Here is a 57,671-nt window from a genome sequence, read left to right as displayed (position 1 = left end):
AATTACCGCTATGTGTCTGACGGAGAAGTTCTGGATCTTTTGAAGCAGCAGAAGCCATATGAATGGGTAAAGGGTTTCATGGAGACCAGAAGCTATACCACCCAGGAGAATGTGACTTTTGATAAGAGTCTGCTTCAGAGTGAAGTAAAGGAATTGAAGTGCGCACAGTCAGAGAATCAGGTTGAGCCGGAGAATGCATATGTGGCGCTTGAGGGAAGCGAGTTTACCATTGTTCCTGAGACAGAGGGCAGCAAGCTGAAGGTGAAGGAAGCCTATAAGGCGCTGGACACCGCCATTTCCGGAAGCCAGACATCCATTGATCTGGGAAATACGCCGGATGTATATGCAGTGGCAGCAGTGACCAGCGATGATCCCACCCTTCAGGCCACCAGGGATGCTTATAATAATTATACCAAGGCCAGCATTACCTATACATTTGGAGAGCAGACAGTCACTCTTGACGGAAGCACCCTTAAGGAATGGCTGCAGTTTGATGACAAGGGACAGCTGGTGCAGGATGATGCTTCCTTTACCCAGCATATCAAAGATTTTGTGGCACAGCTGGCAAGTGAGCATGATACAGTTGGAACAACACGTTCCTTTAATACGACCAGTGGTCGTACTGTTTCTGTTTATGGCTCTGCATATGGCTGGAAGATCGATCAGGACGCAGAAGCAGCACAGCTGACAGAAGAGATCCGTACGGGTACCCAGACTACACGGGAACCAGTATATTCCATGAGAGCCAATTCTTACGGATACAATGATATTGGAAGTACCTATATCGAGGTAGATTTGAGCAGTCAGCACATGTACTATTACCAGAATGGCAGCATCATCTTTGACTCTGACATTGTTTCCGGAGATATCCGCTATGATGACAGAGCTACACCTCCGGGAATTTTTACCCTGTATTATAAGAAGAGCCCGGATGTGCTTCGGGGAGAGAAGAAGCCGGACGGCACTTACGAGTACGAAACCCAGGTTACCTACTGGATGCCGTTTAACGGCGGAATTGGTTTCCATGACGCTACCTGGCAGGCATATTTCGGCGGTGACCGCTATACCTACGCCGGATCCCATGGATGTATCAATATGCCGCTGGATGCAGCAGCTACTCTTTACAGCATTATTGATACCAATGTGCCGATCGTGTGCTTCTACTAAAAGATCATTTATCTGACTGGAAAATTGCTGTGAACAGCAACAAAAAGTTTTCGGTCACTGAGCACGAACAAAACGATGTACTAGAGCGTGTTTGCTGAATGAAAAGACAGTTGCATGTCTTTGAGGCTGCGGATAGCAGAACAACACAAAAGAAGTGGAGAATAAGTTAATATGAATATGGATTCATTTGATATGATACTGACTATAGCAGCTCTTGTAATGGGAGTTATGCTTCTTACAGGTCATGGAGATGTTCTTATGAAAGGTGGAAATGCCGCTGAGCGTAAGAAGCTTTACGATGACAAAAAGGTCCAGCTGGTTTCCGGTGTGACCCTGCTCATTTTCGGAATCCTCACCGGTCTGGATATGGTGGTCAAGAGCTATGTATACGATATCATTTATCTGGCAGCAGTAATTGTTATCTTCATTATCATGGTGGTAGTGATTCGCAAGAAATGTAAGAAATGAGATGAAAAAGAAGCACTTGTATATCTGGAAATTGATATACAGGTGCTTCTTTTGTAATCCGGATATTGAGCTGCACTGGAGCCTGTTTGAAAAATCATTCCCGCAATCTGCTTTTGAATAACTGTGTGTCACATTCTCGTTACTTCAGTGATGAGTCAGGCACACTATTTTTTGAAAAGTAAGGAATGCTAATAAAATTTGTATAAATAATTAGAATAATTTCAACAAATCCGCCGGCTTCTCAATTACATAATCCGGTGTATCTACCTGTCCGAATCCATAGGAAGCAAATACAAATGGTACCCCTGCCTCCTGACATGCCTGGTAATCCCCGAAGGTGTCTCCTACATAAACAGGTGCTTTCAGCTGATATTTCTTAGCAATAGAACGGATATTAGCTGCCTTGGCTTCCCCGCTGTCTCCTGGACACAGATGACCGGTGAAGTATTTTCCAAGCCCTGTTTTCTCAAAAACAAGCTCAATATATCCAGCCTGGCAGTTGCTTACTACAAAAAGAGGGTAGCGTTTGTTAAGCTCCTTCAAAGTTTCTTCCAGTCCGTCGTAAACAGGTGCCCCCATCGCACGCAGCAGATCGTGCTCAGCCTGGCAGCAGATATCGATGACCCGAAGCTGCTCCGCTTCAGTCTGTTCTGGAAGGATTGCCTTCGCAATATCCGGGAGAAGTCTGCCAAACAGCCCTTTCAGCTGATCAGCTGTCACACGGACATCAAGATTCTCTTTTTCTAAAGCCTTATTCCACGCCATAGCTACAACGTCGGTGGAATTCCATATAGTTCCGTCAATATCAAAAATAATACTGTCCATTTGAGGTTTTTAGTCCTTTCTGGTGTGCTTAAAATTCTTAAATTGCTTCTTTTCTCATTCTGTTTTGAAATCTGACGGTTTCTATTCTATATAGGAAAATCAAAAAAATCAATCTCCTAATATGGGATTTTTCAATTTTAACTGGCTTTTTGCCGATTTTATGTTATGATAGGAAAGGTGACTGTTGCTTTTGAACTATTGGTCAGTTTTATATTGCAGTGAAATAGTTACATTATTTCTTGAGACTGTCATTGAAGAAAGCCTTTTTCAGACACGTTTTGGGAGTCAGGCAGCAGCACGAGGTGAACTATGAAATACGAAAATATTACAGAAGGCCGTTTCCTGGATCGTCCGAACCGATTTATCGCACATGTGGAGATTGCGGGACAGACAGAGACGGTTCATGTAAAGAACACAGGCAGATGCAGGGAGCTTTTGATTCCTGGTGTTCAGGTTTTTCTGGAAAAGAGCAGTAATCCGGCAAGGAAAACAGCATACGATCTGGTCTGTGTAAATAAAGGCGGACGCCTGATCAATATGGATTCCCAGATTCCCAATAAAGCCGCCCTGGAATGGGTAAAGGCAGGACATCTTTTTCCGGAGGAAGTGCAGGTAACTCCTGAGAAAACTTATGGAAATTCCAGATTCGATCTGTATGCCTGTTCAGATAAGAGAAAGGCTTTTATTGAGGTCAAGGGTGTAACCCTGGAAGCAGACAATATTGCCCGTTTTCCAGATGCTCCTACTGCGAGGGGCGTGAAGCATCTGGAAGAGCTGATCCATTGCATGAGGGAAGGATATGAGGCTTATCTGCTTCTGGTGATCCAGATGAAGGGAATTACAAGATTTGAACCAAACTGGGATACGCACCGGGAATTTGGGGAAACCTTACAGAAAGCGAAAAAGGCAGGGGTGCATATTCTGGCCTATGACTGTCTGGTAGAGCCGGACGGGATGGAAATACAGAATCCAGTGCCTGTGTGTTTGGAGGAAACTAGATGACAGATGAGTTTATACAGCCTCTTCTTGCCTGGTATGATGAGAACAAAAGGATTTTGCCCTGGAGGGATAAGCACAACGCTTATTACACCTGGGTATCCGAGATCATGCTCCAGCAGACCCGCGTGGAAGCTGTAAAGCCCTATTTTGAAAGATTTATCAGGGAACTGCCGGATATCCCGGCCCTGGCAGTCTGTCCGGAGGAAAAGCTGTTAAAGCTGTGGGAAGGTCTTGGATACTATAGCCGTGTGCGGAACATGCAGCTGGCAGCCAGGGAAATGGTAGAAAAATATAATGGCAGACTTCCCGAAGACTTTTCCCTTCTTATCTCGTTAAAGGGGATAGGAAGTTACACTGCAGGAGCTATCGCTTCTATAGCGTATGGCATTCCGGTGCCAGCCGTAGATGGAAATGTTTTCCGTGTAGTCACCAGAATGACGGAAGATTCGGAAGACATTACCAGACCTGCATTTCGCAAAAAGACAGAAAGCGCATTGCAAGAAATTATCCCGAAAGACCGTCCAGGTGATTTTAACCAGGCAATGATGGAGCTTGGAGCAGTAGTGTGCGTCCCCAACGGACAGCCCAAATGCGACCTTTGTCCGGTGAGAGGCTTTTGCCAGGCGGGACTTCACGGCACTATGGAAAAGTTTCCGGTGAAAGCACCAAAGAAGCCAAGAGTGGTGGAAGAGCGAACCGTTCTGGTTATTCAGGATGGAAGCTGCACTGCGATCCGCAAGCGGCCGCCGAAAGGCCTCCTTGCCGGATTATACGAGCTTCCCAATACAGAAGGATACCTGAACCGTGAGGAAGCCCTGGAATACGTGAAAGAGCTTGGCGCAGAGCCCTTATATATAGAAGAACTGCCGGAGGCCAGGCATATTTTTTCCCACATTGAGTGGCGGATGAAAGCGTACCGGATCCGCGTGTCCTCCCTGGAGCAGACACATATCCCGGGAATTCTTTTTGCAGATAAAAAAGAATCAGAGAGAAACTACGCCATACCTTCTGCGTTTGGCGCTTATGAAAAATATATGTAACGGTTCTGCTGGCGTTTTTGAGAACATAACTCAAAGAAAAAAAGAAAAATACATCGCAAGGTGCGTAATTTTAAAATACAGAATCGTTACACTACATGAGGAGGAAAATAAATGAAATTACTGAGTATAGCAATTCCATGTTATAATTCTGAAGCTTATATGGAGAACTGCATCAAATCCCTTTTACCAGGCGGAGATGAAGTAGAGATCCTTGTAATTGACGATGGATCCAAGGACAGAACAGCCGAGATCGCAGATGAATACCAGGAGAAATATCCAGGCATTGTCCGCGCCATCCATCAGCCAAACCTTGGCCACGGCGGCGCTGTAAACACCGGCATCCACAATGCCCAGGGTCTCTATTTTAAGGTTGTAGACAGCGATGACTGGGTAAATGAAGAATCCTACAAAGAGATCCTGAAAACTCTGGAAGAGCTGGTAAAAGGCTCCAAAACAGTTGACCTTCTCATCAGTAACTTTGTATACGAGAAACAGGGTGCGACCCGCAAGAAGGTTATGCAGTACCGTCACTGCCTGCCAGTGAACCAGATTTTCACCTGGAATGAAGTAGGTCACATGCCAAAGGGAAAATATCTTCTCATGCACTCCATGATCTACCGCACCCAGCTTCTCCTTGAGTGCAACCTGACTCTGCCGGAGCATACCTTCTACGTAGATAATATTTTTGCCTTTGATCCGCTGCCGTATGTACAGAACATGTACTACCTGGATACCAATTTCTACCGTTACTTTATCGGCCGCGATGACCAGTCCGTAAACGAGACAGTTATGATCCGCAGAATTGACCAGCAGCTCCGCGTAAATAAACTGATGGTAAATTCCTACACCAGCTGCGGCAGCATGAATAAACGCACCAGAGCCTACATGATCAGTTATCTGGATATTATTACTACCATTTCCTCCATTATGCTGATCCGCTCCGGCACAAAGGAAGCTCTCGACAAGAAGAAGGAGCTTCTGGAATATATCCGCTCCACGAACCGTGCCCTCTACGGAAAACTTCGCCACAGCCTCATGGGTAACTTCATGAACCTTCCAGGCCGCGGCGGACGTAAGGTGTCTGTAGCTGCATACAAGCTTTGCCAGAAGTTCTACGGATTTAACTGATTAATGATCAGGGCGCTCTGGAGACTGTTTGAAAAATCATTCCTGCAATCTGTACGCCCCACTTTGCAGCATATTTTATCTATATTCGGTTGTCGCCGCTCGTATTTTTGTTAAAAAAAACGCGCCTTCCCATTTCTGGAAGTGCGCGTTTTGTTTAATAATGTTTCCTGCGATTATTCCGTCCAATTCTCTCTACTGCCATGCCACTTGCTTCTTCTCCTGCCTTCTGCGGATAGAAAAACAGATATCCAAACAGCGCCAGCGTAGCACCACAGCACACATCAATTACGGAATGCTGCTTCAGGAACATAGTAGACATGATAATAAGTAATGTAAGAACCAATGATCCATACCTTACCCCTTTGTGGTCTCTCAGCGCCTCACAATTGGTAAGTGACATATGAACTGCCAGAGAATTAAATACATGAATACTTGGCAGAACATTGGTCGGTGTATCCGTCCGATACAGCCATCTTACCATATCTGTAAACACGTTTTCCCTTGGAAACTCCGATGGTCTTAAGTGCAGTACATTTGGATATGCATAAGACACGATCAGGAAAACAGTCATACCCATCATCATATTGAAAATCAACTGATAATATTCTTTTTTATTCTTGTTCCTGAAGATAAAGTATAAAACTGTGAGAATCTGATACGGAAACCATAATAGATAGGGGACAATAAAATACTCACAAAATGGTATGTAATCATCAAAAACAGTGTCGATCACATGAAATCCCCATACCGGCCTGCACTCCAGATACTCAAAAAAAAGCATATAAACAATGGCATACGCAAGTATGATCAGACCATGCCTGTATTTTTTTATAAATTGTACCAAGTCTTTTTCACTCCTTTTCCAATCTGGGTTACCGGTCTTGTAATTCCGGATCCCCCAAATCGTGAGAGATTATACCACAGGTAAAATGATTTTTAAAGAGCTTTTTTCAATGGAAACTGTTAAATCTTCGCGAATTCCGCCAGATTCCCCGTCAATATGAATGGGAAGAGCGGACGCACTATGTACATGGATATCGCTGCAGGTGAGAATATGTATTCCCCTGATGCCCACATGCTTTCCGAAAAAAGCAGTAGGCAGGCAAAATAAAAGCTTTATCTTACGGATACCTTCCACAAGGATCACGTCCAGAAGCTGGTCGTCAGGCTGAGCATCCGGGCAGAACTTAAAACCGCCGCCTTCATATTTCTGATTCATAACCGCTGTAAAATATACGTGGTCATAGGAAAAAGTATTCTCTCCATCTAGGGTCACTGTCATTTTTCCTGGATTAATAAAAATCAGCTGCTTCAATGCAATGAAAAGATAAATCAGCTTTCCCAGCCCAAGACGATTGAATATCTTCTTTAAGGGCGTTGCCAGAACCTCCTGGCATACGCCGGCGTCATATCCGATTCCCGTGCTGATACCGAATCGGGACTTCTTATTATTGCGGAGCAGGTAAGGAACATCCATTTTGCTGATATGCTCTGCCTTTAGGATATATTCCAGTGATTCCATTGGATCAAAAGGGAGTCTCATGCTTCTGCAGAAATCATTGCCAGAGCCGGTTGGAATGTATCCGAAGACTACCCGGTCAAAATCGGTGATGCCGGTGAGCACCTCGTGAATGGTGCCGTCACCTCCCACTGCAATGATATATACAGGCTCAGATTCAGTGCCAAGAGCACAGGCATCAGAAGCAATCTCTGCGGCATGTCCGGAATATCTTGTAAGGCAGTACTGGAAATCAATTCCCCGAAGCATAAGCTGCTGATGAATTTCATTCCAGATGGAACGTCCCCTGCCAGAGCGGGAATTGGGATTAACAATAAAATAATACATAACTTCTCCTAGGTTTTTAGAACATGTTTGCAAAATCTCCCATAAATTGTGAAGCACATATCAGGGAAAGTATTTGGGGGCATGCTCTGAGACAAAGAACCTGAAGCCTTGCGATGTAGATTCTCTGTCTTTTATGGTTACATAATAGCATTGGTGGGATCGTTTTACAAATTAATTTTAACAAAATATTCTTAAAAATTTCTGAAGTGTGTTATAATGTAACTATTCCTTAACAATTATGGAGAGGATTTCACTGTTTGCTTAAGCAGACATCATCAAATACGAAAATAATCAGGAGTGTATACATGAAATCACTTGTAATTGCGGAAAAACCGTCCGTCGCCAGAGACATTGCCCGTGTTCTTGGCGCAAACCAGAAAAATGGTGGTATTCTCGAAGGCAAAAACTATGTAGTAACCTGGGCACTTGGACATCTTGTAACCCTGGCTGACCCGGAAGAATATGACAGAAAGTATGAAAAATGGGAAATGGCGACCTTGCCCATGCTCCCCAAGGAGATGAAGCTGGTAGTCATCCGCCAGACAGGCAGGCAATTTTCCGTAGTAAAGACTCAGCTTTTCCGAAAAGATATTGGAGAAATCATTATAGCCACAGATGCAGGACGGGAGGGGGAACTTGTTGCCCGCTGGATTCTGGAAAAAGCAGGCTGCCATAAGCCAATTAAGAGACTGTGGATTTCCTCAGTCACAGATAAAGCAATTAAAGAAGGCTTTGCCAATCTGAAAGACGGGCATGACTATGATAATCTTTACCGTGCAGCTGTTGCAAGGGCAGAAGCAGACTGGCTGGTGGGAATGAATGGTACCAGAGCTCTCACCTGTAAATACAACGCCCAGCTTTCCTGTGGCAGGGTGCAGACCCCCACCCTTGCCATGATCGCAAAGCGCGAAGAAGAAATCCGCAAATTTGTGCCAAAAGAATATTATGGTATTTCTCTGGAGACCCAGGATGTGAAATGGACCTGGAGAGATGAGAAAACAAAGAGCTTCCGTACTTTTTCTAGGGAAAGGGCAGAGCAGATCAAAGGCAGGCTGGAGAACGCTGCTCTTGAAATAACCAGTGTAGAGAAAAAAGCAAAAAAGACTATGGCCCCGGGCCTGTACGACCTGACAACTTTGCAGAGGGAAGCCAACCTGAAATATGGTTTTTCTGCAAAAGAGACCCTGAATATTATGCAGCGCCTTTACGAAAATCACAAAGTACTCACATATCCCAGAACCGATTCCCGATACATTGGAAAGGACATTGTTCCTACTATTAAGGAAAGACTGAAGGCCTGCGGAATCGGTCCGTACAGAAAGCTTGCTGGCGCACTTATGAATAAGCCTGTGCAGGTGAATGGAAGTTTTGTGGATGATAAGAGGGTCAGTGACCACCATGCGATCATTCCGACAGAACAGTTTGTTCAGCTGGACCACATGACAAATGAAGAACGGAAGATTTATGATATGGTTGTCCGTCGTTTCCTTGCAGTTCTTTATCCTGCAAGCCAGTATGAGCAGGTGACCATGGAGGCGAAAGCGGCAGGAGAAACTTTTGCAGCCAGCGGCAAAGTGATAAAGAGCATGGGCTGGAAGGAAGTTTACGAAGGCGGAGCAGATGATGATTTGGAAGATGAGGCGGATGATGAGAAAAAACTGAAAGACCAGCGTCTTCCGGAGATGAAAACCGGAACCAGACTAAAGATTTTGAAAACTTCCTTAAATACAGGAAAAACAAAACCGCCAGCAAGATTCACAGAGGCAACTCTTCTTGCAGCTATGGAAAATCCGGTGAAATTTATGGAGACAAGAGATAAAGAAGCGGTGAAAACCCTTGGAGAGACTGGGGGGCTTGGAACCGTTGCCACAAGAGCAGACATTATTGAGAAACTTTTCCATTCCTTTATGATGGAGAAAAAAGGCAATGAGATCCATATTACCTCAAAGGCAAAACAGCTTCTGGAGCTGGTGCCGGAAGACCTGAAAAAGCCTGAGCTCACAGCTGACTGGGAGATGAAGCTTTCCCAGATTGCAAAAGGCAGGATACGTCAGGGGGATTTTCTTCACCAAATCCGTGACTATACCTGTGAAATTGTAGATGAGATCAAAACCGGGGAGGGCACGTTCCGCCACGACAATCTTACAAATAAAGTATGTCCGCAGTGCGGCAAAAAACTTCTGGCTGTCAATGGAAAAAACAGCAAAATGCTGGTATGCCAGGACCGGGAGTGCGGCTACCGTGAAACGATTTCCCGCACTACCAATGCCCGTTGTCCAAAATGCCATAAACGTATGGAAATGTATGTGAAAGGTAAGGAAGAGACGTTTGTCTGCCAGTGCGGTTATAAAGAGAAGCTTTCCGCGTTCCAGGCAAGACGCCAGAAAGAGGGCGCAGGAGTAGGCAAGCGTGACGTGCAGAACTATCTGCGCAGGCAGCAGAAGGAGGCAAATGAGCCGGTGAATAATGCTTTTGCACAGGCATTGTCTGGAATTAAGCTGTAAATACAGAGGATAGATAATACGGAGATGCTGTTGATGGCAGCATGTTATATTACTGTTCACTGGCAATGTTCCGCGAGACGTTTTTTGTGAATATCGTTTACAGAAAAAACGGGAATCTCAGCGGGAAATCATGGGAATGCATGATTTCTGTGCATCGCGAAGTGAACCGTAACCTTGTTTGTCCACAAAAAAATAAAAGAAAGAGGAATTTGCATATGCGCCGAGAAGTATCTTTGGAAGAGATTTCCGACGGAAGACTTTATGAATTAAACGATATGGTAAAGGCAGACTGCCAGGATTGTGCAGGATGTCATGACTGCTGTGAGGGAATGGGGGATTCAGTTGTGCTGGATCCCATGGATGTGTACCGCCTGTGTACGAATCTGGGAAAAACACCGCAGGAACTGGTAAGCGCAGGGCTGATCCAGTTTGATGCCATGGATGGGAACATTCTGCCTCATCTTTGCATGAGTGGAAAAAACCAATGTTGTGTTTTCCTGAATGAACAGGGACGGTGCAGCATCCATGACTTCCGTCCTGGTTTCTGCAGACTTTTCCCATTGGGACGTTTCTATGAAAATGGAGGATTTAAGTATTTTCTGCAGATCCATGAATGTAAGAAGACAAGCCGGAGCAAGATCAAGGTAAAGAAATGGATCGACACTCCGGATCTTCGCCAGTATGAAAAGTTTGTAGCTGACTGGCATTATTTTTTGCTGGATGTGCAGGAGGTTCTTTATAATGCCACAGATGCCCAGCTGATCAAAAATCTGAATTTATATGTGGTGAATCGTTTTTATATGAAAACATATGAAGTGGGCAGAGATTTCTATGAGCAGTTTGAAGAAAGACTGACAGAAGGAAAGCAGCTGTTAAGTCTGGCATAATTGAATAGAAAAACTCCCGGAACACTTGAGCCTGTTTGAAAAATCTTACAGAAAGCTTTTTCAGACACGCTCTAGAGCGCCCGGGAGTCTTTTATTTTTAGATTGCAGTATTCCATTAGAAGCTTTGGGAGGGACTATGGTGTCTGCGCACTAAAAATCAGAAATATATATCAAATGTTAAGTGAAAATCAAATTGTTGAAAAGTAGTCCGTATAATAGAATACACGAATTTCTCCATTTTGGCAAGAGATTTTTTGTAAAAAACTAAGAAATGCCAAGATATATAAAAAATAAGATAGTTACTGGTCACAAAGTGAACAATAATACAAGACAATGCTGCATTATGAAACAGGCCAACTCATTCTGGACATTAGAGAAAAATGTTGTTATAGTAGATAAGAGAAATTAGAGAAATATATCCCTTTAAATACACAGGAAAGAGGAAAAAGCTATGCCAGTATTTGATTTCAGCGGTGCTTCTGCAAGTAAAGCGGAGGCAAAGTGTACTTACACAACATTTCACAGCAGCCATACGAAGCCTTCACCGGAGCAGCCGATCATGGTGCTTGACAATAAAGAGAGACAGTGGAAACATCATTCCTGCGGTGTGTTTACCAATCCGGTAAACCGTACTGCTTTTGATTTTAAGGAAGAAGACGGTAACCATACAGCAGATGTGGTGAAAATTGATTCCAGATTTACCAGTCTTTTGAAATGGCTGGGAGACAGCAGGATCAATGTACGTTTGTCTGGTACTAACAGGGAGGACGGATATGCGGTATACCGCATTCGCGAAACTGCTTTTGGCGGCGGCACAAAGCTTTCTGCAGAGGATGGCTTTCTGCAGTTTATGATTGAGAGACTTCTGGAGAGTAATGCACCTGCTGAGGCAGAAGAGGATGAGGAACAGGAGGAAAACGGTGATGAGATGAAGCTTACCAGCATTCAGAGTATTACCGATTTTATGACCTGCGCAGGCAAAACACTGCCGGATAATATCAGACTCTGGACCAGAAGAAATCTGGCAGTGGCAAGATCCAGTGAAGTTTCCCAGGAAGAGCGCCATCATGCACAGAGGGCTCTTTCTATTATGTTGAATATCCAGTGGAAGAACAATTATTTTGAAGCAATCGATCCTGTTGAGGCAAGGAGAATCCTGGATGAAGAGCTTTATGGAATGGAGCGTGTGAAACAACGTATTATCGAGACGATTATCCAGATCAACCGTACACATACCCTTCCGGCCTACGGACTTCTTCTGATCGGACCTGCCGGTACTGGCAAATCCCAGATAGCCTATGCAGTTGCAAGAATCCTGAAACTTCCGTGGACTACGCTGGACATGAGCTCAATTAACGACTCTAAGCAGCTTACCGGAAGCCCCCGTATTTACGCAAATGCAAAGCCCGGAATTATTATGGAGGCATTTTCCATGGCTGGTGCCTCTAATCTGGTATTTATTATTAACGAGCTTGATAAGGCAAATTCCGGCAAAGGAAATGGAAATCCGGCAGACGTACTTCTTACCCTTCTGGACAATCTTGGATTTACAGATAACTATATGGAGTGTATGATCCCAACTGGCGGTGTTTATCCAATTGCTACTGCAAATGACCGTGACCAGATCAGTGCACCGCTGATGTCCAGATTCGCAGTAATTGATATTCCGGATTATACAGCTGAGGAGAAGAAAGTAATCTTTTCCAGATTCTCTCTTCCGAAAGTTCTTAAGAGAATGCATATGGAAGAGAGTGAGTGCATTATCACAGAGGGGGCGCTGGAGGCAATCATCCAGCGTTATTCCAATACTTCAGGTATTCGTGATCTGGAGCAGGCAGCAGAGCACATTGCGGCAAATGCACTGTATCAGATCGAGGTCAACCATGTAGAGAAGGTAGAGTATACCAGAGAGATGGTGGAGGAACTTCTGAAATAGAAAAGATGAATTATTATATTCGATAACAATATTCGCAAAATAATCATAATATAAAAATATACAAGAGAAACATATAACAGGAGTGATAAAAATTGGAATTCTGGGACATCTATGATATTAACAAGAAACCTACAGGCCGCACCATGAAGCGAAACGACTGGTGCTTAAAAGACGGGGAATACCATCTCACCGTACTTGGAGTAGTGGCAAGACCAGATGGTACGTTTCTCATTACCAAACGTGTGATGACAAAAGCCTGGGCACCAGGCTGGTGGGAAGTTTCCGGCGGTGCAGCACAGGCAGGGGAATCTTCTTATGATGCTGTACTCCGCGAAGTGAAAGAGGAGACAGGCCTTGATGTAAGCGGTGCGCAGGGCGGCTATCTTTTTACTTACAAAAGAGAGAATCCAGGGGAGGGAGACAACTATTTCGTAGATGTTTACCGCTTTGTGATGGATGTGAAAGAAGAAGATCTACACCTTCAGGAAGAAGAGACAGACGGCCACATGTTTGCCACTCTGAATCAGATCAAGGAATTTGCAGCCCAGGGAAAATTCCTGCACTATGACAGTATTCAGGCTGCCTTTGAGAATCTGTAGATTTATTATATATTCTGCAGGAAATAACTGTGATATGCAGGGAGATTTTTTTTACGAATTCTGATGAAATGGGAATATTAATTAGAGCGTGCTGGTCAGACTGCGAGCAGTACAATTCTGTTAAGGGTATGTAAAATATAATTGAGATAAAAATAGTTTCTTGTAATTTGAAGAAAGGTGTATTATAATAAGCAACGAAATCTGAATAAAGACCAGGGGAGTTTCAATTGAGAAGCTGAGAGTAAGGTAGTCCTTAGACCCTTTTAACCTGTTGGATCATGCCAGTGTAGGAAGTGTTTAACGATGTAATTAGGAGCATTTGTCTGGATGGCAGGTGCTCTTTTTTCATACTGACTGACAGAGCCTGTTCAGTTCCGTCACAGTTTCAAGAATGGTTCTTATTCGATTTTTAACGCAAAGTCCTGTTTATGGGACAGAAAATAGGAGGAAAAGAAAATGAACGCAAGTGTAGCAATTCAGGTACTGCCAAATGTACAGGATGAAGAGGAAGTTATCCGCATTGTAGACGAGGTGATCGCCTACATCAGATCCACTGGTCTGAACTATTATGTAGGACCATTTGAGACCACCATTGAAGGTGATTACGACCAGCTGATGGATATTGTAAAAGAGTGTCAGCATGTAGCTGAGCGCGCAGGCTGCAAGGCTATGAGCGTATATGTTAAAATTGCATATAAACCAGAAGGGGATGTACTTACCATTGAAAAGAAAGTTACCAAACATCACCAGTAAGATACCTCCAATTGCAGCCATGGCCGTGATTCTGCTTGGCTGGGAAGTGGTAAGCATTTCGGGAATTGTTCCCTCCTACATGCTTCCATCTCCGGTAGCAGTGCTGACAGCCCTGTTTGGCGATCTGCCAACCATACTTTTCCATGCGAAATTCACTTTGCTGGAATCCTTTTACGGACTTCTCATTGGAATCGCGCTGGCATTTGTGTTTGCAACTATGATGGATCGGTTCCGTGTAATGGATCAGGCATTTTATCCGATCATGATCATTACGCAGACCATACCGACCATTGCCATTGCGCCAATTCTGGTGCTTTGGATGGGATTTGGAATGGCACCTAAGATCACTCTGGTTGTGATCACCACTTTTTTCCCAATTACAATCGGACTGCTGGATGGATATAAAAGTGTGGATCCGGATGCCATTCGTCTGATGAAGGCCATGGGAGCCAGCCGGGCACAGATTTTCCGCCATGTGAAATTTCCAGGTGCTTTGCCCCAGTTTTTTTCCGGGCTGAAAATATCTGCTTCCTATGCAGTTGTAGGAGCAGTTGTTTCTGAGTGGCTGGGTGGATTTAACGGACTTGGTGTTTATATGACCCGTGTAAAAAAAGCATATTCTTTTGATAAAATGTTTGCAGTCATTATCTTCATTGTGATCATCAGCCTTTTACTTCTTCTGGCAGTAAATATTGTCAGCCGGATCACAATGCCATGGCTGCAGGTAGAAAAGGAGAAAAATCATGAATAAGAATCTGAAAAAAGTAATCGCACCAGTTGCAGCGGCAGCTATGGTGCTTGCAGTTCCTACAGGTGTATACGCAGAAGATGGTGCACAGGAGAAAATCACATTCTGCCTGGACTGGACACCGAATACCAACCACACCGGACTTTATGTAGCACAGGCAAAAGGCTACTACGAAGAAGCTGGTCTTGATGTGGAAATCGTTCAGCCACCGGAAAATGGTGCAGCCCTTATGTGCGCAGCAGGTCAGGCTCAGTTTGCGATCGAGGCCCAGGATACCATGGCTGCTTCCCTTGCACTTGACGAGCCTCTTGGAATCACAGCAGTTGCAGGAATCATTCAGCACAACACCTCCGGAATCCTTTCCCGAAAAGGTGACGGAATTGATAAACCAGCCGGACTTACCGGAAAAACCTATTCCACATGGGATTCCCCAATCGAGCTTGCTGTGCTGGAAAATGTTGTAAACGGCGACGGCGGAGATTTCAGTCAGGTTACCCTGATCCCTAATGATATTACAGATGAGCCTGCAGCACTTGCTGCCAATCAGACGGATGCCATCTGGGTATTCCAGGGCTGGGGCGGAATCAATGCTGACGTAGAAGGTGTAGACTGCGACTATTTTGCATTCTCTGATATCAATCCTGTATTTGACTACTACACACCGGTTATCATTGCAAATAACGACTATCTTGCTGAGAATCCGGATCAGGCGAAAGCATTTATGGAAGCAACTGCAAAGGGATATGAGTTTGCAGCAGAGAATCCGGATGAGGCAGCACAGATCCTCATTGACGGCGATAATACAGGCTCTCTGAAGGATGCTGAAGAGCTTGTAAAGAAGAGTCAGGAATTCCTTTCCACAAAATACATTGACGATGCAGAAAGCTGGGGCGTAATTGATGCAGACAGATGGAATGCATTCTACAAATGGCTGTATGAGAACCAGCTTTGCGACAAGGATCTTACTGGAGTCGGATTTTCTAACGAGTATCTTCCACAGTAAGGAATGAAAGAGAAAGAAATTAACGCATAGAGCTATTCTGTCAGGCAAATTTACCCCAATTATTGCGGAAAATGGAACTGGTTATGGAAGTAGCGCTGTGTATAAGGAACGAATATGTCATCAGAACAAAATAAAGTAATTTTACGAGCAGAACATATTTCAAAAACATACGGTGAAAAAAAGGTTTTGGAGGACATTTCCATTCATCTGGAGCAGGGGGAGCTGGTTTCCCTTCTGGGAGTCAGCGGTTCCGGAAAGACCACATTGTTCAATGTTCTTTCCGGTATTATCCCGCCTGATGAAGGAAAGGTCTATCTGAAAGATCAGGATGTGACTTCCACTCCTGGAAGCATCAGCTACATGCTGCAGAAGGATCTTCTCCTTCCCCACAAGAAAATGATCGACAATGTAGCACTTCCCCTTGTACTGAAAGGCATGAAGAAAGCAGAAGCCAGGGAAAAGGCCAATCCGCTTTTTGCAGAATTTGGTCTGGAAGGCACCCAGTATCAGTATCCAAGCCAGCTGTCCGGCGGTATGCGACAGCGTGCGGCTTTGCTTCGAACTTATTTAAGTTCCAGCGGAGTTGCCCTTCTGGATGAGCCTTTCAGTGCCTTGGACACGCTGACCAAGGCCAGTGTGCATAAGTGGTATCTGGAGGTTATGCAGCATATTGATCTGTCCACCTTGTTTATCACCCATGATATTGACGAGGCCATTCTTTTGTCCGACAGGATTTACATCCTGAACGGAACTCCGGGAACCATCAAAGATGAGATCGTGATCCAGGAGAGAAAACCAAGGGCAGAGGATTTTGCATTGTCAGAAGAATTTTTGGAATATAAGAGACAGATTATTAGCAAGCTGTAGTTTTTCGGTTGATGAAAATAAAACTTCCCGGCAGGTTTCATACTACCTGAGTTTGAGCGCTCAGAAGCAGAAGCCTGCCGGGACTTTTTATGTAAAATATCCAGTTGACGTGCTATTGTGAAGCCGGCACAAAAATGGTACTATTAGTACTATAACGAAGAAGGAGAAAAATGTAGGATGAGGAAAAATGAAAAAAGAAATGGAAAAGCACTGCTTCCTATAGTAGTGTTTGTTGTTTTGTATCTGGGGCTTGGCATATTATTTGAGTATGGTCTGGATATCGAGATGGGATTTTATAAAATTCCCGTTGTCGTTATATTTCTGGTTGCATTACTTGTTGCCTGTATACAGAACCGCGAGCTTAAATTGGATGATAAGCTGGAAGTTATGGGGATGGGAATCAGTGATCCTAACATTATTACAATGATCATAATTTTTATGCTGTCAGGTATTTTTGTAGGTATAGTCGGAAGAACATCTGCAAACAGTGTTGCATATTTTATTTTGTCACTGGTTCCGCCTCAGTTTGCAGTTGTTGTGCTTTTTGTGGTCAGCTGTTTTGTTTCTCTTGCAATGGGTACCTCTGTAGGAACAATTACGCTGATCGTTCCAATTGGAGTTGCAGTAGCAAGAGTATCCGGATTTGCACTGCCGGTTTGTATTGGTTCCGTCATGAGCGGCGCCATGTTTGGAGATAATCTGTCATTTATATCAGACACAACCATTGCTGCATGTAATGGACAAGGCTGTGAAATGAAAGATAAATTTAAGGAGAATTTCTTTATTGCACTGCCAGCTGCTATTGCCAGCATTATTATTCTGCTGGTTTTGTCTGTTAAAAATTATAATGGTGGATTCATCGAAGAAAAATATGATTTAATACAGATCATTCCTTATATTCTGGTTCTTATAGGTGGAATCATCGGATTTAATGTATTTTTCGTGCTGATTACAGGTATTCTAAGTGGCTCAGTTATTATGATTGCAACAGGAATGATAGCACCCACAGACCTGATCGGAAATATGGGAACCGGTGCTGCCGGGATGTTTGAAACCAGTATGGTTGCGATTCTGGTAGCTGCAATCTGTGCCCTGATCAAGGAGTATGGTGGATTTTCCGCTTTATTATACTGGATAAAGAAAGTGTTTAAAGGAAAAAAAGGCGGGCTCCTGGGAATGGGACTGTTAGTTGGGCTAATGGATATTGCAACTGCCAATAATACAGTTGCGATCGTTATGGCGAACCCGATTGCAAAGGAAATGTCAAAGGATTACGGTATCAGCGCCAGAAAAGCTGCTTCTATCCTGGATACATTTTCCTGTATTTTTCAGGGGATTTTACCATACGGAGCGCAAATGCTGGTTGCTGTTTCTGCTGCAGCCAGTTTAGGAGAAGTGGTCAGCGCATTTGATATACTTCCAATGCTGCTGTATCCTTATATGCTGCTGCTTAGTTCACTTGCTTTTATATTTACCATGAAAGTTCCGGATGGCAGACAGTGAATGGAGAAGCCTAAGCCTGTGCTCACACATACCTATCTGCTCTGCAGAATTGAGGAAGCGTATGAGCTCTTTGAAAATAAGAGAGATGGCGTAATTAAAGTGGCTGTGGAATGCTGAATAAAATCCGCAATCTGCACGCCCACTTTGCGGTATATTCTACCCGAATTCGGTTGCTGCCCGCTATGGCGCCCTCATCCGGATAAAATCTTCCACAAATTGTGACGCACATCTTGCAGAAAGCCTTTTTCAAACACTTGCAAGTAAATTATTACCTATAAAACAGTAATAAATTCTGTGAAAATTGTGCAATAGTAATGATTCGTATATTGTGAAGCGGGCACAAAAATGATACTATCATTATATAAAGAAGCAGGAGGTAAGTACGTGATGAAGAAACTTACAACAGCAAAAATATGGCAGTTTGCAGCAGGTCAGTTTGGATGGGCAATGTTGTCCGGAATCATTTCAAACTGGCTTGTGTATTTTTATCAGCCAGATGAAACCGCCATCAGCCAGGGGCAGAACGTATTTATTCCACAGGGACTGGTGGTGCTTGGCATTTTCACTATTATCGGAGGAATCACAGCCTTCGGGAGAATTTTTGATGCTTTTACAGATCCTATGATCGCGTCCTGGTCGGACCGGTGTACAGCCAAAGATGGACGGCGAATTCCATTCCTGAAATGGGCGTCCTTGCCTCTGGCACTTTCCACAGTGCTGGTGTTCTGGTCCCCGATTAATGAGAAAAGCTGGCTCAATGCAGCGTTTTTGCTGGTGATGGTTCTGGCCTATTACCTTTCCATTACAGCTTATTGCACACCGTATAATGCCTTGATTCCGGAGCTGGGACATACTCAGCAGGAGCGGCTTAACATTTCTACGGTGATTTCCTTTACATTCATTGCAGGAACTGCAGTTGCATACCTGGCACCAACTATCTGGGGTGCATTTATCCCGGCATTTGGACGTGTTGGCGCCATCCGTGTCACCTTCACGCTGATGGCAGTGGTGGCATTTATCTGCATGCTGATACCGGTATTTTGCATTCGGGAAAAGGATTACGTGGACACAGTTCCAGCAAAAGAGTCTGCTTTTCGCTCCCTGACTGCTACGTTTAAGAATGGAGAATTTTGTAAATTTGTGGGCTCCGATATTTTTTACTGGATCGCCCTTACCATGTTTCAGACAGGTCTGCCTTTCTTTGTGACCAGCCTTCTGAAGCTGCCGGAGACGATGACAACCCTGTATTTTGTGGGGATGACAGCATTGTCTTTGGTATTTTACATTCCGGTAAATAAGCTTACCCCGAAACTGGGTAAGAAAAAGATGATTCTATTTGCATTTGCTGTATTCAGTTTGGCTTATTTCTATACAGGATTTATGGGAAAAATGAGCTTTATTCCGGAAACCGTACAGGGATTGATCCTGACGGTGGTGGCAGCGCTGCCGATGGCGATTTTCGGAATTTTGCCCCAGGCGGTTGTGGCAGATATCGCCCAGAGTGATTCCATCACATCCGGAAGCAACAGGGAAGGAATGTTTTATGCGGCAAGAACCTTTGCATTCAAACTGGGCCAGAGTCTTTCCATGCTGATCTTTACTGCTGTTTCTACGATTGGAGCAGGAGAGGGAACTGGTTATAGAATCGCAGCCTTTGGCGCAGCGGTGTTTTGTATGGTGGGCGGAATTATTCTGGTGTTTTATAATGAGAAGAAGATTAATGGGATTATTGGGGGATAGTAATAAAGTATTAAGCCCTTCGTAAATTGTAACACACATGTCGCAGCACGCCTTTTTCAAAGATACTTTTGAATAAGTTGTGTTATCAGGAATGTGTGAATCGTGATGATTGTTTTTTATGATTTTATAAGCTGCTTGTAAGAGGAGTTTTGGAATGAAAATAATACAGGAAAACGAATATTTAGATACTATGAAAAATGAGGTGGAACCTTATTTAAAGGCTCATTGCCGAGAGGGGTACATTCCAGGAGCAGAAGACATTTACCATGAGAAAAATGGAATTATAGGAAAAATCCATGTGAAACGTTATCTGGCAGATGATCCAAAAGGGGTGGTTGTAATCAGCCACGGCTTCACAGAAGGTGCGCCAAAATATGAGGAGATGATTTACTATTTTTTACAGGCTGGCTATCACGTATACATGCCAGAACATATGGGACACGGCCAAAGCTACCGCCTGACAGCAGATCCTTCATTGGTACATATTGATATCTGGAAGCGGTATGTAAGGGATTTTTTGAAAGTATGCCACGAAATCAAAAGGGCATACCCGAAGCTGCCCGTGAACCTTTTGGCCCACTCCATGGGCGGTGCAATCGGCGTAATCGCCGCAGCCTGGGAACCCACTCTTTTTCATAAAGTGATATTAAGCTCGCCTATGATCAAACCGCTCACCGGAGGTGTGCCCTGGCCGTTGACCGTACTGATCGCCAATGCAGAATGCCTTTTGGGAAAGGAAGAGTCCTATGTCTTAGGCCAGAAACCCTACGACGGAACCGATACCTTCCAAACCAGCGCTGGCACCTCCGAATCTAAATTTGCAAGGTACAACGACCTGAGAAAAGAAAAACAGTTTCTCCAGACCTGTGCACCATCCTATGGCTGGCTGAAAGCAGCCATAAAAATGAGCTGGTATTTAAGATACCACGGCTGGAAGAAACTCCGGTCTCCTCTGCTCATTTTCCAGGCCGAAAAAGACGATTTCATATCCGTCCGCGCACTTCAGAAATTCGCAGCGAAAATCAGAAAGCGCGGTGCAGCTCCCTGTGAATATTTCTACATGCCCGGGACGAAGCATGAGATATATTGTGGCGGGGATGAGACGATGGAAGTATATTGGGATAAAATAGAAAAGTTTTTGGAAGAAAAATAAGTTTGGCGTTGCCTATAAACGAAAATTAGTCTCCTTAATCAAATATAAAAAATCTGGTTGAGGAGAAAGTTTTGCTTATAAAGTAAATAAAAATTGACAAAACAGCGTGCTTTTGTTAATTTTTATGAACATAAAAAATCAATAATTATAAGAAAGAAGTTTATCAGCGTAGGAAACTCTACTTTGCGTAGGTACTCAAAAAGTCAAATTTGTTATAGAATCTGCACATGGAGGTAGATATTATGAACCAATATGTTACAAGAACCATAATTAAAGAATTACGTGAAAGAAACAAAATGACACAATTACAGCTTGCTGATAAGCTGGGAGTCACAGACAAAACAATTTCCAAATGGGAAACTGGAGTTTCCCATAGTTAAAGATACCGCATCAGACATAACAACGCCACGCTTATATAATATTAAAAGCACGCCCAAATTACTGATTAGTAAAATTGGGGCGTGCTTTCATATTTAACGAGGTGTAACCTTTACCAATGTTGACAAATGATCCTTGTTTTCCTGACGGGTTCTTTTTTTATAGCCCAATTTATCGCATATATATTCGATTTTTTGAGCAAAAATGTCTACGCTCAATTTTGACATATAAAGATTACCGTCATCATCTCTAGAACTTGAATGCCATTGCTGTTCATCGTCTAAAGGATGTTCGGGGCGAAAATCGTAAATGTTAAATATTTTATGCTCAACTTGAGTTATCCATGCTGCGCCAACTTCCATCAATGCACCCCATGAACTTTTCGTATTATGACTTGTAACGAAAATAACATAAATCTTTTGCGTAGAATAACTATCAACAAAGAAATCTCGCAAATAGTCGTATATCCCACTTTTTCCTACGTCGCCTTCTGGGATGCGTGATACTTCATCATCACAGTTTGTATAAATTATATCTTCGGGCGGTACGTTGTTAAATACCAACATATTGTAAATAATATCCGCCAAATCCTTGTCTCGATATGTCTGACTAATTAGCAATTTCTTCTTTTGAGAATCAATAATGCTTTTAATCCCCATATCCGGACTGTTGGTGTTTATTTCATCAGAAAGTATTGCCTCTACTTCATCAGCTTGCTCTGTACTAATACCTAAACGAGAAGAAATTTTTTGAGCTGCTTTCTTAGCGGTGTTTTTTCTGAAAGTATCTACCGACTTTTTAAATGAAGCTTCGTTTTGACGTTGCTGTTCTAGCTTTTTTTCTTCTTTTTTCTTTTTGCCCAAAGACACAAACAAATCTCGCATTTTCAAGATATCAGGCAATAAAGTTTTTCTAACATAATCTAGTACCGCCTGATAGCGAGGATCATCCGTTTTATATCCTTGACGATTGCTTAGAGCCATATCGGGTAACTCCGTCAGTTCAAAAATATCAACATGAAGTTGACCTACGACATAGACTTCATTCAATTTATTTTGTCCAACAACAGGAAGTATATTAAATTCGCCCATTTTTTGGTTGGCATACAGAGAAATAAAATTATCAGGAAAATCCGTTAACTCTACTTTTCTGCCGCGAGTTGATGTATAAGTTCCTATCCATCCTTTGATTTCTACGTTATATGTATGTTCAACACCAGATTTGTCATCCATACTAATGGGCATTGTTGCTAAAGGTTTATTTTTGCGGAGTTCTGCTATTTCATTTCCATATGGCGTCTGGAAAAAATCATTAAGATATGTAAATTCATCCCCTAAAGTAATTAGAGTAGAGAGTTCTGAAATCATTTCCTTATCAAAGTTCTCAATGGTTTCCGCTTCCGTTCCCCGAATTAGGTGAATTTTAAACTTCTCATTTACTAACGGGAATATCTTAAGTAAATTGCGTTTAATTGCCTTTAATGTACTATGAAGTTTGTACTGCGGATTCTGCATAACGACAGAAGTACCGTTGCCAGATACTCTTTCGAAAGAAATTTGCTCGTCAGTGAGCGGCACAAGTAAATTATTGTCGTTTATATGGCGAGATAATACAAACCCTGATTTTTCTCCATTTGAAATCGTCTTTATAAGAACGTTCTCAGAAACCGATAGGGCAGCTAGTTTTCCTACGCCTTTACGCCCCATTTTCTTCCGTTTCATAGGGGTTAGAGATTCGGCATCGGTATTTCTAGAAACCGCGGCAACATTAAGGTATTTCTGGATATCGCCGTCAGCATATGACATTCCTTTGCCGTCATCTTCAACGGTAATATCATCCTTGTTAGCAATGATATATACATTGTGGGCATCTGCATCGTAAGCATTAGCAATTAATTCAGCTAGCACATAATAAATGTTTGTATACAGGCTTGGACCTAATAATTCCAAAATACGGGGATCAATATTAAGTTTGTATTCTTTCTCTTTCATTTGCAATCGTCGCTTTCTTTTGTCTCTTTTTAGGTAAACTTCTAATTATACTTTCTCCAATCACTTCGCCCAAACGAGGCGGAACAGCATTTCCTATATGGCGTGCTATTTTCCTTATCGGAACTTCAACATTGCTAGGCGAAAATTGATAATCAGGAGGAAAAGACTGTAAAATAGCGCCTTCCCGTAAAGTAATCGCCCTGTCCTGTTCTGGATGTCCAAAACGTCCGGTTCCATAACCGATAAATTGTGTGGTGATAGTAGGAGACAAATCATCCCACTTCATTCTACCATATACTGATGCATAAGTTTTTCCGCCTTCTTTTTTATGGCAGTTTAATACTAAACGTTCAGGCCAATCACGCCATGTACCGCCGGGAACGGAATGTTGTATTCGTTCCAAATTGATAGGAGAGAGTGCTGGCGAAATATGAAGCCTATCGTTTTCATTTGCCTCTCCAGCGGAAATTCTCGGTAAGCTACCAATAGCGTCTCTAACTGTCAGATGTTTTTGATGTGTTGCATCAATAAGTTTTATTTCTTTGCGACGCGACGCAAGCAAAATCAACCTTTTTCTCCGTTGCGGTACGCCATAATTTGCGACATTTACAACTTGATAATTTACAATATAATTCAAGCCTTCTAACGTGGAAACAAAATCTTTAAAAACTTTTTCTTTTTCTAATTCTGGCACATTCTCCATTGATACTATGTGGGGACGAGTTTCTTCCACCAACCGCCCAAATTGGTATAGTAATTTCCAGTCTTTATGTTTAGAACGGTTTTGCTTATCTTTTTGATGGCTTGAAAAAGGTTGACATGGCGCACATCCGACGAGTATTTTAACGTCAGCGCCTCGCAAAAGGGCGCGTATTTCTTTTCCTGTGACATCTTCAACGCTTTTATGAATAAATGTGCAGTTGTTGTTGTGAGTATAAGCGTATTCGCAAGAATCATCAATATCAATTCCTGCTACAACTGGAATTCCCGCTTTTTGCAAACCATAGGTAAGCCCGCCTACGCCGCAAAATAAATCAACAGCTTTAATTGTCATCGTTGTGTCCTTTCAGAAGAACGACTCAATATTGACTGAATTTTTTCGACTAATATAGTTTCGTTTCTCTTTTTTAATTCGCATTCCCAAATACGCAGAACTTTCCATCCGCGTGCCTCAAACATGGCAGTCACATCTTTATCGTGCTTCATATTACGTTCGCATTTCTTTTGCCAGTATTCCTTATTTTCTGCCGGGCGTGTATTTCGGCAATCATGACCATGCCAAAAGCAACCGTCTACGAATACTGCAACTTTTTCTTTTAGAAACACAAAATCGGGATGTCCTTTGACCGGATAATTGCGCTTCCATCCAGTAATACCATTCTGTTTAAATATGTCTATCAATCGCAGTTCTGTTGATTTGTTCTTTTTTGATTTAACTTTTCGCATGATTTCAGAGCGTTTTTCATTATTAAAAATATCCGCCATGATAAATCATCTCGCCTCAAACTCAATGCGAAGGCTCGGATCAGTTTCAGCCTCAAGAACAATTTCGTTATAACGACCAATAATATCTGAAAGCGTAGAATTTCTCTTGCTTTCATCAAAAAGGCTATGTTCATATACATTGGACGAAAGGAATTGCTGAATATCCCAAACCTCAACGCGCCCGGCAAGGCCCGCATCTTCCGCAAGATTTAATGCTGTATGTACACGCTCAAAAATTGTAATGATGACAGGATGGCATCCGCCGCGCAAGTTCGCCTTGCATTTTTCAATCAGCAAAGCGCCGGGCATTGTTGTACAATGGATAATCGTGTTGTTTATAACAAAATCGCCGCTTCGTTCAGTTGGCGCGTCCGCAACAGAAGCGCCATGAATCTCAAATGCATTTTCAGGCATAATAAGACATAATTTCGCGGCTACTAAGTGCTGCAAAACCGTTCCCAAATACTGCGTTCCCGGATTTTGTTTCTGACGTTTCTTAGCCTGTTCAAATAGTTCGTCTAAGTTTGCTCCAATAGTTTTGGAAGTATCGGCGGTCAAAACAAACGGCTGATTTCTGAAATATTCTCTAACTTGTTCCGCCCAAAATTCTTCCACGATTGAAAAATCAACAGTTTCTTCTTCGTTCCATGCGTTGAGAAAATCAACGTACTTTATCATTAACCCCATACTTCCGCGACTGGTGCGCCCGCCTTCTGCGGATAATTGTTGTGTAATGCCATGCTCTTTTAATATTTTTTTGAGATTACCGCCGCCAAGTCCAGCAACCTGTCCTTTACTGCTTGTTTGAAAATCGTCTGGATTTAAGGGAAAATCCTTGTTCTGAACAAGTCGAGTAAATTGAACTACTAGCGACAGCGGCCCTTTCGTATAGATATTATTTTCCTCTTGAAATGCTTTTAATCTTTCTTCTGTACTAATCATCGTATACGGCCTCCGCAAGTTTTGTTAGGAAATTTTCTCCTATGAATTGAGCTACCGGCATTGCGACAGCATCTCCCATCGCTTTATAACCATCGTTGTAGCTACCGGGGAGAATAAAACTATCCGGCGCTCCCATCAATCGAGCGGCTTCACGAACAGTCAATAGGCGAGCATGAATCTCATCATTTTTTTTCACAACTAAATACTGTTTGCTACTTCCGCCTTCTGGCGTTCGTAAACAACCGGCAATACCATCGAAGCGCAATTCTAGCTGCTGCTCTCCATGACGTGTTCGGCGATAGCCCGTAGCATAAACCGTGTCATGCTCATTTAGCTTGATCTGGTGCCGTTCTGGAACAAGCGGCAGGACAGTATCTTTATCAAATTTTGTTTCTTCTTCAATAATATCTTTTAATGTGCTGTGGCGGCGCGGAGGTTTCTCCGCTTGCCACCAAATCCATCCGGGTAAAGACCGACCCAAATCAGAGGCAGCTTTATTATGCAGCCAGCAAGGGGCATCTCCGGTCAGATACGCCGGGATTGCATATCCATGTTGCACAGCAATAACAAAAACCCTCGGTCTTGACTGCGGAACAAAATGGGAAGCGTTTAAAACGATAGCTCCACAGTCGTAACCACGCTCCACAAGTGCCATATGGAGAACCCGATAATTATCGCCGCCATTTGTGGAAAGCAAGCCGGTTACATTCTCTAAAGTCAATATTCGTGGCTTTTCTTCCATCTCATCCAACACACGTAGCCATTCCCACACCAATCCGCTTCTGGATGCGTGAATACCGCCTAAAGAACCAGCCAAAGACAAATCCTGGCATGGAAAACTGGCCCAAGATAAATGAGCAAAAGGCAAATCCCTACCATTCACATCTTTTATGTCGCCAAGTTCAAAATGTTCGCAACCAAAATTAGCTTCATATACAGCCGCTTTCTGTTCGCTAATATCGTTAGCCCAAATTGGTGCAAACATACCTTTTAAGCCGTAGGCGACTAAACCGCTTCCGGCAAAGAATTCATGCATTGTCCAAGGCGCGGAGGACAAGTCGATATTTTGTTTTTTATACAGAGTGCGTTGCAGCAAACTTTTTTCCTCCCGTCTTATTTGAAGTTCGTTTGGTATTGGTCGGTTTTTGAGCATTCTCAGGAATAATCCAAATGTGGCTCATACGCATAGCGCCAACAATTCTGTTCTCTTTACAAAGAATTTGAACTTGACGCGGCGTTACGCCCCATTTTTCAGCAGCTTCCTGAACTGTTATATACCCATTCACTTGCGGCACCTCGAACCTGTATTTTGGATTTTGAAAACTGATATAATTATATTCGTTTGAGCGAAATAAAGCAAGGGATTTCAAGAGGATTTCTCGGCCAATTCTACAATAATACTACTCTGCTGATACAACCAGTCCGTAAATTCTTTCGGGCTGGCTGTTCTTTCTTTTACAGCCCGTTTTCTCTGCAACGCTTCTTTCTTGAACGCTTCAAAAGCGGTCAGCATTTCTTCCAGCCGGTCAGCCGGGAAGCCCGCTGTCCTTTTTGCCTTGTTGATCTTGTTGCGCCAGTTCTGGCACTCGTTTTTGTAGAGCAAATCGTAGTTGTTTTCTCTTGCCCTCTCGTCAAACTCCCTCTTGTTTTGAAGTGCCTGCTTCTTTCTGCATTTGTCGTTGCACAGTTCGTACCGCTGGCTTTTTGCGAGGAAGATATGTCCACAGACTTTGCATTTTCGGAAGCACAACCCCCAATCATTCAGCCGGTTCAGATAGTAGGTTATCAGCGGATAGAACGTGGTATAGGCCGCGACACATTCTGTCGTACGCCGGTTGTCCGGATACCAAAGGTCAAGCCGTGTTTCCGCTGCCGGTACGGAGCCGAATATCCGGCTGGAAATATGGAACGGCTGCGGCCTACCGGTATCGCTGTCAAATTGAAGCGGGCTTCTCTGCTGAAAGGTCATGGTAAAGTGACTCATTTTATCCATGAAGCGGTCACAGGCTTCCGCACGTTTCGCCGGTTCCCTTGCCAGCAGATAGCCATTCCAGATACGGAACGCAGCATACATCCGCAGCGGATCGCCGGTATCAAACTTTGTTTTCAGAAATTCCCCTGCGGCCTGCTCTAAGGCTGGCTGCTTCCAGCGGTTTGAGTGCAGGGCATCCCTCAGCGGAGCCAGGCCAAAGCGGTTCCATTCCCCGTCAGGGTCATGTTCAAACTCTGCAAGGAACGTTCCAAGCGGGCGTGTTGTATCGCACAGCACATCCGCATCCATATCCCCCTGTAATCGAAAGCGCACCTGTAATTCTTCCCCAATTAAAATCCGCTCTTTCATTTTCTTCCTGTCCAGCGTCAGGACGAACAAAATCCGGTCATAACACGGCTCATGCCGCACAAATTCCATTTCCATTCTATTTTCCTACCTTTGCTTATGGTAATTTTATAATTCTGTTATATCAGTTACACTCATAGTATCGTAAAAGTATTGTTTCGTCAAGGAGAAGTCGCTATGATAATTGCACATGGTAATTTCGTTCCATGTAGTACCTTGGCAAGTAAATGACCGTCCAAAAGGGATATGACCGGCAGGAGAAGTGACGCATCCGGCGCACCAATGCAAGGAAACGCCGCAGGAATGGGGCAGGATAACGGCTTTTGGGTAGAACGGCAACAGGAAGCAAGAGAATTGATTTTAATATGGGAGGAACTAAATGAGCGATAACAAGAGATTAAAAAATTATGATGATCTTCCGCTGGTGCTGGACGTGGCGGACATCCGGCGCATTATGGGAATTTCCAGAGTGAGCGCCTATGAGCTGGTTCACACCACCGGTTTTCCGGCGTTCAGAAGCGGCAGGCTGATTAAGGTCAGTAAAAAGGTGTTCTTTGACTGGATGGAAAAGGGTACGGAAACCGTACCGAAAGGCAACAAATGAGCGCATGGTATCTTTCCCTATCTGGAATACTGCCGCCATTTTCAAAGGCGCATACAGAGGGGAAAAACCTTGAAAATGACACCGAAACGCTACACCAAAACCGTCTATCTGCGTATGTCGGATAGAAACGGGGAAAGGAGCCAATTACGCCGAGAATGAGCAAGAAGCGCCGGTTGGAGTGGTCTTTCTTCTTAAATGACCGCAGCCGTGTCACTTATAACGAGCTATGCCGCAGATGCCGCCGTGACTGCAAGCAGAGCTTCCGGGCAGTCGTGATCGAATGTCCGAAGTATCTTTCCAAGCGTTCCCGCAAAGGGGCGGAAAAAAAGAGGGAAAACGGAGCAGAGCCGGAAACGGCAGAAATCCCTTTGGAACAAAGGGCGCACTTCTATACATAGTCTGACGACCATGTATCGTGCGTCCTGCGGAGCCGCCCCCTGACCGCTGACAGCATCAGCAATCCGGGGGCCTGCGTCACTTCGTTCCGTACAAGGGGCTGCACCCCTTGCGCCGCTAAAGCGGCTATCCCTGCGCACCCGATGAAAAGATACACCCGCTTTGCGTCTGCATCTTTTCATCGGGTTTGATAGACGAATACCGACACCCTGACCGTTATCCATACGGTCATTTTTATTTCAGAGCAAAGGAGTGAGAACATGAGCAAATCTTTGGAAGAATTGCAGAGAGAGTACGAGGAAAACACCGTCAAACTGGAACAGGAAAAACGAAAGTTGCGCCGACTGGAAAACCGAAAATCCTATCTGGACAGCGGTTCCCGCAAACAGCGCAGCCATCGGCTGATTACCCGTGGGGCGGCGATTGAGAGCGTCATGCCGGAAGTGAAGATACTGACCGAGCAGGAATTTTATTCCCTGATGGAGCGCATTGCCGAATGGCAGCCGGTTCAGAACATGGTACGGCTTGCGGTTGAAAATCACAGCCAGCCGCAGGATGGTAACTGACGATGGCGCTTTATCATTTAACGGTCAGCCAGATCAGACGCAGCGCCGGACAGAGCGCCATTGCCGCCGCAGCTTACCGGGCCGGGGAGTGTCTTTACAGTGATTACTACGGCGAGTACAGTGACTACACCCGCAAGGGCGGCGTGATCTGTTCCGAAATTTTGTTGCCGCCCCATGCCCCGCTGGAATACCAGGACCGGGCGACCTTGTGGAATACGGTGGAACAAGTAGAGAAACACAAGAAAGCGCAGCTTGCTTACAGCTTTGATATTGCTTTGCAGAATGAACTTTCGATGGAAGAAAACATTGCGCTGGCGAGGGAGTTTGTGCAGCGCTGTCTGGTGGACAAAGGAATGGTTGCCGATTTTGCCGTCCATGCCCCGGACAAGGAGGACGGAGGCATCCCCAACCCGCACTTCCATGTGATGACGACCATGCGCCCCATCAATCCAGACGGCACATGGGGACAGAAGCAGCGCCGGGAATATGTGCTGGATGATGAGGGAAACCGGGTGCTGGATAGGAACGGCAAGCCCATGTTCAACGCCGTACCCACTACCGACTGGGGCAGCCCGGAAACGCTGGAAGAATGGCGGGAAGCATGGTGCCGGATGGTCAATGAAAAGTTTGCGAAAAAGGGGCTGGATGTTCGTATTGACCACCGCTCCTATGTGCGGCAGGGGATTGACTTGATCCCCACCGTCCATGAGGGGCCGACTGTCCGGCAGATGGAAGCAAAGGGCATCCGTACCGACAAGGGCGAACTGAACCGCTGGATTAAGGCGACTAACCGGCTGATGCTGGACATAAAAAAGAAAATTAAATCCCTGTTCGGCTGGATTTCAGAAGTCAAAGAGGAACTTTCCAAGCCTAAGACACCGAGCCTTGCCGACCTGCTGATCTCCTATTATCAGGACAGAAACGCCGGGGCATGGAGCCAGAAAGCTAAGGGCAAGAACCTGAAAGAATTTGCGGAAGCGGTCAACTACCTGATGGAAAACAAGCTGCTGACGCTGGAAGCGTTGGAATCCCGCCTGTCTGCTGTCAGCACAGAGTTTGACACATTGAGCGACACCATGAAAGCGAAGTCAGCCCGGATGAAAGAATTGCAGGAGTTGATACGGCAGGCCGAGAACTACAAGCGGCTGAAGCCGGTGTATGACGAGCTGAACGGTATCAAGTGGAAAAAACAGCGGGAGAAATTTGAAACCGCCCATGACGCTGATCTGCGGCTGTTTTATACGGCCCGCCGGATTTTGAAAGAGAAGCTGGACAGGAAGCCCATCACCCTGGCCGCATGGAAACAGGAATATGACCGGCTGCAAGCGGAGTATGCCAAGCTGTCCCCGCAGTATAAGCCGCTTCGGGAGGATTTAATGAAAATGCGCCGAGTACAGTACTGCGTTGACCGGGTATTGCAGCGGCGGCAGCCAGAACAGGAAGCGCCGAAAAAGAAACAGGATATAGAACTATGACATTTACGGGAGGAAGCATTTGAATGTGTTTGAAGCGGTGAAGCAGTCCGTCACTACCCGGCAGGCTGCTTCTTACTATGGAATACGGGTAGGGAGAAATGGCATGGCCTGCTGTCCATTTCACAATGACAGAACGCCCAGCATGAAAGTGGACAGCCGCTACTATTGCTTCGGCTGCGGCGCTTCCGGGGATGTGATCGACTTTGCCGCTTCCCTGCATGGTTTGGGAAAACGGGATGCGGCGGTCAGACTGGCAGAGGATTTTTCAATCCCCTATGACGGAGCCATCCGCACACCGGCAGCAAAGAGAACGCCGCCCAAGCCTACGCCGGAGCAGAGGTTACGGCAGGCGGAACAGCATTACTTCAAAGTGCTATGTGACTATCTGCATCTATTGGAACGCTGGAAAATCGAATATGCTCCACAGCCACAGGATGCCGCCTGGCATCCTCTTTTCGTGGAAGCATTGCAAAAAAACAGCTATGTAGAATATCTGCTGGATATTTTGTTGTTTGGAGAAATGGAAGAAAAAGCGGCGCTGATTGCCGAACAGGGAAAGGAGGTGGTGCGGCTTGAGCAGCGAATTTCAGAACTTACCGCCAGCAGCGCAGGAAGCAGTTATGCGGACGATGGACGCAATGGAACCGGCGCAGACGCAGGAAGAAATCCGGGAAATGCTGGAGGGGACGCAGAAAGGCGGCGTGAAGAACAGCATCAAGAACTGTCTGACAGTGTTCCAGCGTGACCCGCTGCTGCGTGGAGCAGTCAGCTACAACATTCTTTCCGAAAGGGTGGATATTGTGAAGCCGCTGGGATGGGAACGGACCAGCGCCACTCTGACCGATATGGATATGAAATATTTGCTTTTGTATCTGGAAGAACACTACGGACTGACCAGCGAAAAGAAAGTAGAAAATGCAATCCAGATCGTAGCCAATGAAAACCGCTACCATCCTGTCAGGGATTATCTGAACAGTCTGCAATGGGACGGAACCGAGCGCATCCGCTATGCTCTGCATCACTTTCTGGGAGCAGACACGGACGAGTACACCTTTGAAGCCCTGAAACTGTTTATGATGGGAGCCATCCGGCGGGTATTTCAGCCGGGGAGCAAGTTTGAAGTCATGCTCTGTCTGGTAGGCGGTCAGGGAGCCGGAAAATCCACCTTTTTCCGACTGCTTGCAGTTAAGGACGAGTGGTTTTCAGACGATTTGAAAAAGCTGGACGATGAAAACGTGTATCGGAAGCTGCAAGGGCATTGGATTATGGAGATGTCGGAGATGATCGCCACCGCCAACGCCAGAAGTATTGAGGAAATCAAGTCGTTTCTAAGCCGCCAGAAAGAAACCTATAAAGTGCCGTATGAAACCCATCCGGCAGACCGGCTCCGTCAATGCGTGTTTGGAGGAACCACCAACCGGCAGGACTTTCTTCCCCGTGACCGCACCGGCAACCGGCGCTTTATTCCCGTGACCGTGTACCCGGAACGGGCGGAGGTTCACATACTGGACGATGAAGCGGCGGCGAGGACATATATCAGCCAAATGTGGGCGGAAGCCATGACAATCTACCGCAGCGGGAAGTATAAGCTGTCATTCAGCGCGGAAATGAACGCTTACCTGAAAGCCCACCAGCAGGGTTTTATGCAGGAGGACACGCAGGCCGGTATGATTTACGCCTATTTGGAGGACTACACCGGCGACAGGGTATGTTCCAAGCAGCTTTATGAGGAAGCGCTGGGAAACTGCAATCCCCCGGCAGAGTGGGAAACACGGGCAATCTGCGAGATTATGAATACCGGCATTGCAAACGGCAGCATACAGGGCTGGACAGCCTACAAAAGCCCTAAGAGATATAAGAAGTACGGTTCACAAAAAGGCTGGGAGCGTGTCAACCAGCCCCCAGCAGACAAGGATGGTTTTCGGGAAATCACAGAGGAAGAAGCCCGGCAGATGGAGCTTCCATTCTGAAAAAGCCCCCGGTTGACAGTTTGGTTGACGTTTCAGTTGACAGGAAAAAGTCTGATATTTCAGGCACTTCTCCTCTTTGTCAACCATGTCAACCAAGAAATCAAAGAAAAAGTAAAATAGAATAATAGAGCGCCTGAGGATTGTTTTCAAAGTCTTTTGTGCCGGTTGACACGGTTTGGTTGACATTGGAGCAGTCTACGCCACACATAGCCTGACATTGCCTTGTCGGGCATATTTCATTTATGGAGGTAAATGCCTATGGTAAAAGCCAAGAGCGAAAATAACACCAACAACAGCGGCACTATGCTTACCGCTGCGGACGGCACCCAGTATTTTGTCATGGGGAAAATTCGTATCAAGGTATCGGAGCATTTTGCAGAGAACGGGAAGCCGCTGAACAGCCTGCTGGAAGATGTAATCCAGCACGCCGCCGCTGCTTCCTGAAAAAAGATAGATTTGTGACTGTCAATCATCCCACGCTTATGATATACTTGTACCAGCAAGTATTGTATAAGCGTGGGTTGTTTCTTTTTAAGGAGGATTTTTGATGAAACAACCATACAATACAACGGTTTATAACACCGCACTTTATTTGAGATTGAGCCGTGACGATGAGCTGCAAGGCGAAAGCGGCAGCATCCAGACACAGCGCATGATGCTTCGGCAGTACGCCGCCGAGCATGGATTGACCGTAGTAGACGAGTATATTGACGATGGATGGAGCGGCACGAACTTTGTTGAGGTAAGATAACGTAACCTTTTTTGCAGAGGGCGTTATCTTACCTCTTTTTGATGTATGTTAGATAGCATAACTCTTTACGTCGGCTCCTATCTGTCTGAAATAGGAGATACTTTCGGTAGGCTTGTCGCCCGTATCAACTCTGCCGACAAAGCTATAAAAGATTTCGATTTTGCGGGTGTTCGTTTCCTTATCCAGTTCGTGAATAAGAATACGGTCAATAAATTCATGGACGTTTTCGTAGGTCAGTTCGGTAATGGCGGTGTATCTGCGTACCAGTGCGACAAACCTTTTCACGTCCGCGCTGCGCTCGGTGGCGTTGTCGATTTCCTGTGACAGCTCCGCAATCCTCCGGGTCAGCGTCTTTTTTTCTTCATCATAGCCGGAAGTCAGAAAAGCAAACTGTTCATCAGAAAGTTTCCCTAAAGCGTTGTCCTCGTAGAGCTTGCGGAATAAGATGTTCAGCTCGCTAATGCGGCTCTGCGCCTTGTCAAGCTCTTTCCGCTGCTGTGTCAGCGTCTTTTGTACTGCCTTTGCGCTGCACTCGTTGGCGGTTTCGATAAACTCCTGTTCATGCTCTTTCACATAGGACAGCACCCTCTGTAAATCAGCAAGGACAAGTTCTTTAAGGACGCTCTTTCGGATATAATGGGTAGTGCAAAGCTCGCCAGTCCTTATCCTGTTTCGGTACTTTCCGCAAGTGTAGGCGTGTTTGCGTTCCAGTGTCCCGGCTCCCTGTTGCAGATACATTTTATAGCCGCAATCCCCACAAAAGAGAAGTCCCGAAAAAATGTCAATTTCATCAACCTTTGTAGGGCGGTGTTTGGTAGCAATCCGTTTCTGTGCAAGGTCAAAGGTTTCTTCGTCAATCAAAGGTTCGTGCGTGTTGGGGAAAAAGTATTGCTTTTCCTCCGGGTTCTTTTTCGTCTTTTTCGATTTGTAAGATACCTTATAGCTCTTGCCCGTAATGGTATGCCCCAAATATTCTTTGCGTCCAAGAATATCATACAGTGTCTTATCCGGCCAGTTATAAATACAGGTCGGGTGCGGGCGCGGGTGGCGGCAACTGCCGGAACGACGGTAGCGCAGTTCTGAAACAGTAAGTACCTCATGTTCCCGTAGCCAGTTCTGGATTTCGCAGATACGGTCGCCGCGCACATACATAGCGAAAATCTGTTTTACAATGTGCGCCGTTTCCGGGTCGGGCAATAGATGATTGCGGTCGTTTGGGTCGGCTATGTAACCATACGGCACTTCGCCGTTGACACGCTCGCCTTTCTGTGCCTTTGCCTGTTTAACAGCCCGGATTTTCTTTGAGGTGTCGCGGGCGTAAAACTCGTTGAACCAGTTCCGCAGAGGGGTAAACTCGTTATCTTCCCTCGCTGTGTCTACACCGTCGTTAATGGCAATGTAGCGCACTTCATATTCGGGGAAAACAATCTCTATCAGTTCGCCGGTTTTCAGATAATTGCGTCCCAGACGGGAAAGGTCTTTTGTTATGACGGTCGCCACGTTCCCGGCTTCAACCTCATGCAGCATGGCTTGAAGCCCCTCACGCTCGAAACTCACGCCGGAAAATCCGTCGTCTACAAAAAAGCGCGTATTGAAAAAGTGGTGTTCGTCAGCGTACTTTTGTAAAATCAGCTTTTGGTTCTGTATGCTCTCGCTTTCCCCGGCCTGCATATCTTCCTGGCTCAATCTGCAATATAAAGCGGTAATCTTGTCTGTCTGTAACATTTTGTCCTCCTTTCCGACGACAGACAAGCATGGTATTTGTACTGTCTATATTATACCACATACCGCTGCCTGTGTCATGTATAAAATGTGAAGAAACGCCCTATTTTCGGGCGTTTGCGGGGTTCAGCTCCATGTCTTTGCGAATGAGCTTTTTTATCTTTTTATCCAGTGTGTCCGTTGCGCGTTCACTTGCAGACGAACATACAAGGTAAGTAACTTTTCCGATTTTATGCTCCGTTGTGGTAACGGGCGTTTGGTTTTGCGTCAAAGAAAATCCCCCTTTCTTTCGCAAACATATAATACAGTCTATGAATAGCAGCAAGTCCACTATTCAATAAAACAAAGGCTTTAATCGGACGGTTATTAGCATAACCTCATGGGAATTTCACCCCGGCATGGTTCTCATGCAGCCCTACCCATTGCCTGCGACGCTCTTAACGCTCGGACTGTGGCTGTAAGGAAGTATCATTGTATATTCTGCGTGTCGTTGCCCGCAAACCGCTACACTTGCTTTCCGGCGCGGTGTTGGTCGCTCGGCTGTCCGGGCGGTGATAACCTCGCCCGGATAGCGTCATGGCGCACCCGCCGTATGGCTCGACGCAAAAGGAACGTATCGTCGGTGTCACTGATAATGACGAAAAGGGCGGTCTTTCTGTCGCCTATGGTGTCAAGCTCCATTTCGTCGGTTTCCATAAGCTCGCGCAGCTCCTTAATGTCGAATGGGGCTAACCTCGCGCCGCATGAGATAAGTATGCTTTTTGCTGTCTTGCCCGCCGCAAGTTTGTATTTTTTGTACTGCTTGACCGCGAAATGCTCCGGGTCTTTTTCTTCCAGACGTTCAAACATGAGGTCAACCGGGTTCTGGAAGTCCTCGTCGTCCTCGCGGGCTTCCGACGCATTTATCATTTCAAGCAGCGTCGTGAAGTTCTTTTCCTCGTCCGGGGCTTCGTACCAGATATAGCCGATTAGCGCGGTGTAGTAGAGCTTTTCCGCTTTCACCCAAAAATCCTCGCCGGATTTCTCCCCGTCGCCTTTGGTGTTGGCGATAATGGTATTGACTAACTTCAAAATATCCTTTTCGCTCCGCAGATAGGCAAAGGGATTGTATTTCATGGATTTCTTGAAGTTAATCGTATTCAGCACTTTTATCCGATAGCCGCCCCGCTGTAAGAGCTTCCCGCACTCGATTAAGACGGTGCCTTTCGGGTCTGTGACAACATAGCTGCTGTGCATTTGCATGAGCGACGGTTTGACAAAAAACCTTGTCTTGCCGCTGCCGGAACCGCCGATTACAAGGATATTTTTGTTCCTTGCATACTTTGGCTGCTTCGGGCGGCTGTTCATGGTGAGCCGTTCCGTCTGTGTGAGGGGGATATTGTTCTCAAATACCGGGTCTGTGTACGGCTTTATGTCCTCGGCTGTCCCCCAACGTGCAGAGCCGTATTCCATGCCTTTCCGGTACTTCTTCGCGTTCTTGCCCTTGACGTAGATAATCAGCCGGACAATGACCGCCCCTGCAATGCCGATAAGCAAATCGACGGGGTGAAAACTCGGCGCGATACTGGAAAAGGCGGCGGTAAAACCGTCCCCAAGATGTAGCAGCTTTGCGCTTGCGTCCGCGCCGAGGGAAAGCCGGACAGCCGCGCCCACTTTATCAAAGAGCCAGACAAAGAGCAGATAGGGGAGATTGAGGATAAGCAGCTTCTTGATTTCCGGCTTCATAATTCCCGCCCCCTGTCTTTGTTTTTTACTTTCTCTCGCTGTGCGTTTCTGCCCTGTGCGGCTTCTTTAAGGCTTGTCAGCAGCTTTCGGATAGAGGGCTTCCTGTCCTGTGTCAGCTTCTTTGCGGAAAACTCCTTAAAGGCTGCGGTCAGCACGTCCGCGTCCCGCCCCTTGAAGAAAACAAGATAGCGGGGCGGGCTTTCCGTCGTGTCCTTTTTCAGCGCGAAGTCGATACCGTACTTTTTCGCCGTACTCTCAAAGGCTTTGATATTGTCTTTTGTAATCTCAATGTTGGAAACGCCCGCGTTCTGCTTCATAAGCTGCTTTAAGCTCTGCTTGCCCTGTGGCTGTTTCGTAAGCTGCTTTTTGCCCTTTGACAGAATGGCTTTCATTGCCTTTTGGAGCGTCTGCGCGGTCAGCTTCCCGGTCTTGATGTAAAGGGCTATGGTCTTTTCGTTTACTTCGTCCTGCAATTTCTCGCGTCCTCCTTTCGCGTTTCTTTATGGGGCGGCGGTCAGATACGCACCCGCAGCCCATTCAAATCCTCGGCTCTGATACCCACAAGATACCAGTTGTCGCCATACTCAATCCGGGTAGGCTTCCACTTGCCCCGCACGAACACGTCAAAGCACTCCCCGCAATGCAGCCCGCCATAGTAAGTATTGAGGTCAAAGCGAATGTCGTAACGGTCAGTGCGCTCGTCAAATACCAATGCTCCTGTTCTCTGTGCCATAATAAAATCCTCCTTTTGTTGTTTACAGGCTTTCGCCCGGTTTGAATGAATAGGGGTCGTGCGGCTCCTGTGGCGCAAGTGCGCCGCTTGCCATGTCATGGGCGACAAGGGAAGTGTAATAGTTGCCGATTGTGGACGGGGCATTGAAAAGGGCTGCTTTCAGATATTGCTTGATGTTGCGGATTTTGGTTGTGTTCTCCCGCATACAGTCAAGCACAAAGCGGATATGCTCGCCGTCCAGTTTCATAAACTTTGACTTCACAAGCTCTGCCGGGTAGTCGTCCCCCGCAATCCGCACCCGCTTTCTGGCGGTGCATACCGTTTCAAGCATGAGGTCTACAATCTCGTCAAGCCTGTCCCCGTCAAATTTCATGTCCTGTTTGAGAATGTCGTAGTCGATATTGTCCTTGATGATTTCCCGGTATATCTCTACTGCGCTCTGTGCTGCCGCTTCCGTTCCTTTCCGTTCCGGCGGCGTAGCCGCTCCCCCGCAAGGTGAGGGGTTAGGGGAAAGGATAGGAATGGAATGGGTACTTGATAAATCCGTATTTGATTTTTCTTTTTTTGGTAAGTCAGTTCTTTGTATATCTTTATTTAATTGCGTTGGATTTTCCAACGTAGGTTTTTCCAATGTTGGTTTTCCCTGTGTTGGATTATCCAATGTTGGATTTTCCAATGTAGGTAAATCCGGCGTAGGCGGCTGCGGCTGCTCGAATATCACATAGTCCGCGCCCCGCAAGCGTCCTTTCTCGTCGCGCTCCCTTGAACGGACGATATACCCGGCGCGTTCAAGCTCCCGTATGGCTTCGCGGATAGCGTCTATCTTCTCCCGGTTGATAAGGGATAAGCCTTTCAAGGTGTAGTCCCAATCTTCGGGGAGTGACAGCATTTGCGACAACAGCCCCTTTGCCTTTAGAGAAAGCTCCTTGTTGCGTAGGTGGTGGTTGCTCATTACGGTGTAGCCCTTGTTTCGTTCCACCCGGAAAACTGCCATAGTAAATCACTCCTTTTGCTGTGGATTTGTTACGCAGTAGAAGCGCGGTTTCGGGGGATAAGGTATAAATCCCTTGCCGCGTCAGATACGCGCCCGGAAAGCCGCTTGTAGCAAGGCTTTTTCTGCCCCTACTGCGTAACAAAGGGCATGAAAAAAGCGGCGTTCCTGTTCTCCCTGTGTAGAGAGTGGGAAACGCCGCTTTTGCGTCGTATTCAGTTTTTAGTACAATACCCGGCTTGTCCGTCGCTCGAAAAACCTTGATTTTCCAGTGTTTTCAAAAGTATCGTTATCTAACGTCAGCTTTCGACAGGCCGAGCTTCCAGAGGATGATCGACGACATCGAGGACGGGAAAATCAACTGCGTTGTGACAAAGGACTTATCCCGCTTAGGCAGAAACTACATTCTGACCGGCCAATACACAGAAATCTACTTCCCAAGCAAAGGCGTCCGCTACATTGCGATCAACGACAATGTGGACACCCTCAACGGAGAAAGCGAGCTTGCCCCATTCCTGAATATCCTGAACGAGATGCACGCCCGCCAGACCAGCAAAAAGGTCAAGGCCGCCATGCGGACACGGTTTGCAAACGGCGCACACTACGGAGCCTACGCCCCGCTGGGTTATATCAAAGACCCGGATAAGACCGGGCATCTTCTGGTTGACACGGAAACAAGGTGGATTATCGAAAAGATCTTTGACCTTGCCGTTCATGGCAGAGGGGCGGCCAGCATCACACGGATTTTGGTGGAAGCAAAAGTACCCACCCCCGGATGGCTGAACTTCCAGAGGTACGGCACTTTCGCCAATATCTATGCCGGAGCGCCGGAGGAAAAAGCCTATGCGTGGACGATAGCGCAGGTCAAAAGCATCTTGAAAGAGGAAACCTACATCGGTCACAGCGTACACAATAAGCAGAGCAACATTTCATTCAAGAACAAGAAAAAGGTACGCAAGCCGAAAGAGGAATGGTATCGTGTGGAGAATACCCACGAAGCGATTATCTCCGAAGATGTGTTCCGACAGGTGCAGGAGCAGATTGCCAGCAGACGCAGACGGCAAAAGGACGGCACAACGCAGATTTTTTCAGGGCTGGTAAAGTGTGCGGACTGCGGCTGGTCGCTGGCATACGGCGAGAATAAGCAGAACAAAACCCCGTATGGCTACTATCATTGCAGCAAGAACGGACAGGGACTGCGCCAATGCTCCATGCACTACATCCGCTATGATGTGCTTTACGCCTATGTCCTCTCCCGCCTGCAATACTGGTCACAGCAGGCCCAGCAGGACGAGGACAAACTTCTGAAAAGGCTGCTCAACGCCAGCGATAAGGAACGCAGCTCTGCGAGGGAGAAACAGGCATCCGAACTGAAAAAAGCCGAGAAGCGAAAAGCAGAGGTTGACGGGCTGTTTGCCAAGATGTACGAGGACTGGGCTGCCGGACGCATTACAGAGTACAACTTCAATATGTTGTCCGAGAAGTATCAGGGCGAACAAAAGGAGCTGGACGAGAAAATCCAGCAGCTTCACGAAGCGATGGAAGCCGTTGCGCAGACCGCCGTTGACGCTGAAAAGTGGGTAGGGCTGATGAGGCAGTATGTCAACCCTACGGAGCTGACCGCCGAACTGCTGAATACGCTGATTGAAAAAATCTTTGTGCATGAAGCGGTTAAGGGCGAGGACGGCAGCCGGGAGCAGGAAGTAGAGATTTTCTATCGCTTTATAGGCAAAATCGACTGACACATCTTTTTTACCCAACAATATCTTTAACTAAGGGAAAATGGAAAAGGCTATCCGGATATTACGCTGCTGGAGCCAATTGCAGACGCTTTTTCCATATCTGTCACAGAACTGATCTCTGGCAGTACCGTGAGTAATACAAATGTGTCAGCCAACATGCTCCGCTCAAAATTTTACGTCTACCCTGTATGCGGCAATGTGATCCATACCATGGGCGAAGCTGTCATACATTGCCACGGCGTGCAGTTGGCGCCCGCGGTCCCAGAAGAAACTGACGAGAATCATAAAATTTTTATCGAAAAAGTAGAAGCCGAATACTTCGTCTGCATTGATCATGATATGACGAAAAAACATTACATTTCCTTTATCGCAGCTGCATCCTCAGACCGCATGCAAATGGTTAAACTCTACCCAGAAGGAAATGCTGAAGCTAGGTTTAAAATCAACGGTGTGAAGAGAATTTTCTTCTACTGTAACAAAGACGGGCTTTTTTCAATAAATGTGGTGAAAGGACTAGACGACAGGGAGAAGTCCTATGATGATGTGGAAGAACGACGGGAACTGGAGAAAGTAGCAGGGATATTGTTTAGGTAAGGGAAAAAGAAACAAGTAAGTTACTGCTTATTGTTAACGTTCTGAGAAGCGTTTTAGGTGAATAAAGTTCACAGGAAAAACGAGAATTTCGGCGCAGAATCATGTGAATGAACTTCTATGCTTTGCGAAGCGTGCTGCTGATCAAGAGCGAATAGTAACTTGTGAATTGAAATTGAGAGGTTGTATATTAATGAAAGAATATACAATCTCTTTTTTGTATGTTACTATTAATGAAAATAGATTGATATTCATTCCATAAAATATCATCAGATCGGGCAACAACAAATGAACTATAAGAATGTAAAAATAGATAAAACGGCAAAAATTGCGAAGCAGTCCGTAATCATCGGTGATGTAACAATCGGTCGCGACAGCTGCGTGCTATACTACAGCGTAATCCGCGGAGATGACGCGCCAATCGTAATCGGTGAGGAAACCAACATCCAGGAAAACTGCACAGTCCACGTCAGCCGAGGCCTGCCAGTCTATATTGGGAATAATGTCACAATCGGCCACAATGCTGTAATCCATAGCTGCACAATCGGTGACCGCACTTTAATTGGAATGGGCGCCATAATCCTTGACGGAGCCAAAATCGGCAGCGACTGCATCATCGGCGCCGGAAGCCTTGTCACCAAAAACACCATCATCCCAGACGGCTCCCTGGTAATGGGAAGTCCTGCGAAGATTAAGAGAAATCTTACGTGGGAAGAGAAGATTGGGATTGTGGAGAATAGTAAGGAATATGTGAGTGTGGCGGAAGAAATGTGGAAGCAGGGAGTGTTATAAACAAATTAATATTGCGAGATGTATGTGGTCACATCTCGCAATAATGAAACTATTGATTTTCTTTATCTATAAATTTTTTATAGTGTATACGCATATATGATTTCATGCATTCGCCCATAGAAAGCTGCGTTGATTCTGAAATACTTAGTGCTTTTCGCTGTTCATTGTCAATTGATTCTGAGATACATATATTTCCGGTATCAGGGTTAAATGATATTAGGTGGCGGTCAAATAAAGCATCATGATTAGCACATAAAAGTAAACCGTTATTTGCATCTATACGTTCTTCTCTGGAAGATTCAGACCATTCTTTAATGTGACTTGCACGTAATACCGATGTTGTGGAAATATTGCAAAGGTTGCAGTGATGGCGTTCAAGAAGAAGTAGTCTTCGAAAGGAGCCTTGTGAAACGCGTGTTTTTACAATTCTTTCAATATCTGTTCCAGCATTCGGGGTATTATTAAGGGTATTTTGCAATGCAATTGTTTTAGCATCGTCATACATGACATCTTTTGAAATGATTTGATGTTGTAATTGAATTGCTAATGCTGAATTATATGAAGGATTTAGTACTGCAAAGTTTATATTATGAGAACCATGTGTGTCAGTAATAGAATATAGGTGATTGCACAACTCTGAGGGGATGAGTATGGCAAGGTAGCGCAAATAATCATATCTCAGCATGACAAGAGCATCGTCCTGGAAGGCATATCTTTGGAGTAAAGTAAAGGATTCTTTCGAATCTGGTATATTAATCTGAACTTGCGTGCCCTTGTGTCCGTATTTTTTGTATGCAGAACTGTGAAGGGTTAAATCCCAATTTGATAGATAAGGTGGCACATCAATTGAATGGCGAAAAAAATATGTGTTTCCATCTGAAGAGAGACGGCTTAAAGGATTGTTGATAGCACAAAGATAGCTCAAATTATTATCATATAAATCTATGTCAATACTCTGAGGAGGAGTTGTAGTATTACTCAGACCTTCAAAGAAAAATAATTTCGCCTGTTCTCCTGTGACATCTATATGTGTCTGGTTGACTTTTAGAATAGTATTATTGGCGCTGATTCTTCGTTTCTCTTTTATAATATTCTGATTGGAAAGCTTCTTCACAAATACACCCTGGAAAACATCTGGATTAAGTGGAGTATCTGGAATATGTATATAATTTAGAAAATTATTTAATAGATCAATAATTAATTTATACATGTGCATATATTCCCTTCTTTAATTTTGTATATATTATAGCAAACAAGATGAAAAGTGTATACAGAAAATTATATAAAAGAATCTATTTACACCCTGATAAAAACATTATATAATACCTATATTAAATGGAGGAAATTTTAATGACGAATATAAAGAAAAATAATTGCGGAAGACCTGCAGGAAGAATAAAAACTGCAAAAATAGAAATATCAATTGAACCGACAGTAAAAGATGAATTTATGACATTATTGCGTAAAGAAGGAAAAACTGCTTCTGTAGAAATTGGGTTATGGATCAGAGAGTACATAAAAAATAATAAGCTTGGGGAGGAAGAATAGATGAATGTTGTATCACTCTTCAGCGGACTTGGAGGACTTGATAAAGGTTTTGCAGATACCGGTTATAATATTGTCTGGGCAAATGATTTTGATAAGTACGCGGTACAGACATATAAGGCTAATTTTGGTGATCATATTGTTTTAGGAGATATAAATGAAATTCCATTAGAAATTATACCAGACTGTGATATTCTTATAGGGGGATTTCCCTGCCAGCCCTTTAGTATGATGGGACAACAAAAAGGTTTTGAGGACACAAGAGGAACCTTGTTTTTTAGAATAGCAGAAATAGTGGATGATAAAATTAAAAGAGGAAAGAAGCCGAAAGCGATTATTCTTGAAAATGTCCGCTCTTTACGGACTCATAATAATGGAAAAACATATAAAGAAATACACAGAGTATTACAAGACGTGCTCGGATATAATGTGTTTTGTGATATATTAAATTCAGCCGACTATGGAATACCACAGACAAGAAATAGAACTTACATAGTGTGTTTTGACAACCAGAATGCAAAATTCATATTTCCGCAAAAAGAAAAACTTAAAAAAACTTTACAGGATTTATTAGAGCCGGAAGTTGATAATAAGTATTTTTTGTCAGATAGAATATTACCCACAATATTATCTAATGGAACTGGTGGATATAAAGCAAAATCAGAAATAGATCTTGAGATTGCAAGACCTTTATGTGCAACTATGGCGAAGATGCACAGAGCATGTCAGGATAATTATGTCACACAAAAGGGAAAGATAAGAAGACTTACGCCGCGCGAGTGTGCAAGATTGCAGGGATTTGAAGATTCTTTTGTGATTCCAGTGTCTGACAGCCAGGCGTATAAGCAATTTGGGAATGCAGTTACAGTTAATGTGTCAAGAGCTGTTGCCCAATCGGTAAAGAGTACATTTATAAATCTTGGAGAGTGGGTAGACTGATATGGAATACAAAAACGATAAATGTGAGTTTACTGCGTTTGTAAAAGCAGGACTTGATAGTAAAGAGCAGGAAAATATAGAAATTTGTATTGAAAGAGTAACGAAAACTGTAAAAGAGGACTTCCTTAATGCAAGGGCCAGATTATATAAGGACGAGGTAAAGAACGATGCAGAAGTTATGACTGCATTCAGAAGATTATCCGTTATATGTAATGAAAATGTACAGCAGTGTTATGAATGTCCTGTAAGCAAATATTGTAATACTTATATTGAGAACGCCAGAAAAAATGTTAATGATGATTCACTAAAGATGATAGATTTGTTTTGCGGAGCAGGTGGGTTGTCGTTAGGATTTACACAGGAAGGATTTGTTACTACCTTGGCAAATGATATCCAGGATTGTTGTGTGGATACATATGCACATAACCATCCGGAGACACCCAGAGACCATATTATATTGGGAAACATAAAAGATGTGGTAAACGAGCTTGATGAATTGCTGGATGGAAGAAGTGCTGACATTGTTATTGGTGGACCACCTTGCCAGGGATTTAGTATGGCTAACAGACAGAGGCTGATAGACGATCCGAGAAATCATCTTTATAAAAGTTATGTTGAAGCAGTAAAAAAAGTTCAGCCTAAATTTTTTGTCATGGAAAATGTCAAAGGGATGCAATCTGTAGCAGAACAGGTAAAAGATGATTTCCGTGCAATCGGGTACTCTGTAGAGTGCCATATACTAAATGCAAAGAATTTCGGAGTGCCTCAAAATCGTGAAAGACTAATATATATAGGTAATTGTCTTGGAATTGATAATGAGAAAATCTTCAATGAGATATTTGAACTTAGCGAAAAGATACCGGAATATAATCTGGGTGATGCTTTATTTGGACTTAGGAAATTGGAAGCTTCAAGAGTGAAAAACTCTACAGAAAGCGGCTCGATAGAAAGTGGATACAAAATAGAAAAGAATTATTGTACTGAAACAAATGATTATATTTCTTATATTAATCAAGGCAGAGTAATTGATGTGGTTTCAAATCATAAGGCCAGATACAACAATGACAGGGATATTGAAATTTTTGGACGAATGGAACCGGGAGATCGTTCAGATGACCCTAAAATAGCAGATATCATGCCTTATGCCAGAAGAAATGGAATTTTTAAGGATAAATATTTTAAACTGGAAAATGATAAGGTTTGTAAAACGATAACTGCGCATATGAAATTTGACTGCAATATGTATATACATCCTACCCAGGCAAGAGGATTAACGCCAAGAGAAGCGGCAAGAGTACAGTCTTATCCTGATGATTATTTTTTCAGAGGGGCATATACGAAGACATATATGCAGATAGGAAATTCTGTTCCGCCACTTTTGGGAAGGGCAATAGCACAAGTGATAAAAGGCTATATGAAAGGCGGTAATGCTTGATGAATTTTGTAGAAGCAATAAGAGTAATAAAGAATATAATTCCACAGTGTTCTGCAAACGAATATGATGGAATACTGGTAAAAAGACTGGAAGCGTCTAATACCCTGGATGAGGGGAGAACAACTAATCAGACACACATAGCAATATCTGGAGAACAGATGAATATGTTCCCGTATCTCATGGCTGATGGTTATTTTAACTGAGATTATAGTGAAAAAGATGAACAGTTAAAAAAATATTTTATAACACAGATCCCACTTTACATTTACCAGGACAATATTTCATATTTAGAGGCTGATGAGAAAAGCGGAATCATTTTTGACGAAAATAAAAAAAGTTGTGTTTGTGCAAGCGTGGTAAGAAGTAGGAGAAAAGAACAGGCAGATCAAGTACAACTTTCATTGATTACTAGTGATGATGTGGATTTTGTTAAGTTTAGAAAGTTGTTACACACCGGAGACTTTCTGGTGATCTTGAAACATAAAGAGAGGTTGAGTTATGATTGTATTGGAATAAGAGCAGCTGATGAAAATAATGGAGAGTATCATCTTTCTGTGCTAAACAACAAATTTTACAAATTACCGACTAATACGAAAGTTGATATAAAGAAATATATTAAAATTAAAGATTCCAAAGTTGAAAATAGAAATTTTACAATCTCGGAATTAGGAAACATTCTTAAAGAAATGTATAGTAATGCAGAAAATAAAATGCAAGTGGCTTCTATCCATATTTTCGGAATAAAGTACGGAAAAAACATTATTCAAAAGGCATTCAAATCATTGGATATAGTTAAAGCTGCTGGAATAAATGAATCATACTCTACAGAATTACAAAAGGCTTTGAATATATACAGATGTCTTGAACAGAATTCATATGGTATTTATATTTCAGATGAGAATGCGATAAAAGAAGAAAAAGAAGTTTTAGGCGAGAGAAAAACAGGAGCAGAAAATATACTTTTGTATGGAGTCCCAGGATCTGGTAAAAGCCATGAAATAAAAACAAAATATTGTAATGATGAAAAAATGATGGAAAGGGTTGTTTTTCATCCCGATTATACATACTCAGATTTTGTGGGGCAGATATTGCCGAGAGTGGAAAAAGATAAAGACGGCAATGAGAAGTTAAAATATGTGTTTACACCAGGACCATTTACCAGAATGTTAAAGAAAGCACAAGAAGATCCCAGTAATCATTATTATCTTGTTATAGAAGAATTAAATCGTGGCAATGCACCTGCAATATTTGGAGAGATATTTCAGTTACTGGATCGAAAAGATGAGGATGAATTTCCTGCAGAAGAAGTTGGGGAGAGTGAATATGGAATTTCAAATTATGATGTTGCAAAAGAGGTATATGGGGATGAAAATCACCCGGTAAGGATTCCTTCCAATATGAACATTCTGGCAACAATGAATACGGCTGATCAGAATGTGTTTACACTGGATACTGCGTTCTTGCGAAGATGGAGTACAAGACAGATAGAGAATAATTTTGAAAAATCTGAACATTCAAAAGATATGATTGATGGTACAAAAGTAAGTTGGGGGACCTTTGCTACTGTAATTAACGATATGATTATTGATAGTAATACTGACATGGTAAGCTCTGCAGATAAGTGTTTGGGAATATATTTTGCAAAGAAAAAAGAATTGGATGCAGATAAGTTCTCTGAAAAAGTGCTTAAACATCTATGGGATAATGCTTTTAGAATGGATCCGACAGTAATATTTAATGAGAGCTGTAAATCTCTGGAGGATGTGGTTAGTAAGTATGAAACAAGTGAAGCTGATAAATTGGAATCTGTATTGAGAACAGAAGTCTATGAGAAGATGCTTTTAAAAATGAAGCAGCGAAATATAGAAAATGATGAAAAGTAGGTGGTGATTTTTTGAGGAAAGTTGATATAAGAAGCAAGTGCAGAGTGAATTCTAATTGTGAAAAGGATACATTTGTTGGATTGAGATGTAGTGATGGCGATATTAGTATCAACTTTCCGATAGGTTATCATATATCTGAAGACGACAATGAACTTCGCAAGGACATTATGTTACTATTTACAACACTTTCGGCTAATACAAAGCGAAAGGAATCAGATGTTCTTAGACAAGGAAATGCTTTTGATGAAATGGAATTTCCGTTGCAGTCATATTTATATCTTATAAAAGATTTTTTTGCAAGAGGTTATTATAAAGAACAGGAAGTTTCATATAAAGTTGCTAAAAAAGGAAAAATAAATTGGAACAGAACAATAAAAACTCAGAAGTCTTATGTACAGGGTACAGATGTATTTTATCTGGATTTTGTAACAAAGAACGATCGTGTTAAAGAAAATGAACTGATTACATTAATACATGAGTATTGTGTGTATGAGAGTTTTGAACAAATGGGATGGCTTTTTACCAGAATAATGCCAGAAAAACCACGAATTATAAAGCGGGACAGAATCTTCCGTTCGGTTCTTAAAGAAAAGCTTGCAAATACATATAATGATAAAAATCGCATATTGTTTAGACATATGTTGGCAATTATTGATTTTGAGGGAGATAGAAATTCTGACAAGACTTATAGATACGGAACTTATCGCTTTGAATATGTCTGGGAAAAAATGATTGATAAAGTATTCGGTATAGAAAATAAAGCTGATTATTTTCCGAAGACTTCATGGTGGATTGATAAGACGAAACATGAAAATGCTTCTCTTGAACCAGATACGATTATGATAAGTGGAACAAATGTGTACATTCTTGATGCAAAGTATTATAAATACGGAGTAACTGGAAATACCAGGGATCTTCCTGAATCAACATCAATTAATAAACAGATTACATATGGGGAGTATGTAGCTACTGAGAAAAAATTTAAGAAAAAACATGGAGATAACATGAGGGTGTATAATGCATTTCTTATGCCTTTTGATTCGTTGAAAAGGAAATGTCCAGATAATTCCCAGATGCTTAAAATAGGAGAAGCAATAAGTAATTGGAAGGATAATTCAGAAGAATATCAGAAAATACAGGGAATTCTCATTGATGTTAAATCTTTAATGAGTATAAATGTCCGGCAGGAAATGAATGAAATAGAAAAATTGGCGAAGTTAATTGAAAGCTGATTGTTGAGGTGATTTTGTGACTGATGTTTTAACAAAAGAACAGCGGCATAAGAATATGAAAAATATTCGCGGAAAAGATACCAGGATAGAAGTTATATTAAGAAAAGCCTTATGGAATAAAGGTTATCGGTATCGGAAAAATTACAAAAAATTACCTGGAAGTCCAGATATTGCGTTGACAAAATATAAGATTGCGATATTCTGCGATGGAGAATTTTTCCATGGAAAAGATTGGGAAAAGTTAGAATTGAAATTAAAGAATAGTAATAACAGTGAATTCTGGATTAAGAAAATATCACGTAACATGGAGCGAGACGACGAGATAAATAAAAAGTTAAACTATGAAGGATGGACTGTTATCCGATTTTGGGGAGAAGATATAAAGAAATATACGGATGAGTGTGTTAAAACAGTGGAAGAGGCAATATTTGATGTGATTATTTGTGATAATGATGAAGGTTAAATTTGGAGGTGCTGACATTGCAGATTGATAAAATTCCCAAAATATTTATATCATATTCATGGAGTAGTGATGCACTTGTACTTGAGCTTGCGAACAGATTGGTTTTCCATGGGGTAGATGTCGTCCTTGACAAATGGGATTTGAAAGAGGGAAATGATAAATATGAATTTATGGAAAGGTGTGTTAATGATTCGAGTATTACAAAAGTACTCATAATTTGTGATAAAGCATACGCACAGAAAGCAAATGACCGTACTGGAGGTGTAGGAGATGAAACAGTAATTATTTCCAGTGAAGTGTACGGAAATGCAAGACAAGAAAAGTTCATCCCAATTATTGCAGAGCGAGATGAAGAGGGAAAGGAATATGTACCAACTTATATAAAAACCAGAATATATATTGATCTTTCGAATCCGGAAAAATATGAGGAAGAATATGAGAAACTTCTTCGAAATATATATGAAAAACCTCAGTTTGTAAAACCACCTCTTGGAAAGAAACCAGAATGGTTGGATGAGGAAAAGACTAATTTTTTTCCAGTAAAAGATTTGATTCGTCAAATCAGAGGAGGTAATACATCAATTAAACGAAAGAGCTGCATAGCAAGATTTCAAGAAGCATATATTGAGGTTTTAAAATCTTATTATATTTGTAATGTAAAACCAGAAGAAGCATATAATAATTTCCTAAATACAAAAACAGTACGCGATATATATTTGGAATTTGTAGAAACGATTGCCGAAACCGAAAGCAATTATGCGGAGACGCTTGCAGAATCTTTTGAGTACTTATATAACAAATTAACTTGTGTAAAAACATTTAATCCACAGGCATATTCTGCAAATAAGAATGATTTGGATGTATATAAAATTCTTTTGTGGGAATTGTTCATCTGTGTTATTGCTTATTTACGTCATATTAAAGACTATGAGGCAATAAATATATTGCTAACATATACATATTTTTTAGAGAACAGTCTTTTTGGTGGAGAAATTAAACAAACTAATTATACAACATTTAGACATCATAGTTTTGTCATTGAAGAACATTATAAGCCAATGTCTCAAATGAAAGATAAGTATACTTTAGTTGGCAATATTATTTGCAGTCAAAGAGAAAAATTTCCGATATATACGGCAGAAGCAATTGCAGAAGCAGATTTATTTTTATATCAGGTTTGTAATGCCTATGATCTTCCTAAAAATGAGCGAATTTGGTATGGCACTTGTTGGTTTCCTACATGTTATATTTATGTTGAAAATAAAGGGCTAGAATGGGAAAGAATGAAGTCACGTAGATATTGTAAAAAAATGGAGGTATTATTTGGCGTAAATGATATTGAAGAACTAAAGGGAAAAATAGAAAAATGTGTGTATAATTCTGAAATAAGTTATTTAAGGGGATGGGATGCTGCGCCTGCTATCTTAAACTATATTAAAGTTGAGGATATTGGAACCTTAAATTGATATACATTATGAAATGGGATTAAATGTCTGAAATTACTAAAGAAGATGCATATTTACGTTTCAACAAGGAACTTATGAAAACAGTTAGAGTAGTTGCAGCTGTAATAAAAACTGTTAATGAAAATGACGAACCCATTATTTTATTGGACGATTGTGACGCACATCTTGCAGAAAGCCTTTTTAAACATGCTCTAGGAATTTTGCACCTTATATTGGATTTACAGAAGCAGAGGTAAAGACGCTTACCGAGAAATATAACCAGGATTATGAGAAGAAAATAACGGGAGGGACCCACCATGGGACATTTCTATTTTATCCGACACGGGCAGACCGTGTGGAATGTTGAGAACAAAATTTGCGGGGCTACAGACAGTCCGCTTACAGAATATGGACGCGAGCAGGCAAAGGAGACGGGACAGAAGATTCTTGCAGAGGGGATTAAGGCAGATGAAATCCTCTGCTCTCCGCTTAGCAGGGCAGCGGATACTGCCAGGTTGATTTCGGAAATGACAGGAATTCCATACAGGGTGGAACCAAGGCTGATTGAGCAGAATTTTGGAAAATGGGAGTCCACTCCTCGGGATGGGAAGGATTTCAAGAAAGCAAAGGAGTTTTTTGCATGCAGTCATGAAGGTGGAGAATCCACACTCAGGCTGGCGCAGAGAATCTATAATCTTCTTGATGAAATAAAAGCAGAGTCCGATAAAAAGACCTACATCCTGGTTGCTCACAACGGAATCGCCAGAGTGGTACAGTCCTATTTTACGGATATGACAAATGAGGAATATGCTGCATTTGGAGTAAAAAACTGTGCTGTGGTTCGATATGATTTTAAATGACAAAAGAATATTCGGAATATGAATGGTTATTTTGAAACGGTAAGTAATCTTGAGGTAATTAAGCCGGAAAAGAAACGAATAACTCTGCGCCATTATCCTGATTAAAGAGGCAAACGAAGGAGAACAGGGAAAAGAGACTGGAGAAAAACTAAATGATAGTTAATAAGTGTTCGGAAATTTTATTAGCAAAATCAAAAAAACTATATGGGAACTACCGGGATAACTGTACAGTTGTCCAGAGAATGCTGGAAAAATATAAAAAGTTATATCCTAATATTTCTGATTATTCTATAATGCATTTTATCGATATTGCAGAATTTTGTGATATGATAATGGATAAGCAGAAACTGGAAAATCTGAATGAAGATGAGTGCTACTGTCTTTTGTCCGCAGCGCTATTTGCACATATTGGATTTGGCTTAAATCAGGAAATTATGAATAGATATGTGGACAAGCTTGGAATTCAGAAGCAGGCAGAAGAGCTTACGTTCTTTCAGGTTATGAGTAAATATCATGTTTTGTTCAGTGCATGCCTGTTGGAAGAATACGGCGATATATTTGAATTTCCATCAGATCTGCATAAATATGCCATAATCCGTATGCTTCACTTTATCGGTGAAAATGGTACAGCACCTGTTCAGTTAGAAGAAGCTTTGGTGTTGAACAATCAAAATGTTATCAGGCTGAAGGAACTGGCAGCTGTGTTAGCTGTTGGAAACCAGCTGGCAGAACTAAAAAATGCAAATATTGATTTGAGCTATGACAAGTTCGACAAATATAATTCCGAAGAAATCGTTGGATTTGTTGAAAGAAACGTGGTAAGAAGTATTAAGGTAAAAGATGGCAAGCTGGTGATAGAAGCAGGCGGTTCGGATTCGGCTTATACACTGATTGAGCGGAAGGTAAATTTAATTATTGATAATTTCGGGAAAATTGTCAGTAGTCTGTCTGACCGGTCAGACTACAGTTTGAATCTTTTTTCCATTGTTTCCATAGAGCTTCACCGCCTTCCGTCTGCGGAAACAGCTGAAAAAATCTATCTGAACAAAGAAATCGAAGAATCATGGACAGATAAGGACAGGGAACTGTTTCAGAAGCTTTCTCCTGAGGAAAGAGTGTTTTATGCCGATTATTTATCCACAGAATTCGAGACAACCAAATTCCTTATAGAGTTCGCGAAAACCAACAAAGCCGTACTGGAAGGATTAGAGTACAGAGTGAAATCACCGAAATCCTTGTACAATAAGCTTTATCAGAGAGTAGAGAAATCCTTCTTTGATTCGCTGGCGGATGTAGTCCGTTATACGATCATACTGGATCCGGAAGATTATGTAGAACAGATCCGTTCTGTTATAACGGCTTTGTCTGAGAAAAACTGGAAAATTTATGCATTAAAAAATTATTGGACTAATGACGGTTTTCCATACAATGGCGTGAATACCAAATTTAAAAATCCGCGCAACTACCGAATTGAAATCCAGTTTCATACAAAGGAAAGCTTTGATGTGAAAATGAGCAAGGAAGACCACGACTTGTATGAGCAGAGAAGAGTCCTTGAGCCTGGATGTGATGAGTATAACAGGATATTGCAGCTGCAGCTGAACTTATATTCTAATATGGAGTATCCAAAAAACATTGCACTTTTAGATAATATTTGAACAAATTAAGGAAAAGGGGAAGAAATATGTTTTCTTTAAAAGAAAAAGAAGTAAATACTGGACGCCAGAGAGAGCTTGACCTGGTAAAAGGCTTTCTGATGATCATGATTGTATTTATACATTCTTTTCAGACAATTGCAGGTGCAGCAGCGGCAGAGTCAAGTGTACATAAAATTATGTTTGCCCTGTTTATGCCTACCGGAGCCTGCTTATATCTGTTTACCATGGGTTTTGGAAGTGTTTTTACACGTCATTCCCAGCCAAAGGACATGGTCAGAAACGGTATAAAACTGTTGATTTACCAAGGCATAAGCAATTTGTGCTATGCGGCAGTCATGACGGTCAGTTACGCCATAAGAAATTCCATTACAGGGGAAGTGGCAGGCAGCAGGGAAGTATTTGAAGCAAGTCGGTATTTCATGCTTACATTTGTGAATATCTTTTTCATATCCGGTATGTGCTACCTTGTACTTGCTTTGTACAGGAAATTTAATGTAAAACTTGGCGGTTACATAATAAGTGCATTGATAGTGGGAATCGTAACACCTTTTACCAAACTGCTGGTTTCTGATAATCAGGCACTTAACTGGCTTCTGGATATGACCTTTGGGGGAAAAGGTGAGACAAGCTTCTGCTTTTTTCCATATCTGAGTTATGTATTTTTAGGATATGTTTTTGCAAAAGTAATCAGAAGAGTACCAGAGGATGAAAAAGGAGCTTTTTACAAAAAGAGCGGTCTGGTATGCGGAATCGTAGCGGCAGCCTGGTTTGTAATCTGCATCGTAATGCATCCGGGTGTTGACGGATTCTTTAATTATATGATCGAACAGTATCGAACTCCCGGACTTGTGAAAGTAGTGGGAACCTTCTGCAGCATTATCCTTGTATTTGCAGTGGCATTTTTTCTCATGCCGATTATAGAAAAATGGAAATTTGTTTACAATAAGCTGTGCTATTATTCCAGGCAGATATCCAAAATGTATGCAGTGCATATTGGAGTATATTGGACGATTGCTGGTTTTGCAGCTTTTTACGAATTTAGTGTAAGAGATTGTCTGATTTTGTCAGTCGTTGTGCTGATCGTAACAGATCTACTTGTGCAGGGATATCTGAAACTGACAGATAAGCTAAAAGGATAAAAATGGAACAATACTATTATAATCATATGAACAAACCCCAGCAGGCTGCTTATCACAGCATTTTTGTCGGGGTGAAAAATCTATCGGATGAAATTCAGGTTCCGGCACTTTCCGGAGAGGAGCTTTACAATATTTTTTTCCAGATGAGGCTGGACCATCCGGAAATATTCTGGGTAACCAATTTTAAATATCGTTACTACAAAGATTCGTCGAACCTGATTTTCATACCGGAATATCTTTTTGAGAAAAACAAGATCCGGGAGCATCAGAAGGCTCTGACAGCCAGGGTAGAGAAGCTTGTCCGCCCGGCACAGAAGATGTCTGAGTGGGAAAAAGAGAAATATGTGCACGATTTTATCTGCGAAAATGTCCGTTATGACAAACTGAAAAAAGCATATTCCCATGAGATCATAGGTCCTCTTGGACAGAGCGTCGGGGTATGCGAGGGCATTGCGAAAGCGGTGAAGGTTCTTCTGGATGCGCTGGGAGTATGGTGTGTGATCGCAATTTGCGGTAACAATCCGGAAAAAGGAATCAAATACCGGCACACCTGGAATATTGTAAAGATAAATGGCATATATTATCATTTAGATGCCACTTTTGATAACAGTCTGGGAAAAGATCACGAAAACAAGGAAATCCGCTATGACTATTTCAACCTGGATGATCAGCAGATCTTTCGCGATCATGAGCCCTTGATCGCGCCTGCGCCTCATTGCAATGATCATGATCATTTTTACTACAAAGAGAAGAAATTATCATTTACCAAACAGGAGGATGTATACAAGCGGTCTTTGCAGGCTGCTAAGAAAGGAAAGGTGCTTGTTTTTCACTGGCGGGGTGGATACCTGACAAAAGAAGTATTAAATGAGCTTCTTGACCTAATCCGCAAAGCAGGCATGGAAAAAGAGAAAAACGCAATGGTCAGCATAAACTGGCCTCAGGCAGTTCTTCGCGTCCAGTATGCTGACATACAGGTACAGGAGAGTGTTATGCTGGAGGAAGCGAATGAAGGGGAGAAGGATTGATGAAATGACCCACGGGATTTTGTGCTGAAACTGTCCGGAAAAAATAAAACATTGTTGAAAGAATTCTATTGTTATATGATTTCGTAAGTGATATACTTAAACACAAGAAAACCGTGTAAAATTACAGTTTATTTTTTGCGCGGTTTCTTATATACATAGGGGTTAGTTTGGTCTAACACAAAGATGGCTTGAAAGATTATAGCGAAAATATAATCAACAAGCTATAGAACTGTTACTATACCGCTGAAGAAAATTATTTTTGCTATATATATGAAAAATTTTTCGATTATACAAGGAAGGAAAATGTAATGCTAATGAATATTTTTGAAGGTATACTGATTCCATTTGTTGGAACAACACTAGGTGCAGCATGTGTGTTTTTTATGAGAAAAACACTTAGCAAGTCAGTGCAACGTGCACTTGCAGGGTTTGCAGCAGGCATAATGGTTGCTGCTTCAATCTGGAGTCTTCTGATTCCGGCTATTAAACAATCTGAGAGTATGGGAAGATTATCATTTGTTCCGGCAGTTGTTGGGTTCTGGATTGGTATTTTGTTTTTACTAGCGCTCGATCATTTGATTCCACATCTTCATGTTGGAAGTGATCAGGCAGAGGGACCGAAAAGCAAGCTTGGCCGTACAACAATGATGGTGTTGGCTGTTACACTACACAACATCCCTGAAGGTATGGCAGTCGGTGTAATGTATGCAGGATTTCTTGCTGAAAATGCACAGATTACAGCAACAAGTGCACTCGTTTTATCGCTTGGAATTGCCATTCAGAATTTTCCGGAAGGAGCGATTATATCCATGCCGCTTAGGGCAGAGGGCGAAAGCAAGGGAAAGGCATTTCTCGGAGGTGTACTTTCAGGAGTGGTTGAACCGATTGGAGCAGTACTGACGATTCTTGCTGCACAGCTGGTAATCCCGGCATTACCATATTTACTGAGCTTTGCAGCAGGAGCCATGTTATATGTTGTGGTTGAAGAACTAATTCCGGAAATGTCGCAGGGACAGCACTCGAATATTGGTACGCTTTTCTTTGCACTTGGATTTAGTTTGATGATGATCCTAGATGTGGCATTAGGGTAAGAGGCGAGAAATGATTCTTAGCGATTATGCTGGCAGTTACATTTGAAAGCAGTTTTGGAGATAAATTTATGTATCAACATGCTATGAAGGCACCAGATGAAATGAGGGAATTGCATAAGCAGTTTTATGCTTATATGAAAAGAATGAAGAAATGCGGATGCAAGGCGAAAAGGTACAGTGATTGGAGAAAAAAGCATGAAAAATGAAGAATATAAAAAATGTCAATTAAAGAATTTACAAAAGCAGCAGGAAGATATGAAAGTAGCCATGCTGGTATTTACGAAATGTGCAAGAAAGATTATCCGGATCCACAGGCATTTTTTGACAGTGTGAAGAGATGTCTTCGCCCAAATGGAAGGTTGGTTCTTAGAGATGTGACCAGTGACAACAAAGTATTGGTATGGCTAATGAATACATTGGAAATGCCGTTGGCAAATATATGCGGACATGGAGATGTCCAGGTGCCAACAAGAGATGTGGTCATAAAATGTTGCAAAAAAGCAGGATTAAAAGTAGAAAAATTTGAAATTCGTAAAGGTATGCGAATGCATTGTGTTGTGAGAAAACCTATGGGAAAGGCGATAGGAAATGAAAG

The 57,671-nt window shown here is 43.0% G+C and carries 60 protein-coding genes, 3 pseudogenes and 1 riboswitch (1 of these 64 running past the window's edge); of the genes and pseudogenes, 44 read left to right on the top strand and 19 right to left on the bottom strand.

Annotation, left to right across the window (positions count from 1 at the left end; all coding sequences use genetic code 11):
* Both AB5642_RS00315 and AB5642_RS00310 read left to right on the top strand, forming a co-directional pair.
* Positions 1–1,167, top strand: partial view of a L,D-transpeptidase family protein gene (locus AB5642_RS00315; RefSeq protein ID WP_243252131.1) — the 3' portion only. It extends 864 nt beyond the left edge of the window; 1,167 of the gene's 2,031 nt are visible here — the last part of the coding sequence; its start codon lies off the left edge, out of view; the stop codon is at positions 1,165–1,167.
* 171 nt (positions 1,168–1,338) lie between these two features.
* Positions 1,339–1,635 (top strand): DUF3784 domain-containing protein, encoded by a 297-nt coding sequence (locus tag AB5642_RS00310; RefSeq protein WP_226840935.1) that lies wholly within the window; start codon positions 1,339–1,341, stop codon positions 1,633–1,635.
* A 210-nt stretch (positions 1,636–1,845) separates the two neighbouring features.
* Here AB5642_RS00310 and AB5642_RS00305 read toward each other — a convergent pair whose 3' ends face one another.
* Entirely contained in the window at positions 1,846–2,460 is a 615-nt protein-coding gene (locus AB5642_RS00305; protein ID WP_148462493.1) for an HAD family hydrolase, read from the bottom strand.
* Positions 2,461–2,769: 309 nt separating this feature from the next.
* Between AB5642_RS00305 and sfsA the strand changes: the two genes are divergently transcribed.
* The 3 genes from sfsA (at position 2,770) to AB5642_RS00290 (ending at position 5,627) form a co-directional block, all read left to right on the top strand.
* A complete protein-coding gene (gene sfsA / locus AB5642_RS00300) occupies positions 2,770–3,462 on the top strand; it encodes a DNA/RNA nuclease SfsA (protein WP_173715629.1) in 693 nt (230 codons plus the stop codon).
* Positions 3,459–4,499 (top strand): A/G-specific adenine glycosylase, encoded by a 1,041-nt coding sequence (gene mutY, locus AB5642_RS00295; RefSeq protein ID WP_173769747.1) that lies wholly within the window; start codon positions 3,459–3,461, stop codon positions 4,497–4,499. Before sfsA ends, mutY begins: the two co-directional genes overlap by 4 nt.
* A gap of 111 nt (positions 4,500–4,610) precedes the next feature.
* Positions 4,611–5,627, top strand: coding sequence for a glycosyltransferase family 2 protein (locus AB5642_RS00290; RefSeq protein WP_118583852.1), 1,017 nt, complete (start codon positions 4,611–4,613; stop codon positions 5,625–5,627).
* Between the two features lie 7 nt (positions 5,628–5,634).
* Here the strand turns inward: AB5642_RS00290 and AB5642_RS00285 are convergent, their stop codons facing one another.
* From AB5642_RS00285 to AB5642_RS00275, 3 genes are all read right to left on the bottom strand, one after another.
* Positions 5,635–5,706: a DUF6783 domain-containing protein gene (locus AB5642_RS00285; RefSeq protein WP_368072542.1), complete on the bottom strand. Its 72-nt coding sequence runs from the start codon at positions 5,704–5,706 to the stop codon at positions 5,635–5,637.
* Positions 5,707–5,781: 75 nt separating this feature from the next.
* The gene (locus tag AB5642_RS00280) at positions 5,782–6,471 is read right to left on the bottom strand and encodes a phosphatase PAP2 family protein (RefSeq protein ID WP_148462491.1); all 690 of its coding nucleotides are present in this window, start codon (positions 6,469–6,471) and stop codon (positions 5,782–5,784) included.
* A gap of 69 nt (positions 6,472–6,540) precedes the next feature.
* Positions 6,541–7,473 (bottom strand): diacylglycerol kinase family protein, encoded by a 933-nt coding sequence (locus AB5642_RS00275; protein ID WP_118583854.1) that lies wholly within the window; start codon positions 7,471–7,473, stop codon positions 6,541–6,543.
* A gap of 305 nt (positions 7,474–7,778) precedes the next feature.
* Between AB5642_RS00275 and AB5642_RS00270 the strand changes: the two genes are divergently transcribed.
* The 9 genes from AB5642_RS00270 (at position 7,779) to AB5642_RS00230 (ending at position 18,273) form a co-directional block, all read left to right on the top strand.
* Complete coding sequence (locus AB5642_RS00270) at positions 7,779–9,977, top strand: DNA topoisomerase III (protein WP_173715627.1); 2,199 nt, start codon at positions 7,779–7,781, stop codon at positions 9,975–9,977.
* A 215-nt stretch (positions 9,978–10,192) separates the two neighbouring features.
* Positions 10,193–10,864: a YkgJ family cysteine cluster protein gene (locus AB5642_RS00265; RefSeq protein ID WP_173769748.1), complete on the top strand. Its 672-nt coding sequence runs from the start codon at positions 10,193–10,195 to the stop codon at positions 10,862–10,864.
* 451 nt (positions 10,865–11,315) lie between these two features.
* Complete coding sequence (locus AB5642_RS00260) at positions 11,316–12,800, top strand: AAA family ATPase (RefSeq protein WP_118583860.1); 1,485 nt, start codon at positions 11,316–11,318, stop codon at positions 12,798–12,800.
* A 92-nt stretch (positions 12,801–12,892) separates the two neighbouring features.
* Complete coding sequence (locus AB5642_RS00255) at positions 12,893–13,399, top strand: NUDIX domain-containing protein (protein WP_173769749.1); 507 nt, start codon at positions 12,893–12,895, stop codon at positions 13,397–13,399.
* A 204-nt stretch (positions 13,400–13,603) separates the two neighbouring features.
* A riboswitch (TPP riboswitch) is annotated at positions 13,604–13,710 on the top strand.
* A 145-nt stretch (positions 13,711–13,855) separates the two neighbouring features.
* Entirely contained in the window at positions 13,856–14,152 is a 297-nt protein-coding gene (locus AB5642_RS00250; protein ID WP_118583864.1) for a thiamine-binding protein, read from the top strand.
* Positions 14,121–14,903 carry an ABC transporter permease gene (locus AB5642_RS00245; RefSeq protein ID WP_118583866.1) on the top strand — a complete coding sequence of 261 codons (783 nt, stop codon included), beginning with the start codon at positions 14,121–14,123 and terminating at the stop codon, positions 14,901–14,903. Before AB5642_RS00250 ends, AB5642_RS00245 begins: the two co-directional genes overlap by 32 nt.
* The gene (locus tag AB5642_RS00240; RefSeq protein ID WP_173718404.1) at positions 14,896–15,903 is read left to right on the top strand and encodes an ABC transporter substrate-binding protein; all 1,008 of its coding nucleotides are present in this window, start codon (positions 14,896–14,898) and stop codon (positions 15,901–15,903) included. Before AB5642_RS00245 ends, AB5642_RS00240 begins: the two co-directional genes overlap by 8 nt.
* A 114-nt stretch (positions 15,904–16,017) precedes the next feature.
* The gene (locus AB5642_RS00235; RefSeq protein ID WP_173718405.1) at positions 16,018–16,770 is read left to right on the top strand and encodes an ABC transporter ATP-binding protein; all 753 of its coding nucleotides are present in this window, start codon (positions 16,018–16,020) and stop codon (positions 16,768–16,770) included.
* A 177-nt stretch (positions 16,771–16,947) separates the two neighbouring features.
* Entirely contained in the window at positions 16,948–18,273 is a 1,326-nt protein-coding gene (locus tag AB5642_RS00230; protein WP_173718406.1) for a Na+/H+ antiporter NhaC family protein, read from the top strand.
* A 94-nt stretch (positions 18,274–18,367) separates the two neighbouring features.
* On the opposite strand, the gene AB5642_RS00225 is transcribed toward AB5642_RS00230, so the two are convergent.
* A complete protein-coding gene (locus AB5642_RS00225; protein ID WP_306467771.1) occupies positions 18,368–18,502 on the bottom strand; it encodes a DUF6783 domain-containing protein in 135 nt (44 codons plus the stop codon).
* Between AB5642_RS00225 and AB5642_RS00220 the strand changes: the two genes are divergently transcribed.
* The 4 genes from AB5642_RS00220 (at position 18,467) to AB5642_RS00205 (ending at position 21,546) form a co-directional block, all read left to right on the top strand.
* On the top strand, positions 18,467–18,559 hold the full coding sequence (locus AB5642_RS00220; protein WP_319017140.1) for a DUF6783 domain-containing protein: 93 nt from the start codon (positions 18,467–18,469) through the stop codon (positions 18,557–18,559). The genes AB5642_RS00225 and AB5642_RS00220 overlap by 36 nt on opposite strands.
* Before the next feature lie 101 nt (positions 18,560–18,660).
* The gene (locus AB5642_RS00215; protein ID WP_173769751.1) at positions 18,661–20,013 is read left to right on the top strand and encodes an MFS transporter; all 1,353 of its coding nucleotides are present in this window, start codon (positions 18,661–18,663) and stop codon (positions 20,011–20,013) included.
* A 154-nt stretch (positions 20,014–20,167) separates the two neighbouring features.
* Complete coding sequence (locus AB5642_RS00210) at positions 20,168–21,166, top strand: alpha/beta hydrolase (RefSeq protein ID WP_173769752.1); 999 nt, start codon at positions 20,168–20,170, stop codon at positions 21,164–21,166.
* A gap of 242 nt (positions 21,167–21,408) precedes the next feature.
* Entirely contained in the window at positions 21,409–21,546 is a 138-nt protein-coding gene (locus AB5642_RS00205) for a helix-turn-helix transcriptional regulator (protein ID WP_195391928.1), read from the top strand.
* A 93-nt stretch (positions 21,547–21,639) separates the two neighbouring features.
* Here AB5642_RS00205 and AB5642_RS00200 read toward each other — a convergent pair whose 3' ends face one another.
* The 7 genes from AB5642_RS00200 to AB5642_RS00170 are packed head-to-tail and all read right to left on the bottom strand — an operon-like array spanning position 21,640 to position 28,378.
* The gene (locus AB5642_RS00200; RefSeq protein WP_009322374.1) at positions 21,640–23,535 is read right to left on the bottom strand and encodes an ATP-binding protein; all 1,896 of its coding nucleotides are present in this window, start codon (positions 23,533–23,535) and stop codon (positions 21,640–21,642) included.
* Positions 23,510–24,589, bottom strand: coding sequence for a DNA cytosine methyltransferase (locus AB5642_RS00195; protein ID WP_009322373.1), 1,080 nt, complete (start codon positions 24,587–24,589; stop codon positions 23,510–23,512). The genes AB5642_RS00200 and AB5642_RS00195 overlap by 26 nt, the downstream gene beginning before the upstream one ends.
* Complete coding sequence (locus AB5642_RS00190) at positions 24,586–25,020, bottom strand: very short patch repair endonuclease (protein ID WP_083833743.1); 435 nt, start codon at positions 25,018–25,020, stop codon at positions 24,586–24,588. The genes AB5642_RS00195 and AB5642_RS00190 overlap by 4 nt, the downstream gene beginning before the upstream one ends.
* Before the next feature lie 6 nt (positions 25,021–25,026).
* Positions 25,027–25,962 carry a DUF4928 family protein gene (locus tag AB5642_RS00185; RefSeq protein ID WP_009322372.1) on the bottom strand — a complete coding sequence of 312 codons (936 nt, stop codon included), beginning with the start codon at positions 25,960–25,962 and terminating at the stop codon, positions 25,027–25,029.
* On the bottom strand, positions 25,955–27,058 hold the full coding sequence (locus AB5642_RS00180) for a DNA cytosine methyltransferase (RefSeq protein ID WP_009322371.1): 1,104 nt from the start codon (positions 27,056–27,058) through the stop codon (positions 25,955–25,957). Before AB5642_RS00180 ends, AB5642_RS00185 begins: the two co-directional genes overlap by 8 nt.
* Positions 27,036–27,332 (bottom strand): helix-turn-helix domain-containing protein, encoded by a 297-nt coding sequence (locus tag AB5642_RS00175; protein WP_243252133.1) that lies wholly within the window; start codon positions 27,330–27,332, stop codon positions 27,036–27,038. Before AB5642_RS00175 ends, AB5642_RS00180 begins: the two co-directional genes overlap by 23 nt.
* Complete coding sequence (locus AB5642_RS00170; protein WP_118285520.1) at positions 27,329–28,378, bottom strand: hypothetical protein; 1,050 nt, start codon at positions 28,376–28,378, stop codon at positions 27,329–27,331. Before AB5642_RS00170 ends, AB5642_RS00175 begins: the two co-directional genes overlap by 4 nt.
* A 301-nt stretch (positions 28,379–28,679) precedes the next feature.
* On the opposite strand from AB5642_RS00170, the gene AB5642_RS00165 reads away from it, so the two are divergent.
* The 8 genes and pseudogenes from AB5642_RS00165 to AB5642_RS00130 all read left to right on the top strand — a co-directional run.
* Complete coding sequence (locus tag AB5642_RS00165) at positions 28,680–28,904, top strand: helix-turn-helix domain-containing protein (RefSeq protein ID WP_368371397.1); 225 nt, start codon at positions 28,680–28,682, stop codon at positions 28,902–28,904.
* A 155-nt stretch (positions 28,905–29,059) separates the two neighbouring features.
* Complete coding sequence (locus AB5642_RS00160) at positions 29,060–29,302, top strand: hypothetical protein (protein WP_009322368.1); 243 nt, start codon at positions 29,060–29,062, stop codon at positions 29,300–29,302.
* Between the two features lie 258 nt (positions 29,303–29,560).
* The gene (locus AB5642_RS00155) at positions 29,561–29,866 is read left to right on the top strand and encodes a DUF3847 domain-containing protein (protein ID WP_117804498.1); all 306 of its coding nucleotides are present in this window, start codon (positions 29,561–29,563) and stop codon (positions 29,864–29,866) included.
* Positions 29,867–29,868: 2 nt separating this feature from the next.
* Entirely contained in the window at positions 29,869–31,341 is a 1,473-nt protein-coding gene (mobQ, locus tag AB5642_RS00150; RefSeq protein ID WP_117804497.1) for a MobQ family relaxase, read from the top strand.
* Positions 31,342–31,360: 19 nt separating this feature from the next.
* Positions 31,361–32,086 carry a CHC2 zinc finger domain-containing protein gene (locus tag AB5642_RS00145; protein WP_173769756.1) on the top strand — a complete coding sequence of 242 codons (726 nt, stop codon included), beginning with the start codon at positions 31,361–31,363 and terminating at the stop codon, positions 32,084–32,086.
* Positions 31,971–33,311: a virulence-associated E family protein gene (locus tag AB5642_RS00140; protein WP_118285519.1), complete on the top strand. Its 1,341-nt coding sequence runs from the start codon at positions 31,971–31,973 to the stop codon at positions 33,309–33,311. The genes AB5642_RS00145 and AB5642_RS00140 overlap by 116 nt, the downstream gene beginning before the upstream one ends.
* Positions 33,312–33,569: 258 nt before the next feature.
* Positions 33,570–33,755, top strand: a complete 186-nt coding sequence (locus tag AB5642_RS00135) for a hypothetical protein (RefSeq protein ID WP_009322363.1) — start codon at positions 33,570–33,572, stop codon at positions 33,753–33,755.
* Positions 33,756–33,858: 103 nt separating this feature from the next.
* A pseudogene (locus AB5642_RS00130) lies at positions 33,859–34,047 on the top strand (recombinase family protein); the annotation flags it as partial.
* 63 nt (positions 34,048–34,110) lie between these two features.
* On the opposite strand, the gene AB5642_RS00125 reads toward AB5642_RS00130, so the two are convergent.
* From AB5642_RS00125 to AB5642_RS00100, 6 genes and pseudogenes are all read right to left on the bottom strand, one after another.
* Positions 34,111–35,787, bottom strand: coding sequence for a recombinase family protein (locus AB5642_RS00125; RefSeq protein ID WP_009447114.1), 1,677 nt, complete (start codon positions 35,785–35,787; stop codon positions 34,111–34,113).
* A 100-nt stretch (positions 35,788–35,887) separates the two neighbouring features.
* Entirely contained in the window at positions 35,888–36,115 is a 228-nt protein-coding gene (locus tag AB5642_RS00120; protein WP_004607973.1) for a transposon-encoded TnpW family protein, read from the bottom strand.
* A 278-nt stretch (positions 36,116–36,393) separates the two neighbouring features.
* Positions 36,394–37,509, bottom strand: a pseudogene (locus AB5642_RS00115) (VirD4-like conjugal transfer protein, CD1115 family); the annotation flags it as partial.
* Entirely contained in the window at positions 37,506–37,982 is a 477-nt protein-coding gene (locus tag AB5642_RS00110) for a PcfB family protein (RefSeq protein ID WP_055158527.1), read from the bottom strand. The gene AB5642_RS00110 and the pseudogene AB5642_RS00115, both read right to left, overlap by 4 nt.
* Before the next feature lie 41 nt (positions 37,983–38,023).
* Positions 38,024–38,242, bottom strand: a complete 219-nt coding sequence (locus AB5642_RS00105) for a DUF5348 domain-containing protein (RefSeq protein WP_002590558.1) — start codon at positions 38,240–38,242, stop codon at positions 38,024–38,026.
* 22 nt (positions 38,243–38,264) lie between these two features.
* Positions 38,265–39,236, bottom strand: a complete 972-nt coding sequence (locus tag AB5642_RS00100; RefSeq protein WP_055158529.1) for a DUF6017 domain-containing protein — start codon at positions 39,234–39,236, stop codon at positions 38,265–38,267.
* A gap of 302 nt (positions 39,237–39,538) precedes the next feature.
* Here AB5642_RS00100 and AB5642_RS00095 point away from each other — a divergent pair.
* The 3 genes and pseudogenes from AB5642_RS00095 to AB5642_RS00085 form a co-directional block, all read left to right on the top strand.
* A pseudogene (locus AB5642_RS00095) lies at positions 39,539–40,975 on the top strand (DUF4368 domain-containing protein); the annotation flags it as partial.
* A 144-nt stretch (positions 40,976–41,119) separates the two neighbouring features.
* Positions 41,120–41,569 (top strand): hypothetical protein, encoded by a 450-nt coding sequence (locus tag AB5642_RS00090; RefSeq protein ID WP_173769757.1) that lies wholly within the window; start codon positions 41,120–41,122, stop codon positions 41,567–41,569.
* 285 nt (positions 41,570–41,854) lie between these two features.
* Positions 41,855–42,358 (top strand): gamma carbonic anhydrase family protein, encoded by a 504-nt coding sequence (locus AB5642_RS00085; protein WP_173715616.1) that lies wholly within the window; start codon positions 41,855–41,857, stop codon positions 42,356–42,358.
* 49 nt (positions 42,359–42,407) lie between these two features.
* On the opposite strand, the gene AB5642_RS00080 is transcribed toward AB5642_RS00085, so the two are convergent.
* On the bottom strand, positions 42,408–43,568 hold the full coding sequence (locus AB5642_RS00080) for an HNH endonuclease (RefSeq protein WP_173769758.1): 1,161 nt from the start codon (positions 43,566–43,568) through the stop codon (positions 42,408–42,410).
* Between the two features lie 140 nt (positions 43,569–43,708).
* On the opposite strand from AB5642_RS00080, the gene AB5642_RS00075 reads away from it, so the two are divergent.
* From AB5642_RS00075 to AB5642_RS00005, 15 genes are all read left to right on the top strand, one after another.
* Positions 43,709–43,906: an antitoxin gene (locus tag AB5642_RS00075; protein WP_173715614.1), complete on the top strand. Its 198-nt coding sequence runs from the start codon at positions 43,709–43,711 to the stop codon at positions 43,904–43,906.
* Complete coding sequence (locus tag AB5642_RS00070; RefSeq protein ID WP_173715613.1) at positions 43,907–44,842, top strand: DNA cytosine methyltransferase; 936 nt, start codon at positions 43,907–43,909, stop codon at positions 44,840–44,842. It begins immediately after the preceding gene.
* A gap of 1 nt (position 44,843) precedes the next feature.
* Positions 44,844–46,277: a DNA cytosine methyltransferase gene (locus AB5642_RS00065; RefSeq protein ID WP_173715612.1), complete on the top strand. Its 1,434-nt coding sequence runs from the start codon at positions 44,844–44,846 to the stop codon at positions 46,275–46,277.
* Entirely contained in the window at positions 46,277–46,480 is a 204-nt protein-coding gene (locus AB5642_RS00060; protein WP_173769760.1) for a hypothetical protein, read from the top strand. The genes AB5642_RS00065 and AB5642_RS00060 overlap by 1 nt, the downstream gene beginning before the upstream one ends.
* 270 nt (positions 46,481–46,750) lie before the next feature.
* Positions 46,751–48,160 (top strand): McrB family protein, encoded by a 1,410-nt coding sequence (locus AB5642_RS00055; RefSeq protein WP_243252134.1) that lies wholly within the window; start codon positions 46,751–46,753, stop codon positions 48,158–48,160.
* Positions 48,161–48,171: 11 nt separating this feature from the next.
* Entirely contained in the window at positions 48,172–49,392 is a 1,221-nt protein-coding gene (locus tag AB5642_RS00050) for an LlaJI family restriction endonuclease (protein WP_173771611.1), read from the top strand.
* Between the two features lie 16 nt (positions 49,393–49,408).
* Positions 49,409–49,855, top strand: coding sequence for a very short patch repair endonuclease (locus AB5642_RS00045; RefSeq protein WP_173715610.1), 447 nt, complete (start codon positions 49,409–49,411; stop codon positions 49,853–49,855).
* Between the two features lie 17 nt (positions 49,856–49,872).
* Positions 49,873–51,321, top strand: coding sequence for a toll/interleukin-1 receptor domain-containing protein (locus AB5642_RS00040; protein ID WP_179962504.1), 1,449 nt, complete (start codon positions 49,873–49,875; stop codon positions 51,319–51,321).
* A gap of 23 nt (positions 51,322–51,344) precedes the next feature.
* Positions 51,345–51,557 carry a hypothetical protein gene (locus tag AB5642_RS00035; protein WP_173735510.1) on the top strand — a complete coding sequence of 71 codons (213 nt, stop codon included), beginning with the start codon at positions 51,345–51,347 and terminating at the stop codon, positions 51,555–51,557.
* Between the two features lie 60 nt (positions 51,558–51,617).
* Positions 51,618–52,160, top strand: coding sequence for a histidine phosphatase family protein (locus tag AB5642_RS00030; protein ID WP_173769762.1), 543 nt, complete (start codon positions 51,618–51,620; stop codon positions 52,158–52,160).
* 152 nt (positions 52,161–52,312) lie between these two features.
* The gene (locus AB5642_RS00025; RefSeq protein WP_173769763.1) at positions 52,313–53,818 is read left to right on the top strand and encodes a hypothetical protein; all 1,506 of its coding nucleotides are present in this window, start codon (positions 52,313–52,315) and stop codon (positions 53,816–53,818) included.
* Positions 53,819–53,844: 26 nt separating this feature from the next.
* Complete coding sequence (locus AB5642_RS00020) at positions 53,845–54,957, top strand: heparan-alpha-glucosaminide N-acetyltransferase domain-containing protein (protein WP_173715606.1); 1,113 nt, start codon at positions 53,845–53,847, stop codon at positions 54,955–54,957.
* A 2-nt stretch (positions 54,958–54,959) separates the two neighbouring features.
* Positions 54,960–55,985 carry a transglutaminase domain-containing protein gene (locus AB5642_RS00015; protein WP_173715605.1) on the top strand — a complete coding sequence of 342 codons (1,026 nt, stop codon included), beginning with the start codon at positions 54,960–54,962 and terminating at the stop codon, positions 55,983–55,985.
* Between the two features lie 308 nt (positions 55,986–56,293).
* The gene (locus tag AB5642_RS00010; RefSeq protein WP_118582560.1) at positions 56,294–57,076 is read left to right on the top strand and encodes a ZIP family metal transporter; all 783 of its coding nucleotides are present in this window, start codon (positions 56,294–56,296) and stop codon (positions 57,074–57,076) included.
* Positions 57,077–57,294: 218 nt separating this feature from the next.
* Positions 57,295–57,671, top strand: a 377-nt coding sequence (locus tag AB5642_RS00005) for a class I SAM-dependent methyltransferase (protein ID WP_243252135.1), incomplete at its 3' end; no start/stop codon positions are given.

Source organism: Ruminococcus sp. 1001136sp1_2201st1_G3_2201SCRN_220225 (assembly GCF_040924365.1).
In the GTDB taxonomy this organism is placed as follows: domain Bacteria; phylum Bacillota; class Clostridia; order Lachnospirales; family Lachnospiraceae; genus Blautia_A; species Blautia_A faecis.
This window is presented reverse-complemented; position numbering and strand designations above follow the sequence as displayed.

Coding starts and splice junctions, on each gene's coding strand:
- AB5642_RS00305 (WP_148462493.1), bottom strand. CDS start 2,460: ATGGACAGTATTATTTTTGATATTGACGGAACTATATGGAATTCCACC.
- AB5642_RS00085 (WP_173715616.1), top strand. CDS start 41,855: ATGAACTATAAGAATGTAAAAATAGATAAAACGGCAAAAATTGCGAAG.
- AB5642_RS00060 (WP_173769760.1), top strand. CDS start 46,277: ATGAATTTTGTAGAAGCAATAAGAGTAATAAAGAATATAATTCCACAG.
- AB5642_RS00170 (WP_118285520.1), bottom strand. CDS start 28,378: ATGGAAATGGAATTTGTGCGGCATGAGCCGTGTTATGACCGGATTTTG.
- mobQ (WP_117804497.1), top strand. CDS start 29,869: ATGGCGCTTTATCATTTAACGGTCAGCCAGATCAGACGCAGCGCCGGA.
- AB5642_RS00275 (WP_118583854.1), bottom strand. CDS start 7,473: ATGTATTATTTTATTGTTAATCCCAATTCCCGCTCTGGCAGGGGACGT.
- AB5642_RS00010 (WP_118582560.1), top strand. CDS start 56,294: ATGCTAATGAATATTTTTGAAGGTATACTGATTCCATTTGTTGGAACA.
- AB5642_RS00125 (WP_009447114.1), bottom strand. CDS start 35,787: ATGTTACAGACAGACAAGATTACCGCTTTATATTGCAGATTGAGCCAG.
- AB5642_RS00200 (WP_009322374.1), bottom strand. CDS start 23,535: ATGAAAGAGAAAGAATACAAACTTAATATTGATCCCCGTATTTTGGAA.
- AB5642_RS00140 (WP_118285519.1), top strand. CDS start 31,971: ATGGACGCAATGGAACCGGCGCAGACGCAGGAAGAAATCCGGGAAATG.
- AB5642_RS00025 (WP_173769763.1), top strand. CDS start 52,313: ATGATAGTTAATAAGTGTTCGGAAATTTTATTAGCAAAATCAAAAAAA.
- AB5642_RS00230 (WP_173718406.1), top strand. CDS start 16,948: ATGAGGAAAAATGAAAAAAGAAATGGAAAAGCACTGCTTCCTATAGTA.
- AB5642_RS00310 (WP_226840935.1), top strand. CDS start 1,339: ATGAATATGGATTCATTTGATATGATACTGACTATAGCAGCTCTTGTA.
- AB5642_RS00030 (WP_173769762.1), top strand. CDS start 51,618: ATGGGACATTTCTATTTTATCCGACACGGGCAGACCGTGTGGAATGTT.
- sfsA (WP_173715629.1), top strand. CDS start 2,770: ATGAAATACGAAAATATTACAGAAGGCCGTTTCCTGGATCGTCCGAAC.
- AB5642_RS00265 (WP_173769748.1), top strand. CDS start 10,193: ATGCGCCGAGAAGTATCTTTGGAAGAGATTTCCGACGGAAGACTTTAT.
- AB5642_RS00185 (WP_009322372.1), bottom strand. CDS start 25,962: ATGATTAGTACAGAAGAAAGATTAAAAGCATTTCAAGAGGAAAATAAT.
- AB5642_RS00065 (WP_173715612.1), top strand. CDS start 44,844: ATGGAATACAAAAACGATAAATGTGAGTTTACTGCGTTTGTAAAAGCA.
- AB5642_RS00215 (WP_173769751.1), top strand. CDS start 18,661: ATGAAGAAACTTACAACAGCAAAAATATGGCAGTTTGCAGCAGGTCAG.
- AB5642_RS00240 (WP_173718404.1), top strand. CDS start 14,896: ATGAATAAGAATCTGAAAAAAGTAATCGCACCAGTTGCAGCGGCAGCT.
- AB5642_RS00235 (WP_173718405.1), top strand. CDS start 16,018: ATGTCATCAGAACAAAATAAAGTAATTTTACGAGCAGAACATATTTCA.
- AB5642_RS00135 (WP_009322363.1), top strand. CDS start 33,570: ATGGTAAAAGCCAAGAGCGAAAATAACACCAACAACAGCGGCACTATG.
- AB5642_RS00155 (WP_117804498.1), top strand. CDS start 29,561: ATGAGCAAATCTTTGGAAGAATTGCAGAGAGAGTACGAGGAAAACACC.
- AB5642_RS00270 (WP_173715627.1), top strand. CDS start 7,779: ATGAAATCACTTGTAATTGCGGAAAAACCGTCCGTCGCCAGAGACATT.
- AB5642_RS00190 (WP_083833743.1), bottom strand. CDS start 25,020: ATGGCGGATATTTTTAATAATGAAAAACGCTCTGAAATCATGCGAAAA.
- AB5642_RS00205 (WP_195391928.1), top strand. CDS start 21,409: ATGAACCAATATGTTACAAGAACCATAATTAAAGAATTACGTGAAAGA.
- AB5642_RS00250 (WP_118583864.1), top strand. CDS start 13,856: ATGAACGCAAGTGTAGCAATTCAGGTACTGCCAAATGTACAGGATGAA.
- AB5642_RS00105 (WP_002590558.1), bottom strand. CDS start 38,242: ATGGCACAGAGAACAGGAGCATTGGTATTTGACGAGCGCACTGACCGT.
- AB5642_RS00035 (WP_173735510.1), top strand. CDS start 51,345: ATGTCTGAAATTACTAAAGAAGATGCATATTTACGTTTCAACAAGGAA.
- AB5642_RS00070 (WP_173715613.1), top strand. CDS start 43,907: ATGAATGTTGTATCACTCTTCAGCGGACTTGGAGGACTTGATAAAGGT.
- AB5642_RS00260 (WP_118583860.1), top strand. CDS start 11,316: ATGCCAGTATTTGATTTCAGCGGTGCTTCTGCAAGTAAAGCGGAGGCA.
- AB5642_RS00080 (WP_173769758.1), bottom strand. CDS start 43,568: ATGTATAAATTAATTATTGATCTATTAAATAATTTTCTAAATTATATA.
- AB5642_RS00100 (WP_055158529.1), bottom strand. CDS start 39,236: ATGGCAGTTTTCCGGGTGGAACGAAACAAGGGCTACACCGTAATGAGC.
- AB5642_RS00165 (WP_368371397.1), top strand. CDS start 28,680: ATGAGCGATAACAAGAGATTAAAAAATTATGATGATCTTCCGCTGGTG.
- AB5642_RS00290 (WP_118583852.1), top strand. CDS start 4,611: ATGAAATTACTGAGTATAGCAATTCCATGTTATAATTCTGAAGCTTAT.
- AB5642_RS00195 (WP_009322373.1), bottom strand. CDS start 24,589: ATGACAATTAAAGCTGTTGATTTATTTTGCGGCGTAGGCGGGCTTACC.
- AB5642_RS00020 (WP_173715606.1), top strand. CDS start 53,845: ATGTTTTCTTTAAAAGAAAAAGAAGTAAATACTGGACGCCAGAGAGAG.
- AB5642_RS00075 (WP_173715614.1), top strand. CDS start 43,709: ATGACGAATATAAAGAAAAATAATTGCGGAAGACCTGCAGGAAGAATA.
- AB5642_RS00160 (WP_009322368.1), top strand. CDS start 29,060: ATGAGCAAGAAGCGCCGGTTGGAGTGGTCTTTCTTCTTAAATGACCGC.
- AB5642_RS00225 (WP_306467771.1), bottom strand. CDS start 18,502: ATGTGCGTCACAATTTGTGGAAGATTTTATCCGGATGAGGGCGCCATA.
- AB5642_RS00015 (WP_173715605.1), top strand. CDS start 54,960: ATGGAACAATACTATTATAATCATATGAACAAACCCCAGCAGGCTGCT.
- mutY (WP_173769747.1), top strand. CDS start 3,459: ATGACAGATGAGTTTATACAGCCTCTTCTTGCCTGGTATGATGAGAAC.
- AB5642_RS00210 (WP_173769752.1), top strand. CDS start 20,168: ATGAAAATAATACAGGAAAACGAATATTTAGATACTATGAAAAATGAG.